General features: G+C 71.5%; 51 protein-coding genes and 2 pseudogenes (1 of these 53 cut by a window edge). 37 read left to right on the plus strand and 16 right to left on the minus strand.

What is annotated here, in order from left to right; translation table 11 throughout:
* From ACIHFD_RS56545 to ACIHFD_RS56570, 6 genes and pseudogenes are all read left to right on the plus strand, one after another.
* Positions 1–201 (plus strand): annotated as a pseudogene (locus ACIHFD_RS56545) (hypothetical protein); the annotation flags it as partial.
* A 119-nt stretch (positions 202–320) separates the two neighbouring features.
* Positions 321–803 (plus strand): nuclear transport factor 2 family protein, encoded by a 483-nt coding sequence (locus ACIHFD_RS56550; protein WP_397373952.1) that lies wholly within the window; start codon positions 321–323, stop codon positions 801–803.
* A gap of 91 nt (positions 804–894) precedes the next feature.
* The gene (locus ACIHFD_RS56555; RefSeq protein WP_397373953.1) at positions 895–1,947 is read left to right on the plus strand and encodes a LacI family DNA-binding transcriptional regulator; all 1,053 of its coding nucleotides are present in this window, start codon (positions 895–897) and stop codon (positions 1,945–1,947) included.
* A 101-nt stretch (positions 1,948–2,048) separates the two neighbouring features.
* The gene (locus ACIHFD_RS56560; protein WP_397374031.1) at positions 2,049–3,083 is read left to right on the plus strand and encodes a Gfo/Idh/MocA family protein; all 1,035 of its coding nucleotides are present in this window, start codon (positions 2,049–2,051) and stop codon (positions 3,081–3,083) included.
* 30 nt (positions 3,084–3,113) lie between these two features.
* Positions 3,114–3,584, plus strand: a complete 471-nt coding sequence (locus ACIHFD_RS56565; protein ID WP_397373954.1) for a heme-degrading domain-containing protein — start codon at positions 3,114–3,116, stop codon at positions 3,582–3,584.
* On the plus strand, positions 3,581–4,516 hold the full coding sequence (locus ACIHFD_RS56570; RefSeq protein WP_397373955.1) for a TolB family protein: 936 nt from the start codon (positions 3,581–3,583) through the stop codon (positions 4,514–4,516). The genes ACIHFD_RS56565 and ACIHFD_RS56570 overlap by 4 nt, the downstream gene beginning before the upstream one ends.
* A 10-nt stretch (positions 4,517–4,526) precedes the next feature.
* On the opposite strand, the gene ACIHFD_RS56575 is transcribed toward ACIHFD_RS56570, so the two are convergent.
* On the minus strand, positions 4,527–6,011 hold the full coding sequence (locus ACIHFD_RS56575) for an alpha/beta fold hydrolase (RefSeq protein ID WP_397373956.1): 1,485 nt from the start codon (positions 6,009–6,011) through the stop codon (positions 4,527–4,529).
* Between the two features lie 620 nt (positions 6,012–6,631).
* On the opposite strand from ACIHFD_RS56575, the gene ACIHFD_RS56580 reads away from it, so the two are divergent.
* The 11 genes and pseudogenes from ACIHFD_RS56580 (at position 6,632) to ACIHFD_RS56630 (ending at position 19,531) form a co-directional block, all read left to right on the plus strand.
* Complete coding sequence (locus ACIHFD_RS56580) at positions 6,632–8,563, plus strand: S9 family peptidase (protein WP_397373957.1); 1,932 nt, start codon at positions 6,632–6,634, stop codon at positions 8,561–8,563.
* Positions 8,527–9,840, plus strand: a complete 1,314-nt coding sequence (locus ACIHFD_RS56585; protein WP_397373958.1) for a serine hydrolase domain-containing protein — start codon at positions 8,527–8,529, stop codon at positions 9,838–9,840. The genes ACIHFD_RS56580 and ACIHFD_RS56585 overlap by 37 nt, the downstream gene beginning before the upstream one ends.
* A 10-nt stretch (positions 9,841–9,850) precedes the next feature.
* Positions 9,851–11,164 (plus strand): serine hydrolase domain-containing protein, encoded by a 1,314-nt coding sequence (locus ACIHFD_RS56590; RefSeq protein ID WP_397373959.1) that lies wholly within the window; start codon positions 9,851–9,853, stop codon positions 11,162–11,164.
* Positions 11,157–11,999, plus strand: a complete 843-nt coding sequence (locus tag ACIHFD_RS56595; protein WP_397373960.1) for a serine hydrolase — start codon at positions 11,157–11,159, stop codon at positions 11,997–11,999. The genes ACIHFD_RS56590 and ACIHFD_RS56595 overlap by 8 nt, the downstream gene beginning before the upstream one ends.
* A gap of 29 nt (positions 12,000–12,028) precedes the next feature.
* A complete protein-coding gene (locus tag ACIHFD_RS56600; protein ID WP_397373961.1) occupies positions 12,029–13,615 on the plus strand; it encodes a PucR family transcriptional regulator in 1,587 nt (528 codons plus the stop codon).
* Between the two features lie 97 nt (positions 13,616–13,712).
* The gene (locus ACIHFD_RS56605) at positions 13,713–15,296 is read left to right on the plus strand and encodes an ABC transporter substrate-binding protein (RefSeq protein ID WP_397373962.1); all 1,584 of its coding nucleotides are present in this window, start codon (positions 13,713–13,715) and stop codon (positions 15,294–15,296) included.
* On the plus strand, positions 15,296–16,300 hold the full coding sequence (locus ACIHFD_RS56610; RefSeq protein ID WP_397373963.1) for an ABC transporter permease: 1,005 nt from the start codon (positions 15,296–15,298) through the stop codon (positions 16,298–16,300). The genes ACIHFD_RS56605 and ACIHFD_RS56610 overlap by 1 nt, the downstream gene beginning before the upstream one ends.
* Complete coding sequence (locus ACIHFD_RS56615; RefSeq protein WP_397373964.1) at positions 16,300–18,183, plus strand: dipeptide/oligopeptide/nickel ABC transporter permease/ATP-binding protein; 1,884 nt, start codon at positions 16,300–16,302, stop codon at positions 18,181–18,183. Before ACIHFD_RS56610 ends, ACIHFD_RS56615 begins: the two co-directional genes overlap by 1 nt.
* Entirely contained in the window at positions 18,180–18,857 is a 678-nt protein-coding gene (locus ACIHFD_RS56620; RefSeq protein WP_397373965.1) for an ABC transporter ATP-binding protein, read from the plus strand. The genes ACIHFD_RS56615 and ACIHFD_RS56620 overlap by 4 nt, the downstream gene beginning before the upstream one ends.
* Positions 18,858–19,006: 149 nt before the next feature.
* Positions 19,007–19,111, plus strand: a pseudogene (locus tag ACIHFD_RS56625) (TetR family transcriptional regulator); the annotation flags it as partial.
* Between the two features lie 87 nt (positions 19,112–19,198).
* Positions 19,199–19,531: a hypothetical protein gene (locus ACIHFD_RS56630; RefSeq protein ID WP_397373966.1), complete on the plus strand. Its 333-nt coding sequence runs from the start codon at positions 19,199–19,201 to the stop codon at positions 19,529–19,531.
* A 75-nt stretch (positions 19,532–19,606) separates the two neighbouring features.
* Here the strand turns inward: ACIHFD_RS56630 and ACIHFD_RS56635 are convergent, their stop codons facing one another.
* The 4 genes from ACIHFD_RS56635 to ACIHFD_RS56650 form a co-directional block, all read right to left on the minus strand.
* Positions 19,607–20,080 (minus strand): SRPBCC domain-containing protein, encoded by a 474-nt coding sequence (locus ACIHFD_RS56635; RefSeq protein WP_397373967.1) that lies wholly within the window; start codon positions 20,078–20,080, stop codon positions 19,607–19,609.
* The gene (locus ACIHFD_RS56640; RefSeq protein ID WP_363985325.1) at positions 20,077–20,436 is read right to left on the minus strand and encodes a metalloregulator ArsR/SmtB family transcription factor; all 360 of its coding nucleotides are present in this window, start codon (positions 20,434–20,436) and stop codon (positions 20,077–20,079) included. Before ACIHFD_RS56640 ends, ACIHFD_RS56635 begins: the two co-directional genes overlap by 4 nt.
* 63 nt (positions 20,437–20,499) lie before the next feature.
* On the minus strand, positions 20,500–21,117 hold the full coding sequence (locus ACIHFD_RS56645; protein WP_397373968.1) for a LysE family translocator: 618 nt from the start codon (positions 21,115–21,117) through the stop codon (positions 20,500–20,502).
* Positions 21,114–21,863 (minus strand): metallophosphoesterase, encoded by a 750-nt coding sequence (locus ACIHFD_RS56650; protein WP_397373969.1) that lies wholly within the window; start codon positions 21,861–21,863, stop codon positions 21,114–21,116. The genes ACIHFD_RS56645 and ACIHFD_RS56650 overlap by 4 nt, the downstream gene beginning before the upstream one ends.
* 93 nt (positions 21,864–21,956) lie before the next feature.
* On the opposite strand from ACIHFD_RS56650, the gene ACIHFD_RS56655 reads away from it, so the two are divergent.
* Positions 21,957–22,574: a CGNR zinc finger domain-containing protein gene (locus ACIHFD_RS56655; RefSeq protein WP_397373970.1), complete on the plus strand. Its 618-nt coding sequence runs from the start codon at positions 21,957–21,959 to the stop codon at positions 22,572–22,574.
* 21 nt (positions 22,575–22,595) lie between these two features.
* Here ACIHFD_RS56655 and ACIHFD_RS56660 read toward each other — a convergent pair whose 3' ends face one another.
* Entirely contained in the window at positions 22,596–25,391 is a 2,796-nt protein-coding gene (locus ACIHFD_RS56660) for an ATP-binding protein (protein WP_397373971.1), read from the minus strand.
* A 94-nt stretch (positions 25,392–25,485) separates the two neighbouring features.
* Here ACIHFD_RS56660 and ACIHFD_RS56665 point away from each other — a divergent pair, with 94 nt between their 5' ends.
* Positions 25,486–26,655, plus strand: coding sequence for an MFS transporter (locus ACIHFD_RS56665; protein WP_397373972.1), 1,170 nt, complete (start codon positions 25,486–25,488; stop codon positions 26,653–26,655).
* Positions 26,645–28,036: a M20/M25/M40 family metallo-hydrolase gene (locus ACIHFD_RS56670; protein WP_397373973.1), complete on the plus strand. Its 1,392-nt coding sequence runs from the start codon at positions 26,645–26,647 to the stop codon at positions 28,034–28,036. The genes ACIHFD_RS56665 and ACIHFD_RS56670 overlap by 11 nt, the downstream gene beginning before the upstream one ends.
* Here ACIHFD_RS56670 and ACIHFD_RS56675 read toward each other — a convergent pair.
* Positions 27,997–31,398 carry a protein kinase gene (locus ACIHFD_RS56675; RefSeq protein WP_397373974.1) on the minus strand — a complete coding sequence of 1,134 codons (3,402 nt, stop codon included), beginning with the start codon at positions 31,396–31,398 and terminating at the stop codon, positions 27,997–27,999. The genes ACIHFD_RS56670 and ACIHFD_RS56675 overlap by 40 nt on opposite strands.
* Positions 31,399–31,563: 165 nt before the next feature.
* Here ACIHFD_RS56675 and ACIHFD_RS56680 point away from each other — a divergent pair, with 165 nt between their 5' ends.
* Together ACIHFD_RS56680 and ACIHFD_RS56685 are read left to right on the plus strand one after the other, a co-directional pair.
* Positions 31,564–32,154 (plus strand): Chromate resistance protein ChrB, encoded by a 591-nt coding sequence (locus ACIHFD_RS56680; protein WP_397373975.1) that lies wholly within the window; start codon positions 31,564–31,566, stop codon positions 32,152–32,154.
* Positions 32,151–32,591, plus strand: coding sequence for a YkvA family protein (locus tag ACIHFD_RS56685; RefSeq protein WP_397373976.1), 441 nt, complete (start codon positions 32,151–32,153; stop codon positions 32,589–32,591). The genes ACIHFD_RS56680 and ACIHFD_RS56685 overlap by 4 nt, the downstream gene beginning before the upstream one ends.
* Before the next feature lie 79 nt (positions 32,592–32,670).
* On the opposite strand, the gene ACIHFD_RS56690 is transcribed toward ACIHFD_RS56685, so the two are convergent.
* From ACIHFD_RS56690 to ACIHFD_RS56705, 4 genes are all read right to left on the minus strand, one after another.
* On the minus strand, positions 32,671–33,330 hold the full coding sequence (locus ACIHFD_RS56690; protein ID WP_397373977.1) for an SRPBCC domain-containing protein: 660 nt from the start codon (positions 33,328–33,330) through the stop codon (positions 32,671–32,673).
* A complete protein-coding gene (locus tag ACIHFD_RS56695) occupies positions 33,327–33,902 on the minus strand; it encodes an ArsR/SmtB family transcription factor (protein WP_397373978.1) in 576 nt (191 codons plus the stop codon). Before ACIHFD_RS56695 ends, ACIHFD_RS56690 begins: the two co-directional genes overlap by 4 nt.
* Positions 33,903–33,981: 79 nt before the next feature.
* A complete protein-coding gene (locus ACIHFD_RS56700; RefSeq protein WP_397373979.1) occupies positions 33,982–34,404 on the minus strand; it encodes a hypothetical protein in 423 nt (140 codons plus the stop codon).
* Between the two features lie 18 nt (positions 34,405–34,422).
* A complete protein-coding gene (locus ACIHFD_RS56705; protein ID WP_397373980.1) occupies positions 34,423–36,249 on the minus strand; it encodes a sensor histidine kinase in 1,827 nt (608 codons plus the stop codon).
* A gap of 114 nt (positions 36,250–36,363) precedes the next feature.
* Here ACIHFD_RS56705 and ACIHFD_RS56710 point away from each other — a divergent pair, with 114 nt between their 5' ends.
* The 4 genes from ACIHFD_RS56710 to ACIHFD_RS56725 all read left to right on the plus strand — a co-directional run bounded on the left by ACIHFD_RS56710 (position 36,364) and on the right by ACIHFD_RS56725 (position 40,333).
* Complete coding sequence (locus tag ACIHFD_RS56710) at positions 36,364–36,969, plus strand: response regulator transcription factor (protein WP_355211647.1); 606 nt, start codon at positions 36,364–36,366, stop codon at positions 36,967–36,969.
* Between the two features lie 140 nt (positions 36,970–37,109).
* On the plus strand, positions 37,110–38,000 hold the full coding sequence (locus tag ACIHFD_RS56715) for an alpha/beta hydrolase (RefSeq protein ID WP_397373981.1): 891 nt from the start codon (positions 37,110–37,112) through the stop codon (positions 37,998–38,000).
* A complete protein-coding gene (locus ACIHFD_RS56720) occupies positions 38,000–39,043 on the plus strand; it encodes an aldo/keto reductase (protein WP_397373982.1) in 1,044 nt (347 codons plus the stop codon). The genes ACIHFD_RS56715 and ACIHFD_RS56720 overlap by 1 nt, the downstream gene beginning before the upstream one ends.
* A gap of 27 nt (positions 39,044–39,070) precedes the next feature.
* Entirely contained in the window at positions 39,071–40,333 is a 1,263-nt protein-coding gene (locus ACIHFD_RS56725; protein WP_397373983.1) for an alpha/beta fold hydrolase, read from the plus strand.
* Positions 40,334–40,473: 140 nt separating this feature from the next.
* On the opposite strand, the gene ACIHFD_RS56730 is transcribed toward ACIHFD_RS56725, so the two are convergent.
* On the minus strand, positions 40,474–41,436 hold the full coding sequence (locus tag ACIHFD_RS56730) for an aldo/keto reductase (RefSeq protein WP_355211658.1): 963 nt from the start codon (positions 41,434–41,436) through the stop codon (positions 40,474–40,476).
* A gap of 107 nt (positions 41,437–41,543) precedes the next feature.
* On the opposite strand from ACIHFD_RS56730, the gene ACIHFD_RS56735 reads away from it, so the two are divergent.
* Complete coding sequence (locus ACIHFD_RS56735) at positions 41,544–42,164, plus strand: TetR family transcriptional regulator (protein ID WP_397373984.1); 621 nt, start codon at positions 41,544–41,546, stop codon at positions 42,162–42,164.
* Positions 42,165–42,482: 318 nt separating this feature from the next.
* A complete protein-coding gene (locus tag ACIHFD_RS56740) occupies positions 42,483–43,772 on the plus strand; it encodes a glycoside hydrolase family 30 beta sandwich domain-containing protein (RefSeq protein ID WP_397373985.1) in 1,290 nt (429 codons plus the stop codon).
* Between the two features lie 42 nt (positions 43,773–43,814).
* Here ACIHFD_RS56740 and ACIHFD_RS56745 read toward each other — a convergent pair whose 3' ends face one another.
* Complete coding sequence (locus ACIHFD_RS56745; RefSeq protein WP_397373986.1) at positions 43,815–45,581, minus strand: helix-turn-helix domain-containing protein; 1,767 nt, start codon at positions 45,579–45,581, stop codon at positions 43,815–43,817.
* Between the two features lie 112 nt (positions 45,582–45,693).
* On the opposite strand from ACIHFD_RS56745, the gene ACIHFD_RS56750 reads away from it, so the two are divergent.
* From ACIHFD_RS56750 to ACIHFD_RS56775, 6 genes are read left to right on the plus strand one after another with little or no spacing between them, the layout of a single operon-like run.
* Positions 45,694–47,163: an aldehyde dehydrogenase family protein gene (locus ACIHFD_RS56750; RefSeq protein WP_397373987.1), complete on the plus strand. Its 1,470-nt coding sequence runs from the start codon at positions 45,694–45,696 to the stop codon at positions 47,161–47,163.
* A gap of 30 nt (positions 47,164–47,193) precedes the next feature.
* Positions 47,194–48,591, plus strand: a complete 1,398-nt coding sequence (locus ACIHFD_RS56755; RefSeq protein ID WP_397373988.1) for an MFS transporter — start codon at positions 47,194–47,196, stop codon at positions 48,589–48,591.
* Complete coding sequence (locus ACIHFD_RS56760; protein WP_397373989.1) at positions 48,588–49,781, plus strand: FAD-dependent monooxygenase; 1,194 nt, start codon at positions 48,588–48,590, stop codon at positions 49,779–49,781. Before ACIHFD_RS56755 ends, ACIHFD_RS56760 begins: the two co-directional genes overlap by 4 nt.
* 24 nt (positions 49,782–49,805) lie before the next feature.
* Positions 49,806–50,252, plus strand: a complete 447-nt coding sequence (locus ACIHFD_RS56765) for a hypothetical protein (RefSeq protein ID WP_397373990.1) — start codon at positions 49,806–49,808, stop codon at positions 50,250–50,252.
* Complete coding sequence (locus tag ACIHFD_RS56770; protein ID WP_397373991.1) at positions 50,249–51,220, plus strand: amidohydrolase family protein; 972 nt, start codon at positions 50,249–50,251, stop codon at positions 51,218–51,220. Before ACIHFD_RS56765 ends, ACIHFD_RS56770 begins: the two co-directional genes overlap by 4 nt.
* Positions 51,217–52,287: an NADH:flavin oxidoreductase/NADH oxidase gene (locus tag ACIHFD_RS56775; RefSeq protein WP_397373992.1), complete on the plus strand. Its 1,071-nt coding sequence runs from the start codon at positions 51,217–51,219 to the stop codon at positions 52,285–52,287. The genes ACIHFD_RS56770 and ACIHFD_RS56775 overlap by 4 nt, the downstream gene beginning before the upstream one ends.
* Before the next feature lie 9 nt (positions 52,288–52,296).
* On the opposite strand, the gene ACIHFD_RS56780 is transcribed toward ACIHFD_RS56775, so the two are convergent.
* From ACIHFD_RS56780 to ACIHFD_RS56790, 3 genes are all read right to left on the minus strand, one after another.
* Complete coding sequence (locus tag ACIHFD_RS56780) at positions 52,297–52,968, minus strand: hypothetical protein (RefSeq protein WP_397373993.1); 672 nt, start codon at positions 52,966–52,968, stop codon at positions 52,297–52,299.
* Positions 52,968–53,477 (minus strand): SigE family RNA polymerase sigma factor, encoded by a 510-nt coding sequence (locus ACIHFD_RS56785; protein ID WP_397373994.1) that lies wholly within the window; start codon positions 53,475–53,477, stop codon positions 52,968–52,970. Before ACIHFD_RS56785 ends, ACIHFD_RS56780 begins: the two co-directional genes overlap by 1 nt.
* Positions 53,478–53,563: 86 nt before the next feature.
* Positions 53,564–54,457, minus strand: a complete 894-nt coding sequence (locus tag ACIHFD_RS56790; RefSeq protein ID WP_397373995.1) for a LysR family transcriptional regulator — start codon at positions 54,455–54,457, stop codon at positions 53,564–53,566.
* Positions 54,458–54,578: 121 nt separating this feature from the next.
* Between ACIHFD_RS56790 and ACIHFD_RS56795 the strand changes: the two genes are divergently transcribed.
* The 3 genes in view from ACIHFD_RS56795 to ACIHFD_RS56805 are tightly spaced (at most 57 nt apart) and all read left to right on the plus strand, a layout consistent with a single transcriptional unit that may run on beyond the window.
* Positions 54,579–55,118, plus strand: coding sequence for a nuclear transport factor 2 family protein (locus ACIHFD_RS56795; protein ID WP_397373996.1), 540 nt, complete (start codon positions 54,579–54,581; stop codon positions 55,116–55,118).
* A 57-nt stretch (positions 55,119–55,175) separates the two neighbouring features.
* Entirely contained in the window at positions 55,176–55,685 is a 510-nt protein-coding gene (locus ACIHFD_RS56800; protein WP_350742052.1) for a PadR family transcriptional regulator, read from the plus strand.
* Positions 55,682–56,188, plus strand: partial view of an ABC transporter ATP-binding protein gene (locus ACIHFD_RS56805; RefSeq protein ID WP_397373997.1) — the 5' portion only. The gene runs 186 nt beyond the window's last position; only the first 507 of its 693 coding nucleotides appear in the window; the start codon lies at positions 55,682–55,684; its stop codon lies beyond the right edge, outside the window. Before ACIHFD_RS56800 ends, ACIHFD_RS56805 begins: the two co-directional genes overlap by 4 nt.

A 56,188-nucleotide genomic window follows, 5' to 3' on the forward strand; every position in this document is an offset into this window, starting at 1 on the left:
GATGCCGGGGAGCACACGGTGCCCGAGCGGCTCGACCTGCTGATCGAGCATCGCGACACGATCCGCCGCCGGATCCGTGAGCTGACCCTTTCCCTGACGGCCGTCGAGTACAAGATCGCCACGTACGGCGGCGAGACCGGGCCGGACGTCCAGACCCCCGCCGTCGACCGGACGGCGCGACGGGCACTACGGGCTGGGTGAGGGAGAACGCCTGCCCCGTTCGCCGGTTGAGTGATGCGGGCGAATACGGCGGCGCCCGCGAAGGCCGCGCTCGCAGGAGTGCGAATGACACGCCTCGGTGCGCGTTCTAGAGTCGGATCATGCGGGCAGCCTTCACTCCTGACGTCATTGATCACGATGCGGCGGCCGCGTTCGTCGAGAGGTTCAAGGACGGCTGGCGGACGCCCGATCTGCGCAAGCACGAGGCTCTGTGGAGTGATCAGATCGTCCTCGTTCAGCCGCTGATGGGCACGCTGCGGGGACGTGACGAGTGCCGCGTCGCGTTCGCCCGGCTCTTCGAACTCGTCCCGGACATTCACGCGACCGTTCACCGCTGGAGCGCCACCCACGACGCGATCTTCATTGAGTTCACTCTCAGCGGGACGTTCGGCGGCCGCGAACTGGCCTGGACGGCGGTCGATCGCTTCGTCCTTGTGGACGGGCTGATCGCCGAGCGGATCTCGTACTTCGACTCGGCTCCGCTCGCCCTGGCGATGGCCGGGCGGCCACGCGGCTGGCGACGGTTGCTGGGCACCCGCTTCATCCCCCGCTTCCAGCGCTATGTCCAGGACCCCAACGCCTGAAACGAGGACTTCCTCCCCGGGGATTCGCGGCCGGAGGAGGCGTGCCTGCGCTGAGCCGAGCCGCCGCGCCGGCACGTGCGAGACTGGGGCCATGGCGACCGGGGTGGGTGGCGCGCAGAAACGTCGAGCGGGCAGGGGCGCGGGCCGGCTCCCGACGATGAAGGATGTCGCGGACCATCTGGGGGTGTCGCGTCAGCTGGTCTCGCTCGTGATGAGGGGCGTCCCGGGGCCGAGCGAAGAGTCGAGAGAACGGATCCTGGCTGCGGCCGATGAGCTTGGCTACCGGCCGAATGCGTCAGCGCGGCTGCTGCGCCAGAACCGTACGCGCCTGATCGGCGCGCTCTTCTGGATGCGCAATCCGTTCCAGGTGCGCGTTATCGAGCGCTTGTTCGTTCGTGCCGCGGAACGGGGTTTCGGGCTGGTGCTGGGGCCGACGACGTCGGATCGGCCGACCGACGTGGTGGTCGCGGAGCTGATGGAGGAGCGGGTCGAGGCGCTGGTCGCGTTCAATCCGGACCCGGCGTCGCGTGCCCTCGCGGATGCGCGCGAGCTCGTGCCTGTGGTGTGGCTCGGGGAATGGGTGGACGAGCTCGACGTCGACAACGTCCATGTCGATGAGATCGAGGGGCTTCGTCTGGCGGTCGAGCACCTCGTGGAGCTCGGGCATCGCGACATCGTCTATGTCGGCGGACGAGGTGGAACCGTGGGCCGTCTTCGGGCCGAGGCGTACCGGAGCGCGATGGCCGCGGTCGGACTCGCGGAGCGCGCCGAGGTGCTCGAGAGCGACTTCTCCGAGGAAGGCGGTGCCAGTGCCGCGCGGCATGTCCTGGGACGACGTCACCGGCCTACGGCTGTGGTGTGTTGCGGTGACCAGTGTGCGGCGGGTGTGCTGGCGGTGCTCGCGCGGGCGAACGTCAACGTGCCCGGCGAGATCTCGGTAGTCGGTTTTGATGACAGCTATGTGGCATCGCTGTCGTATCACCAGCTGACGTCCGTTCATCAGGATGTCGAGGCGACGGTCGAGGCGACCTTGTTGTCGGTGCTGGATCGGCTGGAGGGCCATGACGGGCCGCGCCGGGTGAGCGCGACGCCGACGAGGTTGGTGGTTCGGGAGTCGACGGGCAGAGCCCGGACCAGCCCGTAAACGCGTACGGAGCCCTCGGCATCCGGTTTTTAGCTCGTGCTAAGGTGAAGGCCATCTTGTGTTAGCTCGTGCTAAATGTGTCGTTGAATGGGAGCGTGAGCATGCTGCCTTCCCACCTGCCCGACCCGGACCTCTACCTTCCCGGCAGCGGTGAGCCGTCGCTGCGGTGGGGCATCGTCGGGCCGGGTTGGATCGCGGGCGAGTTCGCGAAGGCTCTGCGCGCTCACACGGCGCAGCGGCCGGTGGCGGTGTCGTCGCGCTCGGTCGAGCGGGCGCGGGCGTTCGCGACCGAGCACGGAATCGAGTACGTGCTGGGTTCCACCGAGCAGCTCGTTCGCCACCCGGAGGTGGATGTCGTCTACGTGGCGACCCCGCAGAGCGCGCATCTCGCGGTGGGATTGGCGGCGATCGCGGCGGGCAAACACGTACTCATCGAGAAGCCGATCACCGTCACCGCGGCGGACGCGCGCACCCTCGCGGAGGCCGCGCGGGCTGCCGGCGTGCTGGTGATGGAGGCGATGTGGAGCCGCTACCTGCCGCAGGCCTCGGTGATCCGCAAGCTCCTCGCCGACGGAGTGTTCGGGGACGTGCGGGCGGTGCTGGCCGACCACGGGCAGGCGATCACCGCGGACCCGCAGCACCGGCTCAACCGTCCCGAGCTGGGCGGCGGGGCGTTGCTGGACCTGGGCGTCTATCCGGTGCAGTTCTCCTCGATGGTCCTCGGTGCCCCCACGCGGGTTGTCGCGGTCGGCGGGATGACGGATACCGGGGTGGACGCGTACTCGACACTCGTGCTCAGTCACGAGCAGGGTGCGTTGTCGACGCTGTACTCGTCCATCCAGGCGCGCACTCCGATGACCGGAGCGATCGCCGGGACCGAGGCGACGCTCAGCATCGACGGCCCCTTCTTCGCGCCGACCGCGTTCACCCTGTCCGGTGCCGACCACTTCTCGCCGACGCTGCGGTGGAGCGACCCGACCGGGTTGCGCGGCTTCGACGGGCTCTCTTGGGAGGCGACCGCCCTGGCCCGATTCGTCGGCGAGGGCCGCACCGAGTCGCCCGTGCACCCGCTGGAAGAGACCGTCTCGATCATCGCCACCATCGACCAGGCCCGAGCCCAGCTCGTAGGGTCGTGAAGCCATCCGCGACCGAGGGAGAGCCCGCCCATGACGGATCTGATCGCCGCGCTGGAGCAGCAGGAACAGGAGCTGGTATTCGACGCGTTCGACCACGCCGACGCCTGGCGGCTGGGCTCCCGCATCACCGCGATCGCACAGGAAGCCGGCCACAAGGTCGGCATCGACATCCGCAGGCCCGGTCTGATCCTGTTCCGCGCCGCGCTGCCGGGCATCGCCCCTGACCAGGACGTGTGGATCGCCCGCAAGGCCGCGGTGGTGCTGCGCATGGAGAACAGCAGCGCCCTGGTCGACGCTCGCCTGACCGCTGCCGGTGTGGATCCGGCAGCGGTCGGATGGCTGGGGGCGGACTACGCGGTCACCGGCGGATCGTTCCCCATCCGTGTCCGCGGGGTCGGTGTCGTCGCCGCGGCGACCGCGTCCGGCCTGTCATCGATGGAGGACCATGACCTCATCGTCGCCGGGATCCGGGCTCACCTCGCGGAGGAGGACGGAAAGTGAGTGACGAGAAGATCCCCCAGCGGGTGCTGCGGCCTGGTCAGTCCGCGCGCATCCGCATCTGGGACCGGGCGACCCGCACCGTGCGTACCGTGTTCGAGTCCCGCGACCGGCTCTACGAGGCGCCGAACTGGACGGCGGACGGGCAGTTGCTCGTCAACGGTGACGGCAGGCTCTGGCTCCTGCCCGCCGACGGCCCCGCTGACGGTTCGGCCCCGCCACGTCAGATCCATGTGACGGGCCTGCCCGACGTCAACAACGACCACGTGCTCGCCCCCGATGGCACCACAGTGTTCGCCTCCGCGAACGACTGGCACATCTGGGAGGCCCCTCTCGCCGGTGAGCAGGCTCGCCGAGTGACCGTCGAGGACGGGGGGATGCACTTCCTGCACGGCGTCAGCCCCGACGGGCGGCGCCTCGGCTACGTGCGCCTGGAACCGGAAGGGGACAACTGGTGGGCGTCGGCCACCATCCACACCGTCGGGCTGGACGGGCAGGACGACGTCGCGGTCACCACCGACCCGGGCCCGGCGGACGGGTGCGAGTGGACGCCCGAGGGCGAGTGGATCGTGTTCAACACCGAACAGTTCTCCACCGCCCCAGGGCACGCGCAACTGGCCCGGGTGCGGCCGGACGGGACCGGGCTGGAGCAGCTCACCTTCGACGAGCGGGTGAACTGGTTCCCGCACGTCGCACCCAGCGGCGATGTCGCCGTGTACCTCAGCTACCCGCCCGGCACGACCGGGCACCCCGCCGACCTCCCCGTCGAGCTGCGGCTCGTGTCGGTCGACGCCTGGCAGGAGCCGGAGACGCTGGTGGCGCTGCACGGTGGGCAGGGCACGATCAACGTCCCCAGCTGGGCGCCCGACGGGTCGGCGTTCGCGTTCGTGGACTACCCCACAGGCTCCCAGAACGACCTGGAGAACCCGGCCTGAAGATCTGGCTCTAGCCTTGGGGCTCTTCCGCCGGGCAGCGGGTACCCCGCGCGGGCACGGTCAGCGAGATCAGGTAGTCGTCCATGGCGGCCGTGCTGCACTGGGTCATGCCGTAGACGCCGTGGCCCCAGCCCTCGTACGTGAGGAGCGTGGCCTTGGAGCCGAGCTGCCGGGCCACGTTGGCCGACCATTCGTACGGTGTGTCGGGGTCGTGCATGGAGGTGCCCACCAGCAGCGGAGCGCTACCCGTGTACCGCAGCCGGTGCTGCGGGTTGTTGACCGGGTGGCCCTGGCAGATCGGCATGTCGCCCATCGGCATCGGGTTGTACCGCAGGTCCGGGGCCACCGCGTTGGAGCTGCGCATCACGTCGGCGTACTCGTTGTAGTTCCGGAGCGACAGGTTGAAGTCCTCGCAGAGGATCGCGGTGGGGAGTTCGGCGAACTCACCGCCCACGGGCCCGTTGCCGGGAGGGCCCGGCATGTCATCCGGCACCGGCCCGCCGTCCAGGGCGAGGAGCACCTTGGCCTCCTGCCGCCAGGCGGGCGCCTCGTTGAGCACCACGCCCAGCCAGAGGAGGTTGTGAGCGCTCACCGGGCGGTCGGTGACGCCCGGCCAGTACAGCTCGCCGCGGTCCGCCTTCTCGAGCAGTCCCTTCCACAGCGCCCGGACGTCGCGCCCGTGCAGGACGCAGTCTGTGCTCCGGTCACACCAGGCGACGAACTCGGCGAAGCTGTCCTGGACGGTGGCCGCCTCGGTCACCTGGAACGCCTTGACGTTCAGGCTGTGGTCCATGTTGCTGTCCAGCACCATGGCCCGGATCCGGTTCGGGAAGAGCTCGGCGTACATCTGCTGGGCGAGCGTGCCGTAGGAGACGCCGTACGAGGTCAGCTTCTCCTCGCCGAGCGCGGCGCGAATGGCGTCCATGTCACGCGCCACGTTGGCCGAGTCGATGTGGTCGTACAGAGGGCCGGTGAGCTTGCGGCAGTCCGCGCGCAGCTTCTTGTTGAAGGCGACCCACTTGTCGTAGTCGGCCTGGCTGGTCATGACCGGGTACGGCATCTCGTTGTACACCGAAGCCGAGCAGGTCACCGAGCCACTGCGGGCAACGCCCCGGGGGTCGTAGCCGACGATGTCGAACCGCCGCTGGACGTCCTCGCTGAAGCCGGAGGGGCGAAGGATGTCGTTCACGCCGGAGTTGCCGGGTCCGCCCGGGTTGGTCAGCAGGGACCCGATTCTCGCGGAGGGGTCGGCGGCCTTGCGCCGGGCGAGGGTCAGGTTGACCGTATGTCCGTTCGGGTTGGACCAGTTGATCGGTACGGCCAGCAGGCCGCACTCGACGGTGGGCTCCTCCTCGCACGGCCCCCAGGTGATGCCGCGCTTGCCGATGGCATCCGTGACGTCGTCTCCGGTCACCGTCGCGTTGGCCATCGGAGCGGTTAACAACGTCGCGAACACCACGAGGGCGGTGGCCAGCAGGGAAGTTCTTCTTGGCACAGTTCTCCTGTCGTTGATCGGCCGGCTCGGTGACCGCGGCGGTGGCACGGCCCTCGGCGAGCGCCTGGGCAGTGGCGAGCCGCCCGGTCGGGCCGTTGGCTCCAAAGATCATGAGCCTACTTTCTTCAGACTTGCGCCGCTACATCCATATTTATGCATCTGATATTCATTAGGAGCTGCGTAAAGTAGCAGGTCGGCATCTGCGCGCCTTCGCGGGCGGGCCCGTCCACGTCCCGGACGCCGAAGTCGTTCTCCGGTTGGTGCACGGTGCGCCTCTTAGGTGAGCTCACGGATGGCCTGCCCGCCCCGTGCGCGGAGGAAGGTTTCGTCGAGCGGCTCGGGCGGGGTGTCGGCTCCCATCTGGCCGTTGCCGCTTTCGGAGGACCCTACGAAACCGCTGTTCCGTTCTGCTTCCGCTCCGGTTCCGTGCCGATGGGCAAGGGAGAAGGCCAGGCGCGTTACTGCCGGTGCCGCGGCGGTGGCAACAGCGGCAGGAAGCCGTCGGGGCGCCTGATTCCGCCTCCGGGACGGTCCGGGCGTTGGGCTCCCGCACAAGCCAGGCAGCGTCGTTCGTCGGGAGCGCCGAAGATGCCCGGACGGCGGAGGCTTACGGTTCGTTCATGCCGCATCTCGCGCTCGACGACCTGTACCGCCTCGCCATCCCTTCCGATCCCCAGGTGCGTCCCGACGGGGGAGCGGTGGCGTACACGCTGACGACCGCCGTCCGGGACTCCGACGAGAACCGCACCGAGATCTGGCTGGCCGCTCCCGGCGCCGAGCCCCGGCGCCTCGCCGCGGGCAGTGCCGCGCGGTGGTCGCCGGACGGCCGGACGCTGGCGTTCCTGCGGCCGGTGAACGGCGGGCCGCAGATCCACCTGATGCCGATGGACGGCGGCGAGCCCGCACCGGTGACCGCCGCGAAGCTCGGCGCCGGCGCGCCCGTCTGGTCTCCGGACGGCTCCCGCATCGCGTTCGCCGCCCCCGTCGGAACGGGTGAGGACGGCGGGATGCCCGACCCGAACGCCCCTGTCGTGACCGGCCGGCTCGACCACAAAGCCGACGGCGCCGGGCTGCTGCGCGGCCTGACCAGGCACCTGTTCGTCACGGACCTGGCCGGCGGCGAGACCGTCCAGGCCACCCAGGGCGACTTCCACGCGGGCGAGCCGTCGTGGTCGCCCGACGGCCTGCGCCTGGCGTTCGCCGCCGCCATGGACGCCGACCGCGACCTGGAGGCGGGCGGGGCCGCGTACGCCGTCGAGGCGGCCAAGGGTGGTGTGCCGGAGCGGCTGACGGATCCCGGCCTCATCTGCGGCGGCGTCTGGTGGCTCGGCGACCGGCTGGTCGTCGCGGGGCTGAAGGGCGCCGTGGTGGGGCACGAACGGCTGTTCGCGCTCGGCCCTGGCGGGTGGGCCGAGGTGGAGACGGCCCTCGATCGGAATGTCATGACCGGCGCCCCCGGCTACCCCGGCGGCACCCCGGCGCTGCTCGGCGAGGACCTGCTGTTCTGTGCGCGCGATGGTGGCTCGACGCACCTCTACCGTGTCTCCGACGGGGCGCCCGGCGAGCGGCTGGTGCCCGGTGAGGTCAACATCTCGGGGATCAGCACGGCGGCGGGGGCGGTCGCGTACGTGGCGGCGACGCAGCACAGCGCGGGAGACGTCTACCTGATGACCCCAAGCACGAAAAAGGTAACGTCGGGCGAAATGTCGGATATATCTGGCGCGTCAGCGCCGGATATATCCCGGCTCACCGACTACGGCCTCGACGACGTCGAGTTGTTCACCGCCCGCCGCCGCACGTTCACCGCCCCCGACGGCACCCAGGTCGAGGGTTTCGTCCTGCGCGACGAGACCGCGCGGACGCCCGGCCCCCTGCTGCTCGACGTGCACGGTGGCCCGCACAACGCCTGGTCGCCCGTCTTCGACGGCTTCCACCTCTACCACCAGCTCCTCGCCGCCCGCGGCTGGACCGTCCTCACCGTCAACCCGCGCGCCAGCGACGGGTACGGCGAGGACTTCTACACCGCCTCCCTCGGTGCCTGGGGGGTGAGCGACGCCCAGGACCTGCTCGCCCCCATCGACGCCCTGGTCGCCGACGGCGTCGCCGACCCCGACCGGCTGGCCGTCACCGGCTACAGCTACGGCGGCTACATGAGCTGCTGGCTGTCGGCCACCACCGGCAGGTTCAAGGCCGCGATCCCGGGCGGCTGCGTGAGCGACCTGACGAGCCTGAGCGGCACCTCCGACCTCGGCCACCTGATGAAGGTGCACGAGTACGCCGGTGACCTGGCCGCCCAGTCGCCGATCACGCACGTCGCGGACGTCACCGCCCCGACGCTCATCCTGCACGGCCAGGACGACGACCGCTGTCCCGTCGGTCAGGCCGAGCAGTGGTTCACCGCGCTGCGCGAGCGCCGGGTGCCCGTCGAGCTGGTGCGCTATCCCGGCGCGAGCCATCTGTTCATCCTGAGCGGGCGCCCCTCGCACAGGTACGACTACAACGAAAGGATCATCGCGTGGCTGGAGCAATGGGTCAGCGGCTCGCCGAGCTGATCGCCGAGTACGAAGTTCCCGGCTCGGCGCTGGCGTACTGGCACCAGGGCGAGCTGCACGAGTTCGCGGCCGGCACGCTGAACGTCGACACCGGCGTCGAGGCGACCACCGACGCGCTCTACCAGATCGGCTCGGTCACCAAGGTGTGGACCGCGACTCTGATCATGCAGCAGGTCGAACAGGGCCGGCTCACGCTGGACACGCCGGTCATCGAGGTACTGCCCGAGTTCAGGGTGGCCGACCCCGAGGTCACCAAGAACGTGACGATCAGGCACCTGCTCTCCCACACCAGCGGCATCGACGGCGACCAGTTCATCGACACGGGCCGCGGCGACGACTGCGTGGAGAAGTACGTGGAGGCCTGCGCGACCCTGGCGCAGAACCACCCGCTCGGCGTCACCCAGTCCTACTGCAACTCCGGGTTCGTCATCGCGGGCCGGGTGCTGGAGCAACTGACCGGCAAGCGCTGGGACGACGTCCTGCGCGAGGGCATCTGCGAGCCGCTCGGCCTCACCCACACCTGGACGCTGCCGGAGGACGTGCTGCGCTTCCGCGCCGCGATGGGCCACGAGGACGGCAAGACCGCCCCGGTGTGGGGCCTCATGCGGTCGATGGGCCCGGCCGGGCTGATCTGCGCCCGCCCGGCCGACGTGGTCGCCTTCGGCCGCGCCCACCTGGAGGGCGGCCTGCTGGAGAACCCGGCCGCCATGTGGGAGCCGCAGGTCGACATCCCCAACCCGTACACGCTGGGCAGGCAGTGGGGCATCGGCTGGATCATCGACGAGTGGAGCGGGCACAAGGTCATCTCCCACGGCGGTAACACCATCGGCCAGCACGCCATGCTGTGGGCCGTGCCCGGCACCGGGACCGTCGTCTGCGTGACCGCCAACGGGGGCCGCAGCGGCGAGTTCACCCGAGCCGTCGCCACCGAGTTGTTCGCCGAGCTCGACGGCCTGACCGTACCGCCCACGCCGTCTCTGCCGGAGACGCCGGCCGGCGTGGACGTCGCGCCGTACGCGGGCGTCTACGAGCGGGCCGGCGCCCGGATCACGGTGAGCGTGCTCGACGACGGCAAGGCCCGCCTGCGCCTGGAGGCCACCGGCGAGCTGGCCGCCCTGCAGGAGCCCGAGGAGTCCGACTTCGTCCCGGTCGATGAGAACCTGTTCCTGTTCCAGGCGCCGGGCACCCGCGACTGGATGGCGGCCGTGTTCTTCGAGCTGGCCGATGGCACTCTGTACATGCACATGGGCGCTCGCGCCACTCCCAAGGTCGGCTGAGGAGAAGGATATGGACCTGCGGGATCGCCTCGCCGAGGCGGCGCGCGAGCATGGCGTGCCCGGCGCGGCCGTCGCGGTGTGGCACGACGGCGAGCTGCACGAGGCCGCCACGGGCGTGGTCAACACGGCCACCGGCGTGGAGACCACGAAGGACAGCGTGTTCCAGGTCGGCTCCACCACGAAGGTGTGGACGGCGGCGCTGGTCATGCAGCTCGTGGAGGACGGCCTGGTCGAGCTCGACCAACCGGTGGGGGAGCACCTGCCGGACTTCGCGTTCGGCGGCGTCACCGTCCGGCAGTTGCTCATGCACACGGCCGGCTTCGACGGCGACGTGTTCGAGGACACCGGGCGCGGCGACGACTGCCTGGACACGTTCCTCGAGCACCTGCGCACCGCGGGGCACGTGCACGAGCCGGGCGAGCTGTTCTCCTACTGCAACGCCGGCTACTGCGTGCTCGGCGCGCTGGTGGCCAGGCTGCGCGGCGGCACCTGGGAGCAGGCGATGCGCGAGCGCCTGCTCACCCCCTTGGGCGCCACGCACGCGGCGCTGTTCGGTGAGGAGGCCGTGCTCTTCCGCGCGTCGGCGGGGCACGTCGGGCCGGACGCCGCCGTCTACCCCCGCTGGCAGATGCCCCGCTCCAACGCCCCGGCCGGCTCCACCATGTGCCTGGCGCCGCGCGAGCTGGTCGTGTTCGGCCGGGCGCTGGCGGCCGGCGGCATGGCACCGAACGGCACCCGGCTGCTGTCGGAGGAGTCGGTGGCCGCGATGCTCACGCCGCAGATCCACGTGCCCGGGGTGGGCGGCGCGCTGGCCGACCGCTGGGGTCTCGGAGTGGAGCTGTTCGGCTGGGGCGCGTTCGGCCACGACGGTGGCACGCCCGGGCAGAGCACGTTCTGGCGCGTCGTTCCCGAGTCGGGCTTCGTGATCGCGATGAGCGGGAACGGCGGCTCGTTCTTCGGTCTCATGGACGACGTGGCGCGGCCGGTCATCGAGGAGGCGACCGGCCTGACGATGCCCGCGCGGCCCCTGCCGCCGCAGGCGCCGAAGCCCGTGGACGGCGCCCCGTACGCGGGCCGCTACACCGGCCCGCAGCTCGGCTACGAGGTCGCCGCCGCCGGAGAAGGCCTGGACGTCACGCTCATCCCCGGCCCGCTCATGGAGAGCATGGGCTCCACCCGCACGACCACCCGGTACGTGCACCTTCACGGCGAGTCGTTCATCGCCGTCGAGGCCGAGGGCGGCCGGTACGACGTGGTCACGTTCGTGATGCGGGACGGGACGGCCGCCTACCTGCACAACGGCCGTGCGGTGGCTCGTGCCTGACCTGCGGGAGGTGTTCGACGAAGCGGGCGTGCGGGGCTTCCTGCACGCCCGAGAGGTGGACGGCGACGCCGAGATCGGGCTGGACCCAGACGAACCCGTCGTGCTCGCCTCGGTCTTCAAGATCGCGATCGCGCTGGAGTACGCCCGCCAGGCCGCCGCGGGCGAGATCGCCCGCGGCGAGCGGCTCACCGTCACCGCGGCCGACAAGGACGGCGGCATCGGCACCTCCGGCTGCCTCGACGACGTGTCGCTCACCCTGCGCGACCTGGCCCACTTCATGATCACGATGTCCGACAACGCGGCGACCGACGTGCTGCTCCGCCGCGTCGGGCTCGACCGGGTCAACGGCACCCTCGCCACGCTCGGGTTGAGCCGCACGCGGCTCATAGGCGGGTGCGCAGAGCTTTTCCGGCAGGTCACCGAGGACATCGGTGCGGACTGGGACGCCGCCACCGAGGACGAGCTGCGGGCCATGGCCGTACGCGACCCGGCCCGCACCACCGCCGGCACCCCGCGCGAGATCACCACGCTGCTGAGCCTCATCTGGCGCGATCAGGCCGGCCCTCCCGAGGCGTGCGCCGAGGTGCGGAAGGTCATGGGTGAGCAGATCTGGCCGCACCGGCTGGCCGCGGGCTTCCCCGACGAGGTGAAGGTGTCGGGCAAGACAGGCACCCTGTGGGGGATCCGCAACGAGTCGGGCGTCGTCGAGTGCCCCGACGGCAAGCGGTACGCCGTCGCCGTGTTCGTACGAAGTGACGTCATCCGGTCCCGCCTGCCCGCCGCGGACGCCGCCATCGGCCGTGCCGCCCGCCTGGCCGTCGACCGGCTCCGCTGATGTCGGTTTTCGTGGACTATCGTGACCGTGTGAGGAACCGTCCCCGTGCCAGTCTGGGACGGATCCTGCAGGACCTCGGCACCACCGTCCTCGACGTGGCGGCCTCACCCGGTGACCTCGACGCCGAGGTCACTGGCGTGCACATCTTCGATCCGCTCGACGAGCTGATCGTCCCCTCGGGTGGGATCCTGCTCGCGGTCGGCGTGCGGGGCGCCGCGGAGATCTGCTCACTCCTCGAACGCGCGCCCGCCGCCGCGGGCGTCGTCGTGAAGCTGCCCGTGGACGTCGACGAGCAGGTCCGCGCCACCGTGCTGGAGACCGGCGTCGCCGTGCTCGGCCTCACCCGGGCCGCCTCCTGGGCGCAGGTCGCCGCGCTGCTGCGTTCCCTGCTGGCCGAGGCCGACCTGGCCGAGCCCGAGCAAGGGCCGCAGGGAGACCTGTTCTCACTGGCCAACGCCGTCTGCGCGCTGCTCGACGCGCCCGTCACCATCGAGGACAGGTCGTCCCGGGTGCTCGCCTTCTCCGGCCGGCAGGACGAGGCCGACCCGGGCCGTGTGGAGACCGTCCTCGGCCGTCAGGTGCCCGAGCGCTACCTGCGGATGCTCGACGAGCGCGGCTTCTTCAAACAGCTCTACCAGAGCCGCGCGCCCGTCTACATGGAGCTCGAGGACGAGGGTGTGATCAACCGGGCCGCCGTGGCCGTGCGCAGCGGCGACGAGATCCTCGGCTCGATCTGGGTGGCCGTGCGCGAGCCGCTCAGCGAGCAGCGCCAACGCGCGCTCGCCGACGCCGCCAAGATCGTCGCGCTGCAGTTGCTGCGCGAGCGGGCCGGGGCCGACACCCAGCGGCGCCTGCGCGCCGACCTGCTGTCCACCGTGCTGGCCGGCGGCGGCGACGCGCCCGAGGCGGCAGGGCGGCTCGGCATCGCCACCGCCCGGCTCTGCGTGCTGGCCGCCCAGCTCGTCCCGGACGACGCCGCCGATCCCGCCCGCGGCGAGAGCGATCGGCAGCGGTTCTGCGACGCGCTGGCGCTCCACGTCGCCGCCATCCACCCCAAGGCCGCCGCCGCGCTCGTCGGCTCCGTCGCGTATGCCGTGCTGCCGCTGCACTCGATGGGAGACGAGGAGGCGCGGGCCGTACGCGTGGCGGAGAGCTTCCTGGCCAGGGTCGGGCCCCGCCATGCCGCCAACATCGGCGTGGGACGCCTGGCCGCCAACCTTTCCCAGGTGGCCAGGTCGCGCGCGGACGCCGACCGGGCGCTGCGCGTGCTGGGCGCCCGCGGCACCACCGGCCAGGTCGCCGGCTACACGACCGTGCACTTCGAGTCGCTGCTGCTGCAGGTCGCCGACGTGGCCGCGGCCGAGGAGCAGACGCCCACCGGTCCCTATCAGCGGTTGCTCGACCACGACGCCGAGCACGGCACCGAACTGGCCCCCACCCTGCGGGCCTACCTCGACGCGTTCGGCGATGTCAACGCGGCCAGTGCCCAGGTGCACGTGCACGCCAACACCTTCCGCTACCGGCTCAAGCGCCTGGTCGAGATCAGCGGCCTCGACCTGTCCGACCCCGACGCCCGGCTCACCGCGATGCTGCAGATGCGGATCTTCGGTCGCTAGCACGAGCCTTCCCGGCTTTTTCGTGTGCAGGCACATAGAACCGGATCTGCGCAGGCAGGAAGGTTGTGCACACCCCCCGTGCTCGTCTGGAGTCCTCATGACAAAACCAGCAGTCGCGGCCCTCGCCGGGCTCGCCCTGCTCACGGCCGCGTGCGGAGGCACGACGAGCGGTCCAGAGCAGCAGGGCAAGCCGGCCACCGGCGGCACCTTCACGTTCGCGATCCCGGCCGATCCCGGCGTCCTCGACCCGGCTACGGGCGTGCTGACAGTCACCAACAACGTGCTCGCTCTGGCTTACGACACGCTCGTCTCCGTCGACGAATCAGGGAAGATCATCCCCGAGCTGGCCGAGAAGTGGGACGTCAAGCCCGAGTCGGTCACCTTCACCCTGCGGAAGGGTGTCACCTGCTCGGACGGCTCCCCGGTGACCCCCTCGAACGTGGCCGACAACGTCAACCACATCGCCGACCCCGCCGCCAAGTCGCCGATCTACGGCGTGCTGGTGCCCGTGGGCATGAAGGCGAAGGCCGACGACGCCGCCGGCACCGTGACCCTGTCCATGCCCGAGCCGTTCAGCTTCATCCTGGAGAGCACGCGGACGATGTTCATCGTCTGCGGCAAGGGGGTGAAGGACCGTGCCTCGATCGCTCGGGCCACCTCCGGCAGCGGGCCTTACCAGCTCACCGAGGCCGTCCCCAGCGACCACTACACGTTCAAGGTCCGCCGCGACTACGCCTGGGGTCCCGCCGGCGCCACCGCCAAGGACCTGCCCGAGACGCTCGTGATGAAGGTCGTGCCGAACGAGCAGACCTCCGCCAACCTGCTCATCGCCGGCTCCCTCAACGGCGCCCTCTTCAACGGTGCCGACCGGTCCCGCGTCGAGGCGTCCCCGGGCGTGACCAAACAGTCGATCACGGCAGGCAACGGCCAGTTCTTCTATCACCAGGGTGAAGACCGGCCGGCCCGCGACCCGGAGGTCCGCAAGGCCCTCACGCGGGCGCTCAACCTCCAGGAGCTGGCCGGCATCGCCTCCGGCGGCACCGGCAAGCCGGCCACCGGCCTGGTCCTGGCGCCCCGTCCCTGCCCGGGCGACTCCGTAGCCGGTCACGTGCCCGGCTACGACGCCGCGGCCGCCGCGGCCGCGCTCGACGCGGCCGGGTGGAAGCTCGGCGCCGACGGTTTCAGGGCCAAGGACGGCAAGCGGCTCAGCCTGCGCTACATGTACGCCACCACCCGCGGCCCCGGCTTCCAGGCGGCCGCCGAGTACATGGCGGAGGCGTGGAAGAAGCTCGGCGTCGAGGTGAAGCTGAACGGCGTGATCGACACCAAGCTGGCGGAGTCGCTCAACGCCACCCAGGACTGGGACGTCGTGTGGCTGCCGATCGGCGTCACCCTGCCCAGCCAGCTCGTCGGCTTCCTGTCGGGGCCGCCCGCCCCCAAGGGCGCCAACTTCGCCCACCTGGCCAACAAGCGCTACGAGGAGCTCGTCTCCAAGGCGAGCAAGCTCCCCGCCGCCGAGGCCTGCCCGATGTGGCTGGAGTCGGAGTCGGCCCTGTTCGAAAGCGCCGACCTGGTGCCCGTGGTGGACAGCACGGCGCTGCTGGCCGGCAAGGGCGCCACGTTCCGCACCACGGCCGGGAGCCTGGTGCCCACCTCGATCCGCCTCATGCAAGGAGACTAGTGAGCGCCCCCCGGACCACGCGCCCGGGCAGCAAGTCGGGAAGCATGACCGTGCGCAGGACGCTGCGTACGGCCGTGCGCCGGATCGTGCGGTTCGCCGTGTCGCTGGCGGTGCTGCTGGTGGCGCCGTTCGCGATGATCCACCTCATCCCGGGCGACCCGGTGCGCGCCTCGCTCGGGCCGGCCGCCCCGATCGAGCTGATAGAGGCCCGTACGGCCGCGCTCGGTCTCGACCGCCCCCTGCCTGAGCAGTTCTTCACGTACGTCGGCCACGTCCTGACCGGTGACTTCGGCACGTCCTTCCTGACGGGGGAGGCGGTGGGCGACGTCATCGCGGCCCGCCTGCCGAACACCCTGACTCTGGCCCTCCTGGCCACCGCCGTGGCGCTGATCGTGGCGGTGCCGCTCGGGATGTGGGCCGCCGTACGCACCGAGAACGGCCGCAACCGCGGCACCGACCTGGCCTTCGGCACGGTCACCGGCACCGCCGTGGCCGTGCCCGAGTTCCTGTACTCGATCGCGCTGGTGGCCGCGCTGGCCGTCGGCCTCGGCTGGTTTCCGCCCGCTGGCAAGGCCGGGCCGCTCACGTACGTGCTGCCTGTCGCAGCCCTGTCGGCCGGGCCGATCGCCATGATCGCCCGGATCACCCGCGTCGAGACCCTGCGAGAGCTGGGCACCGACTACGTGCGCCTGGCCCGCGCCAAGCGGCTGCCCGCGGCCCGGCTCCACCTGCGGCACGTGCTGCCCAACACGCTCACGGCCACCCTGACCTTGGGCGGCCTGCTGCTGACCTCGCTGATCGCGGGCAGCGTCCTGGTCGAGTACGTCTTCGCCTGGCCCGGACTCGGCCTGAAGATCGTCGAGTCGATCACGCAGAAGGACTACCCGGTCGCGCAGGCCGTGATCCTCGTGTACGGCGCCATCGTGCTGGTCGTGAACCTCGTCGTGGACCTGGTGCTCGGCGCGCTCGATCCCACCTCGGAGATCAAGGAGGTCTCGGCCTGATGTGGGCCAGGACGGCACCGGACGGCCCCCGGGCCGTGGACGGCCACGCGAAGAAGGGGCCGAGGTCCCGGGGTGGCCTGTGGCGCAGCGCCCCGGCGCTGATCGGCGGCGTGCTGGTGCTGCTCATGGCGGTGCTGGCCGTGGCCGGGCCCATCATCTGGGGCGAGGCCGCCGAACGCATCGACGCCGGCGCCATCCTCCAGGGCGCCTCCGCCGAACACCCGCTCGGCACCGACAACCTGGGCCGCGACCTGCTCGCCCGGGTCCTGGTGGCGGGCCGTTACTCGCTGGCCCTGGCACTGGCGGCCACGCTCATCGGCGCCGTCGGGGGCATCCTGCTCGGCGCGCTCCCGTCCGTGCTGCCCCGCCGGGCCGCCCGGATGGTCACCGGCACGGTCAACGCGCTGGTGGCCTTCCCCGGCCTGCTGCTGGCCATGTTCACGGCGGTGGTCAGCGGGCTCGGCGCGCGTGGTGCGGTGCTCGGGATCGGCGTGGCCATCGCGCCCGGCTTCGCGCGGCTCACCCAGACCCTGGCCGCCTCGGTCTCCGGCGCCGACTACGTGGCCGCGGCCCGCATGCTCGGCGTGCCCCGACGCCGCATCCTCGCCCGGCACATTCTGCCCAACATCGCCGAACCGCTCATCCTCAACCTCGCCCAGTCGCTCGGCGGCGCGCTGCTCGGCCTGGCCGGCATGTCGTTCCTCGGCCTCGGCGTGCAGCCACCGGACTTCGACTGGGGGCGCCTGCTGTTCGACGGGTTCGCGCGGATCTACGTCACGCCCGTGGTCGCGGTCGGTCCGGCGGCGGCCGTCGCGCTGGCCGGCATCGGCTTCAACCTGCTGGGCGACACCCTGGCCAGGGCCGCCGCCCGATCCCCGGCCGGGCAGCGCGACAGCGTCCGCCCTGAGCCACCGGAACCGGCCGGGCAGCCGGACCCGGACGCCGTCCTCGAGGTCCGCGACCTGACCGTCTCGTTCCCGGGCGGTTCGATTCCCGTACGCGAGCTGTCTCTGACCGTGACGCCGGGGGAGATCGTCGGCCTGGTGGGAGAGTCCGGCAGCGGCAAGAGCCTGACCGCCGCCGCCATCGGCGGCCTCGTTCCCTATCCCGGATCAGTGACGTACGGCCGGCTGGTCCTCGGCGGTGCCGACGTCGCCACCATGTCCGGCAAGGAACTGGGCACCGCGCTCGCCATGGTGTTCCAGGACCCGATGGCCTCGCTCAACCCCGCGCTGAAGGTCGGCGGCCAGCTCGCCGAGGTGGCCGTCGTCCACCAGGGCGCGAGCCGCGCGGATGCCCGCCGCCGCGCCGTCGACCGGCTGCGCCACGTCCAGCTGCCCGACCCCGCCAAGCACGCCGTCCAGCATCCGCACGAACTGTCCGGCGGCATGCGCCAGCGCGCGGTCATCGCGATGGGCCTCATGGGCACGCCACGCCTGATCATCGCCGACGAGCCCACGACCGCCCTCGACGTGACCGTGCAGCGGCAGATCCTGCGGCTGCTGCGCGAGGTCGTCGAGGAGACGGGCGCGGCCCTGCTGTTCATCTCCCATGACATCGCCGTCGTCGGCGAGCTGTGCGACCGCGTCGTCGTCATGTACGCGGGCCGGGTGGTCGAGGAACTGCCCGCCGACCGGCTCGCCGACGGTGCCGCGCACCCCTACACCAAGGCGCTCATCGCGTCCCTGCCCGACCTCGACACCGACCGGAGCCGCCCGTTGGCCGGAATCCCCGGCACCCAGCCGGCCCCGGCGCAGGTCGGCGCGGGCTGCGCGTTCGCCGACCGGTGCTCGCTCGCCACCGGACAATGCCGGACGGAACGTCCCGAACTCGTGGTCCATGGCCCGCGGCAGCGGGTCGCCTGCTGGGAGGTCACCTCGTGAGGATCGAAGGGCTGACCGTGCGCTACGGCGGCTTCACCGCGGTCGACGACGTCACCCTGGAGATCCCCGACGGCCACGTCGTCGGCCTCGTCGGCGAGTCGGGATCGGGCAAGTCGTCGCTGGCCAGGGCCGTGAGCGGGCTCGTTCCCTACACGGGCGGGATCGAGGGAGCGCCGCGGATCCAGATGGTGTTCCAGGATCCGTACGCGTCGCTGGACCCGCGCATGACGATCGGCGAGACGGTCGGGGAGGGCATCGAGAAGCGCCGCCGTGCCACGGAGGTGCCGCGGCTGCTCGGTCTCGTCCAACTGCCCGCCGAGCTGGCCGGACGTTACCCGCGCGAGCTGTCGGGCGGTCAGCGGCAGCGGGTGGCGATCGCCCGTGCCCTGGGCGGCGACCCCGCCCTGCTGGTCGCCGACGAGATCACCGGCTCGCTCGACGTGTCGGTCCAGGGAGCTGTGCTCAACCTGGTCCGCGGGCTGCGCGACGAACTCGGACTGTCGATGTTGTTCATCTCGCACAACCTGGCCGTCGTCCGGTACGTCGCCGACACGATAGCCGTCATGCACCACGGCCGGATCGTCGAGCACGGGCCCGCCGAGCAGGTGGTGGGCGATCCGGCGCATGACTACACGCGCGCGCTGCTGGCGGCGGTGCCACGGCTCAGAGGGTGATCCACGCGGTGGAGGCGGTCACCTCGTCGAGCACCTCCGGGATCGGCGCGCCGCCCGGTCGGGATGTCCGTGCGGGGAGGTCGCGTCCCCTGGCCGGTCCCGGTAGCGGAGCACCCTGACCCGCTCGTTCTCGGGTCGAGGCCGCCCGCCACCTGCTGGCCGAAGGCGCCGACCCCACCGTCGAAGACGCCGCCGCCGCGGCCGGGATCTCCCGCACCACCGCCTACCGGTACTTCCCCAACCAGCACGCCCTGCTGGCCGCCGCCCACCCCCAGATCGAGCAGGCATCCCTGCTGCCCCCAGACCCGCCTGCCGACCCCGCGGCCCGGCTGGACCTGGTGATGACCGCCTTCACCCAGCTCACCCTCGAGTGGGAACCGCAATTGCGGGCCTCGCTGCGCCTGTCCCTGCAACCCGAGAGCGGCCAGCCGGCACTGCGCGGTGGGCGGGCCATCGGCTGGATCGAAGACGCCCTGGCCCCGCTCCGCGACACCCACCCCGGCCTGGACATCCGCCGGCTGGCCGTGACCATCCGCTCGGCCACCGGCATCGAATCGCTCATCTGGCTCACCGACATCGCCGGGCTCACCCGGCAGCAGGCGGCGGACACCATGCGGTGGTCATCCCATGCACTGCTCACCGCAGCCCTCGACGAACACCGCCCCCGTTCCTGAACCCTGCGACCCGATCCCGGTCCCGGTCACGCATGGCTCAGGCGCCTGCCGTCAGGGTCGTCTCCGCGTTCTGCGTCAGGACGGCTGTCCCGCGCGGCGCAGGTACGCCTCGATCCGGTCGAGTGCTCCCACCCAGACCTGCTTGACGAAGAAGTCGCGGATCTCGGGTGCCGGGAAGCCGCTCTGCACGACCGTGAACAGGGTGCCGCCCTCGTGCTCCTCGAAGGTGACCTCGACAGTGGTGGTCATGGTCATGCCGTCGGGAGTGCTGCCGGTGGACTCGGTGAGCAGGCGGTGCGGGCGGTCGATCTCCAGGAAGGTCTGCGTCTCACGGAACAGGTTGTCGGCGTCCGGTCCCCAGACCGCGGTCTGCCGGCCTCCGACGCGCAGGTCGACCTCGATCTCGACGATGCCGGGCTCCTCGTCGAGGATGCTGAACCAGATCTTCTGCTTCTCGGCGTCGGTGTAGGCGTCGAAGACCTCCTCGGGGGTCGCGGGCAGCACGCGGGTCGTGCGCAACTGGATGGCCTCGGTGTCGTTCCGCGTCATCGCTCGGTGTCCTTCCCGGTGTTCGCCTCAGGGGCGTTCTTGAGGGTGAAGTAGGCGTCGAGGCCGTCGAGCCGGCGCTCCCACAGGCGCTGGTAGAACGTGATCCACGACATGGCGTCCTCCAGGCGCTCGGCTCCCAGCCGGCACTGCCGCGATCGGCCGACCTTCTCCGTCGTGACCAGTCCGGCGTTCTCCAGGACGTGCACGTGCTTCTTCATGCCGGTGAGCGACATGCCGAAAGGTTCGGCCAGCTCGCCGATCGTGGCGGGACCCTGGCCGAGCCGGATGAGTATCTGCCGCCGGGTCCCGTCCGCGAGGGCGGCGAACGTGCGATCGAGGACCTCTTGCTGAACCATATGGTTTACTTTACGACACTGAACCGATTGGTGCAATAAGCGCGGCGATCCGGAAGGCGGCGCCTACGTCGCGGCGGCCCGGACGCCGAGGACGACGAGCACCACGGCTGTCGCCCTGCCGAGCGCCCGCTTGAAGCGGGCCTTGCGCACGAGGTGCGCCCCTTGGTGGATGAGGGTCGTCCAGGTCAGCAGCCACACCGCCATCAGCAGGGCGTGGGCGGTGGCCAGGGTGAGGATCTGCCCGCCGAGGGGACGGCCGGGCTGGATGAACTGCGGGACCAGGGTCAGGTAGATGGAGGCGGCCTTCGGGTTGAGTACGTTCGCGAGCAGGGCTTGGGTGTAGACGGAGCCGGTCCGTTTCGGCTGTTCCGTGCGCGGGGGAGGTGAGGGCAGGGTGGTGGAGCGCCAGGTCCACAGGCCCAGGCCGACGAGGTAGGCCGCGCCGAGGAGTTTGACGGTGGCGAAGGCCTGGCTGGAGTGCATGACGAGCGCCGACAGGCCGGCGATGGCCAGGGTCGCGTGCGCGTACAGGCCGGTGACCGTGCCGAGGATGACGGGGAGAGCCTGGCGGCGGCCGCCGGTCGTGACGTGCTGGATCAGCAGGGTCAGGCTGGCGCCCGGAGTGGCGATGACGGGCAGGATCGCCAGGAGGAACGCGGCGACCGCGTACGGGTGGATCATGCCGGGAGCACGACGCGGTAGTGGGTGGTGAGGCGGAGGTCGTCGTCCAGGATGTGGAAGGCGAGGCCGGGCGGTTGCTCGCGGTCGGCGGGCCGGTCGCCCTCCCACGGCAGGCGCAGGGTCCAGGTGACGGCCGGTCCGACGATCAGGGGGCGGCCGGCGAAGGTGGAGGCGGCGGCGGTGTGAGCGTGGCCGGTGAGCACGGCGACGACTTGGGGGTGGGCGTGGAGCAGCGCGGCCAGGGCTTCGGGCTCTTGTAGCCGTGCGGAGTCGGGCAGCGGGTGGTGGAGTTCGACGGGCGGCTGGTGGAAGGCGATCAGCGCGGGGGCGTCCGGGGCGAGCCCGTCGAGGGTGGCGTGCATCCAGGCGAGGGTTTCGGGGTCCAGGCGGCCCTCGTCATGGCCGGGGATGGTGGAGTCGCACATCAGGATGGCGGTGCCGGCGATGTGGTGCACCTGGTTGACGGGGCCGGGGCCGGGCGGGCGGCGCAGCAGCGCCTTGCGGTAGGCGGGGCGGACGTCGTGATTGCCGGGGCAGGTGAGCACCGGGAAGGGGGCGGCCAGGATCGCGGCGGCCTGCTCGTACTCGGCCTCCTCGCCGTGATCGGCGATGTCGCCGGTGACCAGCAGGGCGTCGACCGGGCGGGGCAGGGCTCTCAGGTAGTCCATGACCCGGGTGGCGCGCCGGGTGGCCCTGTCGGTGCCGTCGAGGTGCAGGTCGCTGATCTGGGCCAGCAGCAACGTCATCGTACGATCTCCCGCTTGGTCTCTAATGGTTAAATGAGATTTAGCGTTAGGAACATAAGGTATGGATGGGACGTAAGCAACCGGGAGGTTCGAGTGGAGCGCTGGCCGGCCCTGGAACTGGCGAGCACGATCCGTCACGACGGCGACGGCGGTGTCGCCGACGACCTGGCGACCTTGCAGAGCGCGACCCGCTGGATCCAGCAGCAGGCCGAGCTGCTGGCCGGCCACGTCGACCTTGCGGGGCTGACGATGGGCGAGGAGCTCAGGAGCGAGATCGTCGAGTTGCGCCGGGCCGTGCGGGCGCTGTTCGCGCGGGCGGTCAGCCCGGCGCCGCCCAGCCGGGCCGACGCCCGTCGGCTGATGCCCGCCGAGCAGGCGCTGGCGCACCTCAACGCGGCGGCCGCCCGTGAGGCGATCGTCCCGCAACTTGCCTGGCCCGAGGGCGGGACACCTCGTACGGGAGTGTTGTCGGGCGAGCGCGACGCCGGCGTCCGGCTGATCGCCGGCCTGGCGCGGGCCGCCATCGACTTCCTGAGCGGGCCGCAGCGTGAGCAGTTGCGGTCCTGCAACGCGCCGCGCTGCGTACGCTACTTCGTCAAGAGCCACGGGCGGCAGGAGTGGTGCAAGCCGTCCTGCGGCAACCGCGCCCGGGCGGCACGCCACTACCAGCGTCACAGCGCCACGGCCGCCCGAGACCTGCCCGGGACCTGACCGCCTGCGCCTTCAGAAGAACTAGATCAACTCGTGCCGGTGGGCGGCCGTGGCGGCCTGGACGCGGCTGCGTACGCCGAGCTTGGCGAGGATGTTGCTCACGTGCGCGCCCGCCGTCTTGACCGAGATGAACAGCTCCTCGGCGATCTGCCGATTGGTACGGCCGTCGGCGACCAGGCGCAGCACGTCCCGCTCGCGCGGCGTGAGGCCGAAGTCGCGCTCCCCGGCCGGCTCGGTCCCGACCTGCACGGCGAGGGGGATCCGGGCCAGGCGCGCCAGCCGTTCGATCCGGACGATCAAGGGATCTGCCCGCAGGCGGCCCGCCTCCCGGGAGGCGTCGGTCAGATGGGAGGAGGCAGCGGAGCGGTCTCCCGTCTCCGCGGCGTGTTCCGCGGCCCGCAGCAGGGCCAGAGCCTGGGGGTACGGCTGGCGAAGATCTCTCCACGCGGCCGCGACGCGGGCCCAAAGGTCCGGCTGTCCGGTCGCGGCGGTGCGGGCGAGGCGGTGGGCCTCCTGGACGGGCCCGATCACCGGCAACGCGGCCGCGGCCTCGGCCAGGCCGGGTACGGGCAGGGACGCGCCCGCCTCGATCACCGGCCACAGGTAGCGCGGGCTCGTTCTTCCGCTGCTCAGCGCCTCCTCCGCGAGTCGCGCGGCGTCGGCCGTGCGCCCCTGTGCTCTGCGCAGATCCACTTCCAGGCGCACCAGCAACAGGTGGTCCTGGGCATAGGACGTGCCTCTGGTGAAGACCTCGCGGGCGTGGGTCGCGGCGTGCTCGGCGCCTGCGAGGTCGCCTCTGGCCAGCGCGATCGTGCCGGTCAGCACCATCAGGTACGCGCGAAGGCTGGGTGTCGGGGTGATCCGCAGGGCGTGTTCGACGATCTCGGTGGCCTCGTCCCACCGGCCCAGCGCGATCAGCGCCTCCGCGAGGTTGCCCGCGTGGGTCGGGCCCGCGGTGCGGGCGAGACCCGCCCGCGTGGCGGCGGCGAGTCCCCGGCGGGCCGCCTCGGCCGCTTCGGCGTACCTGCCGGCGCCCTGCAGGACGTCGGCCTCACAGCGATAAGCGTGCAAAAGCGCGCCCTCGTCACCGATGCGGCGGGCCGTCGCCTGGACGGTGATCAGGTGAGGCAGTTGGGCGTCGAGGTCGCCGGCGCGTGCCCGCGCGTACGTCAGGTTGACGGTGGCCATGACCTCGGCCCTGGCATCGTCCGCGGCCTGCGCCGCGTCCAGCGCCTCGCGGGCGGCGACGCGGCCTTCTTCTTCCAGCGGGACCGTGAGGAGGCGATTGGCGAGCAGATTGAGTACGGTCGCGCGTGCCGGATGCCCGCCCGGTGTGAGCCGGGCGGCTTCGCGTAGGTCGTCCAGGTCGCCCGGCAGGCCGAGGAGGTGGCGCAGTTCGCCGCGGTGGGCGAGCAGCCAGCCGGCACGCGCGGGATCGACCTCGGCCGGGAGCGCTGTCTCGACCAGCTGGACGGCGGTCGAGTTCTCGCCCGCGGCGATGGCGGCGCGTATCGCTTCGTCGAGCACGCCGGCCTTGGAAGTGGCCGGATCGGGCGCCTGATCCCACAGCTCCAGCACGCGAAGCAGCATGTGCAGGTGTTCCGCGTGCGCCAGGGACGCCGCGGCCTCGGCGGCGGCGCGGCGGGCGGCCGCCAGCGTCCTGGCCGGATGGCGCTTGGCGGCATGCCAGTGCAGCGCGGACTCGTACGCCGCCCGGCCCAGCGGGGCGAGCTCCGGGTCCGTCTCCAGGGCTTCGGCATAGCGTACGTGAAGGTGCCCGCGTTCCCCGGGAAGCACGTCCTCGTAGAGCACCTCCTGGATCAGCGTGTGACGGAACGCGTACACCTCCTCCTCGATCAGCAGGAGGTTCGCGCTCACCGCGGGGCGCAGCGCGTCGGTGAGGCCGGCGTCGTCCAGCCCCGTGACGGTGCGCAGCAGCGCGTGGCCGACCCGGGCGCCGCCGACGGCCGCGGCGTGGACCATCCGGCGGGTTTCCCGCGGCAGCCGGTCGAGCGGGGTGATCAGCAGGTCGCGAATGGACGCGGGCACCGGCGCGCCCGCCCGGGCCGACAGCGCCTCGACGAACAGCGGGTTGCCCTCGCTGCGCCGGACGACGTCCTCGATGACCGCGGGGGCCGGCTCGCCGCCGAGCAGGCCGCGAAGCTGCCGGACCACCTCGCCCCTGCCGAGCCGGCCGAGCTCCATCCGGGTCGTCCACGGCCGGCGATCCCATTCGGCCAGCACGGGGCGGAGCGGATGCGTCCGGTGCAGGTGGTCGCTCCGGTAGGTCACGACCAGGAGGAACGCCGCGGCCGCCTGCTGGTTCCTGATGAGGAAGTCGAGCAACTCCCGGCTTGAGCGATCGCTCCAGTGCGCGTCCTCGGCGACGATCACCAAGGGCCGGTCCTCGGCGAGGTTCTCGAACAGGGTGAGGAACTCTTCGAAGAGCCGCGCCTGCGTCAGGGCGGGATCGCCGTCACCTGCGGGCCGGCCCAGGAGCGGCAGCAGCCTGCCGAGCTCACCGGGCTCGCCACGGGGCAGGAGGCGGAGGAAGCCGTCCGGGCCGATCTCGCGCAGCAGGCGGCGCAGCATGGCGGTGAACGGCGCGAACGCCAGGCCGTTCTCGCCCACCTGGGGGCAGTCTCCCGAGAGCAGCCACGCCTCTCCAGCCAGCGGCGCCGTGAACTCGGCGATCAGCCGGGACTTGCCCACCCCGGCTTCGCCGCCGAGCAGCACGGTGGCGGGAGAGCCTTCCCGGGCATGCGCGTAGGCCGTGTCCAGAGCGGTCAGCTCCGCGTCCCTGCCTACGAAGACCATGGGACACAGGTTCTCAGATCGGGATGAAACCTAGGGATGGCGGATAGGGCATTCGCCCGATGTGTTCGGCGGCCGTTCTGGCGAGGCTGGCCCGGTGATCCAGACCGGTGTGCAACCGCTGCTCAGCCGTCCGATGGTCATCCTGGGGATGACCTCGGTCGCTGCGATGACGAGCTTCTACCTGCTTGTTCCGATCGTTCCGCTGTACACGGCGTCAGGTGGTTCGGGGGATATGGGCGCCGGGTTGTCCACCGGCGTCACCATGCTGGCGACGGTGCTCATGGAACTGGCCATGCCGGCGTTGCTGGCCCGGTACGGCTACCGCGTCGGCATGGCGCTGGGCGTCCTCCTCCTCGGCGTTCCCCCGGCCCTGCTGGTCCTGTCCTCGGCGTTGCCGATGGTGCTGGCCACGAGCCTGGCGCGCGGGGCCGGCCTGGCCATCGTGGTCGTGGTGGGCCCTGCCATGGTGGCCGAGCTGGCCCCGGCCGAACGCCGGGGCGAGGCGCTGGGCGCGTACGGCGTGGCCGTCGGGATCCCCGCGATCCTGGGACTGCCGACCGGCTTGTGGCTGGTTCCGCTCATCGGCTACGGACCGGTCTTCCTCGCGGGGACGGGGCTGGCGCTGCTCGCGCTCATCGGGATTCCAGGGCTGCCCGCGAGGGCGGCGCCGGTCGAGCAGCATGGAGGCGTCCTTCGCGCTCTGCGCCACGCCGGTCTTGCCCGGCCCGTCATCGTCTTCGCGACGATCACGCCGGCGGCCGGCGTGCTGCTGACGTTCCTGCCGCTGGCCGTCCCCGCCGGCTCAGCGCGGACGGCCGCGACGGCGCTGCTCGCACACTCCTGCGCGATGCCGCTCGCACGGTGGGCGGCCGGCCGATACGGCGACCGCCACGGCCAGTCCGTCCTGCTGATGCCGGCCGTGCTCGCCGCGGTCATCGGGATGGCCGGGATCGTCTGGCTCGACAACCCCTACGCGGTGATCGCGGGGGCGGCGCTCTTCGGCGCCGGTTTCGGCGCCGCCCAGAACGTCACCCTGGTGCTGATGCTCGCGCGGTCCTCCTCCTCCGCGTTCGGCCGGGTGAGCGCGCTGTGGAACCTCGCCTACGACGGCGGGATGGGGATCGGCGCCGTCGGGTTCGGACTCGTGGCCGGGCCCGCGGGATATCCGGCGGGGTTCGCGCTGATCGTCGCGGTGCTGGCTCTCGCCGTTCTTCCCTCCTGGCTCGACACCCGATCGGAAAGGAAGCCCATCAATGAGCGATGACCTGCGGCGCGCCGTACAGAAGGTGCTGCCGGGCGTACGAGCCGACCTCGAAGCCCTCATCCGCATCCCCTCCGTGAGCGCCGACCCGGCCGCGGCCGAGGACGTGCGCCGTTGCGCGGAGCTGACGGCACAGCTCTTCCGGACCGGCGCCGCGCAGGAGGTGGAGATCCTGGACGACGTCCCCGGCGGCCGGCCGGTGGTCCTCGCCTGTTGTCCCGCACCACCCGGCCGTCCCACCGTGCTGCTGTACGCCCACTACGACGTGCAGCCCGCCGGCGATCCCGCCCTGTGGTCGAGCAGGCCGTTCGAGCCGCGCGAAAGCGGCGGGCGGCTGTACGGCCGCGGATCCGCCGACGACAAGGCGGGAATCGCCACCCACCTGGCCGCATTGCGCGCGCACGGCGGGCGTCCGCCGGTCGGAGTCGTCGTCATCGTCGAAGGAGAGGAGGAGATCGGCTCCCCGACGCTCGGCGCCTTCCTCGACCGGCACCGTGACAGGCTCGCCGCTGACGTGATCGTGCTCGCCGACTCGGAGAACATCGACGTCGGCGTCCCTTCGTTCACCACCACTTTGCGCGGCATGGCCAACTGCGTCGTCGAGGTGCGGACGCTGGCCGAGAGCGTGCATTCCGGCACGTACGGCGGGGCCGCTCCCGACGCGCTCACCACGCTGTGCCGCCTGCTCGCCACCCTCCACGACGAGGACGGCCACGTCGCGGTGGACGGTCTGGTCACCGGTAGCCCACCGCGGACGGGCTACCCCGCGGAACGGTTCCGGGCCGAGGCGGGCGTGCTCGACGGCGTCAGGCTGCTCGGCTCGGGCGGCATCCCCGAACGGGTCTGGACCGGACCCGCGGCGACCGTCCTGGCCATCGACGCGCCCGCCGTATCCGGAGCCGCCAACGCCCTCACCGCATCCGCCCGAGCCAAGGTGAGCCTGCGCATCGCGCCGGGCGACGACGCGGTACGGGCCCGCGCCGCCCTGGCCAGGCACCTCCGCGACCACACGCCCTGGGGCGCGCAGGTCGAGGTCACCGAGGCGGAGATCGCGCAGCCGTACGCGGTCGACACCCGGGGTCCGGCCTTCGACGCGGCACGCCGCGCCTATCAGCGGGCCTTCGACGCCGACGTGGTCGATCTCGGAGGCGGCGGCGCCATCCCCTTCGTCGCGGAATTCGCCGCCGCGTACCCGAAAGCCGCCGTCCTCATCACGAGCCCCGGAGGCGACCCAGCCGCCCGCGCCCACAGCACCGACGAGAACCTGCACCTGGCCGACTTCGAACGCGCCTGCCTCGCCGAGGCACTCCTGCTCACCGAACTCGCGGACTGGAGCTCCCGCGCTCACGGGCAGCTGTCGCGGTACGGAAGGTCCGGGACGTAGGCCCTCCATTCAGCGGTGGTGAGGGAGCCGCCCGCCCGCCGGCAGATCGCCTGGATGACACCGGCAGGCTCGACGACGTGCGTCCGCGCCACCCCGTTGAGATCAAGGGTGACGACGCCGGCCCCGTCAGCCGTGAAGGCGATCGACTGGAGCTGCCCCATCTCCGAATCCCGACCTCCCCCGAAGTCACGCAGCGTACCGAGGCTCGTTCCCGTGACCGGATCGAACAACCGCACCCTGCCGTCCGTCGCGCCGACCGCGACGACGTCGTCACGCGGGGAGTAGGCGGCGATCGACAGATCGCCGGACTTGTCGCGGACGACCGGCCCGAGGCGCTTGCCGGCGGTGTCCCACAGTGTCAGGCGGCCTCGGGAGTCCAGGACCACCACGCCGTCGCCCTTGTGGAGGAAGAAGATCCGGCGGCCGACGGTGTCCTTTCCGCTGACGCTGAAGGGCCCGGTCACCGGCCGTCCGGTGGCGGCGTCGAGCAGGCGCTGGCCGGCACCGGCGAGAGCCAGCCGCCTGCCGTCGGGGGAGAAGGCCACGTCGTTCGTCTCCGGGAGCGTCGTGTTCCAGAGCTTCCGCTTGGCCTTCCAGTCCCATACCTGGGCGGCGTACTTGAGCACGGCGCGGCCGTCGTCCGGGCTGCGCAGGACGAGCGCGAGGCGGGTGCCGTCCGGGCTGAAGCTCACCACGTGGGGCTCCAGATCTCCCGGGTCGATCTGGCCCAGGGCGGCTCGCGTGGCGACGTCCACGATCTTCACCGTGCCCTGGTCCACCGCGGCCAGCAGCCTGCCGTCCTTGCTGAAGTACGCCTCCTCCATGGCGGGCAGGGTGCCCACCGCCTTGTTGCTGCGTACGTCGCGCAGCTGGGTCCGGTCGCCGGTCTGGGTCACCGAGAGCTGCCCGTCCGGGCTCAGCCTGCCGAAATTGGTCGAAGAGTCCGCCGGGGCGACGGAGAGGTCGGAGACGTCGACGGAGAAGACCCGGTCCTCGACGAGATAGCGGAACGTCCGGCCGTCGAAGGCGCCCTGGGGCTGCTCGCCGTCAATGTCCATGTTGCCCAGCAGCGGCACCGCGGTGAGCAGCTGGGCATCGGCCATCCGCCAGAACTGGACCTCCTTGCCGGTGATCGAGGCGAGCAGCTTCCCGTCCCCGCTGATCGTCACCGCGCCGCGGTTCCAGGTCCCCTGTGTGCCGGCGCCGTCCTTGACGCCGATGTCCACGACGGACCTGTCCTCGACGTCGGTCAGGCGCACCGACTTCGCCCGCGGCGTCGCCTGCCACCTGCCGTCCGCGCTCGCCGTCGCGGCGACCGTGGAAGGCCGCGTGCGCTCGCCGGTCCGCGGATTCCACTGCTGGTACGTGTCGGGGTCACGGATCACCACCGTCCGGTCGTCCGCGCGGACGATCTCCGCCCAGCCGTTCACGAGGTCGAGCGGGCGATCGAAGACCCAGGTCCCGATGGCCGTTCCGCCGGACAGCTCCCAGGCCCGGATCCGCTTGTCCGTCAGGACGACGAGCGTACGGCCCGAAGGGGCCAGGGCCACCGCGGTCACCTGGTCTCCGGCCAGCCCCAGCCGGTTGATCCCACCGATCCGCTCCCCGGTGCGCACGTCCCACACCTGGGCGGTGTCCTGGCTGACGTCGGCCAAGGTACGCCCGTCGGCACCGAGGGCCCGGACCGTGTCGCCGGCGCTCACCCGATCCGTGAACGTCGCCGACTCGCGCTGCGCGAGCGCCGTCATCAGCCCTGCCCTGGTGAGCGGCGTGCGGTCCAGGCTCCACGCCGCCACGCTCAGCCGCATCGCCAGCATCGGATCCGTGACGCGTACCTGTTGCACGAGCCCGGCCAGCCGGGTCGCCTCCGACCTGCCGAGCGACGCGGTGACCTCCTCGGCGCGCCGATCGGCGACCAAGCCCTGCTGGACGGCCAGCCCGCCGGCCACCAGCGAGATCACCAGCAGCCCGCCCAGGGCCAGCGACACCAGCCGGGCACGCTTGGCGCCGCGTCTGGACAGGTCCGCGCTCGCCTGGAGGAAACCTCGCTCCACCGGGGCCAGCGTGATGTCGCGCCTAGAGTTGGCCGCCCACTGCAGGGCGTCGTCCAGACTGCTGCCGCGGAACAGGTCGCCGTCCCGCCGGCCGGCCCCGTCCCACCGGCGCGCCGCCGTGAGGATCTCCCGGTGGACCGCCAGCCCGTCGCGGTTGTTGCCGATCCAGTGCCTGTACCGGGGCCAGGCGTGCGGCAGGGCCGGCCGCGCCAGCCAGATCTCCTCGCCGCCCGTGGCCAGGAGGTACGTGAACACCTCCAGAATCCGGTTGATCGCCGCCGTCTCGTGCTGCCCTCTTCCCTGGAGGAGCTCGGCCCGGGCCGCCCGCCGTCCGATCAGCTCCCCATGCTCGTCCACGGTGACCAGCCGCAGGAAGACCTCGGCCACCATCTCGCGCTCGGCGGGCCCGAGCATCGCGTACGCCTCCTCCGCCAGCGCGCCCAGCGCGGGATCGTCGGCCGTCACCGCGATCCGGGTGGCCTCGCGGCCGCCCACGGCGAGCAGCCCGGCGACATCCAGCTGCCCGCCGCCGCTGACCAGGCCGAGCAGCAGCTCCCGGGAGGTCGGACGGTCGAGCGGATCCTTGGCCAGGGCGGCGGCCACCAGCGGGTGCAGCGACTCGGGCAGCACGCTGAGATCCGGGCTGGCGGACAACACCCGGTGCATGACCCCACCCAGGCTCTCGGCCTGGAACGGGTCCTCGCCGGTGGCGGCGAACATCATGATGCCGGCCCAGGCGAACACGTCCGCCGGCGCCCCCGCCCGGTGCCCGGTGAACACCTCCGGGGCCATGTACGTGGGCGTTCCCGAGACCAGGCCGGTCTCGGTGAGCGACATCTCCATCGTCCGGGAGATGCCGAAGTCGATCACTCGCGGGCCGTCCGGCCCGAGCAGCACGTTGTCCGGCTTCAGATCACGGTGGATCACGCCCGCCTCATGGACGGCGGTCAGGGCGGTGGCGATGGCGGTGGCCAGCCGGTGCAGGTCCCCGCCCACGAACCGGCGGCCGTCGAGGACGACCTGACGCAGGCTCGGCCCTTCGACGTACTCACTGACGATGTACGGCCGAGTCCCCTCCAACTGGGCGTCGAGCACGCGCGCGGTGCAGAACGAGGCCACCCGCTGCGCGGCCGTCATCTCCCTGCCCAGCTGGGCGGCCTGGTCGCTGTGCAGGACCTTGATCGCGACGCGGCGGGCATCCTCCGTGTAGGCCTCGTAGACGACCCCCTGGCCGCCCGCGCCCAGCCGCCCCGCCAGCCAGTACTGCCCCAGCCGCTGCGGATCCCCATCCAGCAGTTTCGTCGCCATACATCATCCCCGTTTGTCAGTGACTATGCGGGATTCGATGCGCCCGGCCCGGACAAAGTTCGATCACGACAGCTCACTCACCCACTGCCGACCCGGCGACGGCGGTGTGCATCCGATGCGATGTACACCTCTTGCTGCCATTTGTTACGGATGTAACATGGCGGTGTGACGGGTCCTACGGAAGAGCCGGGATGGTTGCTGGTCAGCGTGTCCACGGCCGGGGCCGCGCCGACGCTTCGTGTGCAGGTGTGGCGCAAGCTGCGTTCGCTGGGTGCGTTGTATCTGCAGCAGTCGGTATGTCTGCTGCCCGAGCGGGAGCAGACGTTGCGGCAGGTGCGGCGGTTGCTGGATCGGGTGCGCCAGCAGGGCGGCACGGGCCGCATGTTGCGCCTGACCCTGACCGACGCGGCGGAGGAGCGGCAGGTCATCGGGGAGTTCAACGCCGCCCGCGACGCCGAGTACGCCGAGGTGCTGGAGCGCCTGCCCGCCTTCCGCGACGAACTGGCCATGGAACGGGAGCGGGGCAGGGCCACCTACGCCGAGGTCGAGGAGTCGGAGGCGGATCTGGAACGGTTCCGCTCCTGGATGGCCAAGATCGACGCGCGGGACTACTTCGCCGCCCCGACCGGCGCGGCGGCTCGGGCGGCGGTCGAGGAGGCGTCCGCCGACCTGGCCGCCTTCGAGCAGGCGGCGCTGGCGGCCGAGGCCCCGATCGGCGTCGGGCCATCGGATGTGCGTGAGGGTGATGAGGCATGACCGGTTCGTGGGTCTGGGACCTGTTGATCGGGATCGTGGTGGCGCTGCTGGTGGCCTGGGTGGTGCTGATCGGCGCGCTGGCGATCATCCGGCCCCGTGGCGGCCTGTTGCGTGAGGCGTTGCGGCTGCTGCCGGATGTGCTGCGGCTGGTGCGCCGCCTGGCGGCCGATCCCGATCTGCCGCGCGGGGTACGGGTCCGGCTGGCGCTGCTGCTGGCGTACCTGGCCCTTCCTATCGACCTGGTGCCCGACTTCATCCCCCTGCTCGGCTACGCCGACGACGCCATCATCGTCACCGCCGTCCTGCGCTCTGTCGTACGCCGTGCCGGGCTGCCCGCCGTACGCAGGCACTGGCCCGGCACCGACGACGGCTTCGCCGTTCTGGCTCGACTAACCGGGCTGGACAGAGCGTCCACCGGTCCGCAAGAAGCGGAATGACGGCGTAATCGTGGGCGGGTTGCTGTCGTTCTCGCTCGCGGTGGTGCAGCGGCGGCCTGGTCCTCTCGACTCCCCGGCGTTACGGGATGACCTCGGGGTCCTTGACGTTCGCCTGCCAGCGGGCGGCCCACCGGTCGCGTAGTGCGGCGAAGTCGCCGTCGTCCAGGCCGTAGGTGCTGACGATGACGTTGACCTGGGCAGGTTGGGGATCGGCGGGGTCGGCGCCGACCGAGACGAGGTGGCCCTCGTCGTTCACGATGCCGGCCCCGTGCCAGCGGGTGCCCGGGCCGATGATCTCGATCACCTGCGCCCCGGTGGCCTGGCCTGCCAGGTAGATGGTACGGCGGCGCCCCGACGGAGCTCTGTCCAAGTAGAAGCGGAGCTGCTCCAGGTAGAACCGCCATCCCTCGGCGACTCCGCCGTACAGGTCCTGCCAGTCCGCGCTTTCCAGGCTGGGCACCACGAGCCGGACCACCGTGCGCGTACCGTCGGCGGTCAAGGTCAGCTCGGTGCCGTCGTCGAAGGCGACCCGCTCGGGCGGATGCAGCTCGGAGTCGTCGACGAAGGACCGGATCTCCTCCGCCAGGCCCGTGGCAGGCCTGGCCGGAGCGGTGTGGCTCGCGTCGTAGTCGTAGCCGAACCACTCGTGCAATCCCTCCGGCGTGCTGACGGCACGCCAGACCGCGTCCTGGCGCGCGTCGACGGTCAGCTCGACCAACGGACGCTTCTGGTGATTCATGGCCTGTCCTCTCGTTCTTGATCGCTTACGGGCGTGGGATGGCCGCCGATGATGAGGCGGTACCGGCGAGTCGCCTCGGGTGAGTCGTAGGAGGCCACCAGGTCGGCCACGCGGGCGGCCAGGTCGGTGGCGAACCGGCTGATGTCGGCCGGTTCGGCGAAGCCCACGTCGGTCTCGATGGTGAAGGTGACCAGCCGCTTGCCCTCCCGCGCGGCCCGCTCGCGCATCTCGGCCACGTCGCCGAACGTGCGGGCGGTCACGGCCAGGAGCGTGTCGGCCGCGAAACGGTCCTGCTCGCCGGGAGAGGGCGCGCCGACCACCTCCGGCGCCACCACCACGGTCCGCGCGGTCGCGCGCACGATCCGCTCCTGGCGGCCGCGCCGCTGACGCAGCTCCACCACCTCGACCAGCCCGGCCTTCTCCAGCTCGCGGAGGTGGTAGTTGACCCGCTGCCGGGTTTCCCCCAGCCGCGCGGCGACCGTCGTGGCAGATGCCGGCTCGCGAAGTTCCTCCAGCACCCGCTTGCGCAGCGGTGACAGCGATCCGCGTACCACGTCGAGTTCCGCACCCATAAACGCATAGTGGATTTGAAAATTCCGTTTGTCAAATGCCTCCGACGAGCTCCCGGGCGAGCACGAGCCGCGCAGGACCTCAACGGGTGCGTATGCCGGGCAGTCCCAGGCCGGTGCCGTCGTGGTGGGTGGTGCCGAGGGCGCGCCAGAACCGGTCGAAGGCGCGGGTGCGGTCGGCCGCGCTCATGCCCGGCCCCTGATCGATCACATTCGGCTGGCCGTACGGCGTGCCGTCGGATGCGGTGGCGGGCGCCGCCGCGCACGGGGGCCGGCTCGCGCTGCTCGCCCGGCACGGGGGTGGCCTACGCGTGTCGATCACGCTTCCGGTTGCCAGGGTGGCGGTGGCGGCATGAGGGTCCTCGTCGTCGAAGACGATCACGCCCTGGCCGAGGTGGTCGCCGAAGGGCTGCGCGATCAGGGGATGGCCGTCGGCCTCGCCCACGACGGGCTGGCCGCCGCGGCCAAGCTCGACCTCACCCCGTACCCAAGAAGACCACCGCATGATCCCCTAAAACGCAAGCTAAGGGCCCGTGGCGAATTCGGCGACCAGTTCGAAGCGGCCGCCCCTTTGCGATCCGGCGGTGAGCCGGCCTCCGGTGCGTTCGGCCAGGCCGGTCAGCCCTGATCCGCCGGGGCCCGGTCGCGGGGCTGAGGGCGGGGCTTCGGCGGCTCCGTCGTTGACGACGCGCAGCCGGACCGTGTGGCCCACGGAGACGATGGTGATGGTGCAGGTTCGGGCGGTGCTGTGCCGTACGACGTTGGTGACCGCCTCGCGCAATGCCGCGGCCATCGCCGTGTCCACCTCGGGTGGCAGGGGTCCGGTCTCGACGGTGGCGACGGTCCGGATCCCGGCGGTCTCCAGGACGGTGTGCGCCGCGGCCAGTTCCTGGTCAAGGCTCAGCCCCACGGTCGCGTGGGCCACTGACTCCAGTTCGGCCCGTGCGCGCTCGACCAGTTCGGGCAGTGCGGCCAGTTCGGCGCGGGCGCGTACCGGGTCGATGTCCAGCAACCGCTCGCACAGCTCTCCCTTGAGCGCCACCGCCGACAGGCTGAAGGACAGCAGGTCGTGCAGGTCGCGGGCGACCCGGGTGCGCTCCTGGATGAGGGCTTCACGGGTCAGGTCCCGTTCGGCCTGGTGCAGCAGGACCACCAGATTCGACAGCCGGATCAAACCGTAGGAGACCCAGGTGAGGATGGTCAGGGATATCAGGTTCGCCGCCATCCCCGCCAGGTTGGGTACCGGCGGCGGGTAGAAGAGGAGCGTGATGTACAGCGCCACCGCCACACCGGTGAGGACCAGGGAGCGCGGCGGCCGCATGCGGGTGAGCACCAGCCCGAGGAAGAAGGGCCACAGGCAGGTGAGGAAGACGAGCTCCCAGAGCAGGTAGCCGAACGGTATGACGGGGACACCCAGCAGCAGCCCGAGAAGGATCATCTGCCTGCGTGACGGCTTCATCAGCAGCAGGATCACTCCGGCCGCGCACATCAACGGCACCGTCAGGAGCAGGGTCCACGGCCGGTGGTAGGTCATGACGGAGACGACCGCGTGAAGCGCGGCCTGGCAGGCGATCAGCGCGGCCAGCATGAGGCGCGCCACCTTCGGCGACTCGATCGGCGGCGGCAGAGGGGGCGAGACGCGGTAGCCGGCGGCCGTGGCACGGATGTCGGCCAGCGCCTGCCGGGCGGCGCCGACGGCCACGTGGAGCCGGTCGCGTGCGATCTCCGGTTCGGCGTCGACGGCTTGCGCGAGCCGCTCCGAGACCGCTCGCAGGTGCTCGCCGACGACCGCGCCCAGTTCGCCGCCGAGCCGTCGCCGTTCCCGCTGCAGCTCCAACCGCGCCAGATCCCCGCGCGCCGCGTCGAGCCTGGCCGCCATCACCGTCAGGGCGTACAGGCCGAAGACGATCAGACCGTTGGTGGCGGTCTTCAGCGTTCTCATGATCGTCGTCAGCACGTCGTCGCCGGCCCACAATCCGGCCACGCCCGTGGCGACCAGGAGGAGCCCGAACAGCGGCCAGGCCACCCGCCCCCGGAAGGAGCACAGCACCGCGACCGCCAGCGGCCACGGCAGCCACTCCCAGTGCGTGCCCGCGACGGCGAACGGCACGGCGTACAGGATCACCAGCGCCGCCAGCAGGCCGTTGCGGACCCGGAGGCGATGCGGCCCGGCCAGCAACGCCACCAGCGGCGGATAGGGAGCCATCGTGACGAGCACGACCGGCCACGCCAGCCCTTCCTCCAACGCCACCATCAGCCGGAAGGTCATGATCAGGCCGAGGGCGGCCCACATCATCGCGCGCACCAACCGCAGCCGCGTATCCCGAGTGTCGTCCAACTCGTCGTCCACCGGGTCGTCCTTCACTGCCGCGTCGGGAAAATGGAGATTAGTGGGACCAATCATCCGGTACCACCTGCCTGGCACCACACCCGGCTGCCGGAAGGCCTGGTGATACTGTTCGGCGTGATCAGGATTCTGCTCGCCGAGGACGTGGAGCTGCTGCGTTCGGCGCTGGTGGGGCTGCTGTCCTTGGAAGACGACCTCCAGGTGGTGGCGGAGCTCGCCTCTGGCGCGCTCATCGTGCCGACCGCGCTGGAGGTCCGGCCTGACGTGGCCGTGCTCGACATCGACCTGCCCGAGGTGGACGGCCTGACCGCCGCCGAACGGCTCCGCGAGCGGCTGCCCGGGTGCCGGGTGCTGATCCTGACCGGTCTGAACCGGCCGGGCCAGCTCCGCCGGGCGCTCGCCGCTCAGGTGGCGGGGTTCCTGCCCAAGGACGTACGGCACGCCGAGCTGACCGGTGCGATCAGGACCGTGGCCTCGGGCGGCCGGGTGCTGGACCCGGCGCTCACGGCAGCGGCGCTGGAGGCGTCGGCAAGTCCCATGTCGCAGCGGGAGACGATGGTGCTGCGCCTGTCGGCCACGGGCGCCTCCCCTGGGGAGATCGCCGAACAGCTCTTCCTCACCCCCGGGACCGTCCGCAACTACCTCACGTCCGCGGCGGCGAAACTGGACGCTCGCAATCGCGTCGACGCCATCAGAATCGCGACCGAGGCGGGCTGGATCTGAGGCCGCCCGTCGCTATGAAAAATTCACATCTCAACAGGTGACGGACACGCTATCGAGCGACCCGTCAGATTTGAAAATCTCCTCTCCGGCAGTTCGCACGGCGCCCGCAAGCGCCTGCGTGAGCGTGAAGGAGATTCCTGATGTCGATGGAAAAGGTCGAGTTCGGCAGCGACGGGTACCGGCTGACCGGCGACCTTCACCTGCCCGAGCCCGGGACCGGCCGCGGCGCGGTGGTGCTGACCGGCCCGTTCTCCGGGGTGAGGGACCAGGTCACCGGTTACTACGCGGAGCGGTTCGCGCAGCGTGGATATGTGGCCCTGGCCTTCGACCACCGCAACTGGGGTGACAGCGAGGGCGAACCGCGTCAGCACGAGGACGCCTCCGCGAAGGTCTCGGATCTGCGCAACGCGGTCAGCTTCCTGGGCTCCCGGCCGGAGGTCGACCCCGACAAGATCGCGCTGTGCGGGGTGTGCCTGGGCGGGATCTACTCGGTGCAGCTCGCCGCGTTCGACCCCCGGGTCAAGGCCGTCGCGTTGATCGCGGCCGCCTACAACAACCCCGGGCTGATCCGTGACCGGTTCGGCGCGGAGAACTTCGCGGCGCTGATGGCCCAGTTCGCGCAGATAGCGCAGCGGCAGTCCGACACCGGCGAGATCGAGTACTGGCCCGCCGTCAACCCCGAAGGCATGCCCGCGGGGAACCCCGGCCCGGAACCGTTCGAGTACTACGGGACGGAGCGAGGGGCCCGGCCCGGCTGGGAGAACCGCTGCACCGCGCTGTCGGTGCTGCAGGAGCTGGCGCTGGACGTCGACTCCTACCTGCCGCTGGTCTCCGCTCCTCTGCTGATCGTGCACGGCACCGGCGACCAGGCCATTCCCGTGGCCGACGCGCAGGCCGCCTTCGCGGCGGCGCCCGAGCCCAAGGAACTCTTCCTGCTCGACACCGGCAACCACATCGAGTTGTACGACGACGACCGTTACGTAATCCCTGCCATTGATTGGACCGTTTCGTTCTTCGACAGGAGCATGTGATGCGTTACCGACTGCTCGGCCGCACCGGTCTGCGGGTGTCGGACATGTTCCTGGGAACGATGACCTTCGGACAAGAGTGGGGGTGGGGCGCCTCCGTCGAGGAGTGCCGCAAGATGTTCACCGCCTACGCCGAAGCGGGCGGGAACGTGATCGACACCGCCAACCGGTACACCGAGGGCAGCAGCGAGCGGATCGTCGGAGAACTGCTCGGCTCCGACCGCGACCGCTTCGTGCTGGCCACGAAGTACACCCTGACCATGGACGGCACCGACCCCAACGCCAGCGGCAACCACCGGAAGAACCTGGTCCGTTCGGTCGAGGCCAGCCTGCAGCGGCTGGGCACCGACTACCTCGACCTCCTGTGGGTGCACATCTGGGATCCCAACACGCCCGTCGAGGAGACCATGCGGGCCCTCGACGATCTCGTACGGGCGGGCAAGGTGCTGTACGTCGGGATCTCCGACGCGCCCGCCTGGCTGATCGCCCAGGCGAACACCATCGCCGAGTTCCGCGGGTGGACCCCGTTCGCCGGCCTCCAATTGCCCTACAGCCTTGTCAAACGCGACATCGAGCGGGAACTGCTGCCCATGGCCGCCGCCCTGGAACTGTCGGTGGCCGCGTGGTCGCCGCTGGCCGGAGGCGTCCTGTCGGGCAAGTTCACCAGGAGCGGCGCCGAGGGCCCCTCCCGGGTCGAGCGGGCCACCGTCTCCGAGCGCGACCTGGCCGTCGCCCGTACGGTGGACGCCGTGGCCGACGAACTCGGCGTCTCCTCGTCGCAGGTCGCCATCGCCTGGACGCGAGCGCACCGGCCCTGGATCCACCCGATCCTCGGCGCCCGCACCCTGGACCAGCTGACCGACAACCTCGCCGCGATCGACCTGGACCTGCCCGGAGAGGCGGTGAACCGGCTGGAGGAGGCCGCCGCGATCGAGCTGGGCTTCCCGATGGAGTTCATCCTGGACACCACGGCCGACTTCGTCTATGGACCCAGCGGGAAGCAGGTCGACGGCCGCCACGCGGCAGGTCCCGTTCGTTCCCGCTGACCGATCCCCAATGAAGAGGAGCCTCCCATGAGGTCTGTTCGTCATGCCCTGCTGACCGGCGTCCGCCGGCTCTCCCTGGCCGCCGCGGTCGGTGCCGTCCTGGCCACCGTGCCTGCCACCGGGCCCACTACCGGCGCGAACGCCGACGATTGCGACCAGGCCTGCCAGATCGACTGGGCCTGGGCCGCCCAGCGGCAGAACGCCCTGCCTCGCACCGCCTTCTACGATGCGCCCGACCCGCTGCCGTGGGCGCCGGGCGGGACCCTGATCCGCGCGGAGACCACCTCCGACTACGTGGTGGAGGACAAGCCGGTCGAAGCCGTCCGCGTGCTGTACCACTCCCGTACCTCCCGGGGCCGGGACGTGGCGGCCTCCGGCGTCGTCCTGGTGCCGCAGGACCGCCCGCGTCCGGCCGGTGGCTGGAAGGTGGTCGTGGACGCGCACGGTGCCAGCGGCATCGCGGCGGGCTGCGCGCCGTCGCTGATGCGCGACCTCTACCACGGCAACCAGATGGTCCGGTTCCTGGAGCAGGGGTACGCGGTGGTCGCCCCGGACTACGCGGGCCTGGGCACGACCGGCCGTCCGGAACTGCTGAACAAGGCCGCCGCGGCGGAGGACATCGCCGGTGCGGTACGGTCCGCGCGCCAGGCGGTGCCAGGCCTGTCGGGCGAGTGGGTGCTGTGGGGCCACTCGCAGGGCGGCGGCGCCGCACTCGCCTTCGCCGAACGCCAGCTGACCCGCCCGGTGCCGGGCTACCGGGGCGTGGTCGTCACCTCGCCCGCCGCCGACCTGCCCACCCTGGCCGCCCACGTCGCCACGACCGTCCCGTACGGCGGATTCGCCCCGCTGCTGGCCCAGGGCGCCGCGTACAGCGACCCGGCGATCGACGTCGGACGCCTGCTGACCCCGGTCGCCGTGGCCCGCATGGACGGTGCCCGGAACGGCTGCCTGGGTGTGGCCACCGCGGTGTACGCGGATCTGACCGGACCGGCACTGATCCAGCCGGGCTACTCCGGCGACCCGCGCTTCACCCGATACCTGCGCGACAACAGCGTCGGCCAGAAGCGCGTCGCAGGACCGGTGCTGTTCCTGCAGGGCGGCGCGGACACCGTCACCCCCGAATCGGTCAACACCAAGGTCGCCGGCGAACTCCGCGGCACCGGCACCCAGGTCACCTACCGGGTCTACGACGGCCTGGAGCACGACACCTACGGTGCCGCGACCGGGATCGACGACGGCGCGATGGCCGACATCCTCGCCTGGGTCGGGGCCCGCTTCGCCGCCCGCTGAAGCCCTGCGAGTGCCCGCGGGCCTGCCCGGCCCGGCCGCTCACCGTCGCGGCGAGAACCCGAGGACCCGCGTGTGGCGCGGGCTCTTCGACGCCGACGCCGCACGCCGTGCGGGCCCCGGGTGGCTGCGGAGGCCGGGGTTCAGACCCAGGTGGGGAGGGAGGCCTCGGCGTAGCGGCCGCCGAAGCCGCCGGTGGGCAGGATCGCCGCGATGGCGTCCAGGTCGGCGGGGGTGAGGACGAGGTCGGCGGCGGCGGTGTTCTCCTCCACTCGCTCGGGGGTGCGGGTGCCCGGGATCGGCACGATGTCCTCGCCCTGGGCGAGGATCCACGCCAGAGCGAGCTGGGCGACGGTGGCGCCCTTGCCGGCGGCGAGCTCCGACAGCTGCCGTACGGCCTCGACGTTCTTCTCGAAGTTGCCCGGCTGCCAGCGCAGGTCGCGGTTGCGCATGTCGCCCTGGTCGTAGGATCCGGCGGGCTGGGCGGTGCCGGTCAGGAAGCCGCGGCCCAGAGGGGAGTAGGCGACGAACCCGATCCCCAGCTCCCGCAGCGTCGGGAACAGCTGCTCCACGTCCCGCTCGAACAGCGAGTACTCGGTCTGCAGGACCGACACCGGCTGCACGGCGTGGGCCTTGCGGATCGTCTCCGGCCCTGCCTCGGACAGGCCGAGGTACTTCACCTTCCCGGCCTCGATCAGCTCCCCGACGGCCCCGGCGACGTCCTCGATCGGCACCTTCGGGTCGACCCGGTGCTGGTAGAGCACGTCCACGTGGTCCACGCCGAGGTGGCGCAGGCTGTTGTCGAGCACCTCGCGGATGTGCTCGGGACGGGAGTCGGTGCCGTAGTCGCGGGTGAACCCGAACTTGGTGGCGATGGTGATCTCGTCCCGGAACGCCGCGACGGTCTTGCCGACCAGCTTCTCGTTCTCGCCCCACCCGTACAGCTCCGCGGTGTCGAAGTGGGTGACGCCCAGTTCGTGGGCCCGCTGGATCGAGGCCGCCCCGCCGGTCTCGTCGGCGGGCCCGTAGGCGAAGGAGATGCCCATCGACCCGAAGCCGATGGCTGAGGCGGCCAGACCCTGACGGCCAAGAGTGCGCTCCTGCACAGCAATCCCTCCAAAATCAAACCAAACCGTTTGGTATGAACGCTTCTCACACTACTCGCCGGATCGGCGAGGTCAAACCGAACGGTTCGGTTGACTAAAGTTGGGGCATGGCCAGCACCGATTCCACCCACGACCGGATCATCGCCGCCGCCCGCGCGGAGTTCGCCCAGCACGGGATCGCCGGCGCCCGCGTCGACCGGATCGCCAAGGCCGCCAGCACCAGCAAGGAACGCGTCTACGCCTACTTCCGCAGCAAGGAAGGGCTGTACGAGCACGTCGCCTCCGCCGAACTCGTCGCCGCCGCCGACGCCGCCCACCTGGACCCCGCCGACCTGCCCTCCTACGCCGGTCAGCTGTTCGACTACTTCACCGCGAACCCCGACCGGCACCGGTTCATCCTCTGGGGCCGTCTGGAACGGGCCGCCGCACCCAGTGAGACCCCCTACACCGGCGCCGTCCTGCGCACGCTCCCCGCCAAGATCGAAAAAATCCGGGCCGCCCAGGCCAACGGTGATCTCGATCCCGCCTGGGATCCCATCGACATCATGGCGCTGGTCGTCCAGATCGCCATGACCTGGATCGACCAGACCGAACTCGGCGCCGTCGCCCCACGTACCGCCGCCGACCCCAGCCCGGCCGCCCGCCGCGCCGCCGTCATCCGCGCCGTCGCCACGCTCTTCCCGCCCGCCAGCTCCCGCGAACGGACAGAGGCCCCGACGGCCGGCTGACGTGCCTGCCGGCGGCCCGCGCCGCATTGTCCGCGTAAGTGAAAGTTTCACAGAATTCACCCGTCGGAAACTGCGTAATTTGCGGCGGATAAGGAGTTAATTTGTCGCCTGCGGGAAGGGCCGTGCCGCCGCTCCGGTTGACGGGTCGCAGTAAGGGCTTTACGTTCCTGCAGAGATGTTAGCGCGAACAATCAGCGCAGGCCGTACGCGGGAAATCAGCGACTCTGGACACTCTTGCTGCCGATGCCGGGCCGAGGCGCATTCCGAAAGTGGGAGCGCTCCCAAAAGGCTCGGCACCAACAGCCACGAGGAGGAGACATGACGCAAGGTCGGAACGAGCCCGTCGGCGGCGAGCGGCGATCGCTGAGCCGGAGAGCCGTCCTGGCGACCATGGGGGCCCTGCCGGTCCTCGCGGCCGCGACACCGGCCGCGATGGCTGCCGCCGCTGCGGTCATCGATGCGTCGGTGCAGCGGCAGACGATACGGGGCTTCGGCGGCATGACCCACACGGCCTGGATCGGCGACCTGACGGCTGCCCAGCGGGACACGGCGTTCGGCACCGGCGAGGGCCGGCTGGGCTTCTCCGTGCTGAGGATCCCCGTCCCCGAGAACCAGGCGGACTGGGGCCGTGATCTGGCGACGGCCAGGCGCGCGAGCGAGCTCGGGGCGGCCGTCATCGCGTCGCCGTGGAATCCCCCCGCCCGCATGGTCGAGACCTTCGTCCGTGGCAGTCAGACCAACGCCAGGCGACTCAGATACGACATGTACGGCGCCTACGCCCAGCACCTGAACGACTTCACCACCTACCTGCGGAACAACGGGGTGAATCTGTACGGCATATCGGTGCAGAACGAGCCCGATTACGCGCATGACTGGACGTGGTGGACTCCCACCGAAATGGTGCGGTTCCTTCGGGAGAACGCCGGCTCGATCGGCACCAGGGTCATCGCGCCCGAGTCCTTCCAGTACCTGAAGAACATGTCGGACCCGATCCTCAGCGACTCCACGGCGCTCGCCAACGTGGACATCATCGGGGCGCACCTCTACGGCACATCGTTCGCGAACTTCCCCTATCCCCTCTTCAAGCAGAAGGGCGCGGGCAAAGAACTCTGGATGACCGAGGTCTACTACCCCAACAGCTCCGATTCGGCGGACCTCTGGCCTCAGGCGCTCGACGTGGGGGAGCACCTCCACCGCGCCATGGTGGAGGCGGAGTTCCAGGCGTACATCTGGTGGTACATCCGGCGCGGCTACGGCCCCATGCGTGAGGACGGCCAGATCAGCAAGCGCGGCGCCAACATGGCGCACTTCGCCAGGTTCGTCCGCCCCGGGTATGTGCGGATCGAGGCGACGGCGAGCCCGGCGTCGAACCTCTACGTGTCGGCGTACCGGGGTGGCAGCTCCACGATCGTCGTGGTCGCCATCAACAAGGGGACCTCCGCGGTGAGCCAGCAGTTCACCCTGAGGAACAGCACCGCGTCCAGGGTCTCCTCCTGGCTGACCGACGCGGGCAGGAACGTCGCACCCCAGGGCACGGCCGGCGTGTCGAACGGTTCCTTCACCGTCACGCTTCCCGCTCGAAGCGTGATGACCTTCGTGACCGCGTGACCCGGACGATCGGCGGGACCGACGCCAAGCCGGGAGGCAGGCTCACACCCGGTCGTGCGCGGCGTCGGTTCCTTCTGCCACGTCGAGCACGATGAGGGCGGCACGGGCGTCGACCACTGCCTGGGACGAGCGGAGGTCGAGGCCGGTGAGGGCTTCGATGCGGCGAAGGCGCTGGCTCACGGTGTTCGGGTGCAGGGTGAGGGCGCGGGCCGTCAGGTGGCGGTCCACGCCCGAGTCGAGGTAGGTGCGCAGGGTCCGCAGCAGCGCGGCTCCGTGGTCGTGGTCGTACCTGAGCAGGGCGCCGAGCGTACGGTCGGCGTACGCCCGCAGCCGCACGGGATCGCCGAGTTGCAGGAGAAGCCCCGCGACGCCGAGATCGTCGAGGGTGATCGTGCTGCCGCTCCGCCCGGCATGGCCGGCGACAGTGAGCGCGCCGCGTGCCGTGCGGTAAGCGTTCAGGAGGTCGCGCTGGGCCGGGTCGGACACGGCGACGGTGGCGTCGTCGACCCCGCGGGCAGAACGCACGCTCCGCCGGAGCGCGTCGGCGGCGGGTCTGCCGGCCGCGGGGCCGGTTGCGACGACGGGCCACAGGGCGACGATGACGTCGCGGTAAACCGCGACGAGCGGTCGGGGACGCACACCGGACGCGAGCGCGACGGCCTCGGTCAGCGCGCGCTGGACGGCGCCCGCCGGAGCCGGGCCCCCGCCCGTGGTCACCTGCGCGACCAGGGTGAGATGGTCTCGGACGAGATCGTGGCCGAGCAGGCCGGCGCGGTCGCGTACGGAGGGTGACATGGGGTCGGCGCCGGCGAGGAGGTCGGCGAGGAGGTCGCCGCGCAGGTTCTGCTCGACCTCAAGGGCGGTGCGCCGGCGCAGGAGTTCGAGGGACAGCACGATGGAGGCGTGCTCGAGGGCCCGGCGGTCCAGAGGTGCGAGGTCGCCGGCCCTGCCGGGAACCCAGACCCGGGCGGCCACCTCCCCTTCGAGGACGACGTCGGCGACGACGTGCGGGCCCTGCTCGCCGACGAGCCCGGCCTCCGGAGCGCGCCGGCCGGCTCCGGCCTTGAGGAGGTCCTCCGGAGCGGGCGGACCTCCGGCCTGGGCGAGGACCTCGCCGCGCACGCCCTGGACCAGCACCGGAGCGCCGAGAAGATCGTGCAGGGCGCCGGCGATGCCCTCGACCCCGCCCGCGCGTACGGCGACGCGCAGCAGGCGTTCGTGGATCTTCTCCGAGCGCATCACGAGGTCGCGCTGGTCGCGCAGATCGTCCAGCACCCGTGCCGAGGTGATGGCGAGGGCCGCGTGCTCGGCGAGCAACTGCAGCCGGTCGATCTCCTCGGGGCCGAACTCGTGCACGGCCGAGCGATAGCTGTTCAACGTGCCGATCACGCCGGAGGCGGTGACCAGGGGGACCGACAGCATGGACCGGTAGCCCTGCTCGCGGGCGACGCCGCCCCAGATGAAGTCGGGCTCGAGGGAGATGTCGGCGACCGCGCACGGCCGGCCCGACCGGTACGCCCGGCTGGACGGGGCGCCGCCGGACGCGCCGGCCTCCAGCCGGACCGGCCGGTCGGAGTTGACCCGGGCGACATACTCCTCGGTGAGCCCGCTCCAGCCGGCGATCACGAGGTTCCGCTCCGCGGGGTCCGGCACGAGCACGCCGCAGAAGTCGAGCCCGAGCAGCTCCCGGGCGGTCGCGGCGACGAGGTCGAGGACGTCCCGCAGCCCCCTGCCGGCGTTGACCGCAGCCGTCAGGGCGCTGACCGCCGCCAGCCAGCTGCGCAGCTCCGTGGCATCTCCGCCGTCCATGCCGTGAATGTACAGCCCAACACTTCATGTCGGAAACAGTGTCACTTCGAACATGGCCGTGGCGACACTTCGCCGTAACACTGAGTTCATCGAAGTCGCACCACCGGAGGTCATGGCACTGTCGAACTCCCCCGAGGAACCCAGGGACCGGCCGATCATCGATCCGGCCACCGGCGCCGTGATCCGTACGGTGCCGGACAGCACTCCCGGCGAGGTCGACGCGGTGATCCGCCGGGCGCGGGCGGCGTTCCTGGACGGGCCGTGGCCGGCGCTGACCCGGAGCCGGCGGGGCCGGCTGCTGCTCCGCGCGGCCGACGTGATCGAGGAAGCCACGGAGTCGCTGTACCGGCTGGAGACCCGCAACAACGGCCGGCCGGTCACCGAGACGCGCGCCCAGCTCTCCCGGGTCCCCGAGTGGTTCCGCTACAACGCCGGCCTGCTCGCCGCACAGCGCGACGCGGTGCTGCCGTCCGACGGCCCTTACCTCACCTACCAGCGCAGGGCGCCGCTGGGCGTCTGCGGCATCATCACGCCCTTCAACCACCCGCTGCTCATCCTGGCGCGCAGCCTCTCCGCCGCCCTGGCCACGGGCAACACGGTCGTGGTGAAGCCGTCCGAACTGACCCCTCTGTCCACGCTCGAACTGGTCGGCCTCCTGCACAAGGCGGGCCTGCCGGAGGACGTGGTCACCGTCGTGACCGGCGGTCGCGAGGTCGGTGAGCGGCTCACCGGACACCCGGACATCGCCAAGATCACGTTGACCGGCGGCACCGAGGCCGGGCGCGCCGCCGCCGTGGCGACCGCGGCGCGGTTCGCGCGCGTCACCGCCGAGCTCGGCGGCAAGACGCCGATCGTGGTCTTCGACGACGTCGATCCCGAGGTGGCCGCGGAGGGCGCGGCGTTCGCGGCCTTCGTCGCGGCAGGCCAGTCCTGCGTGGCCGGATCCCGGTTCCTCGTGCAGCGAAGCGTCTACGACCGCTTCGTCTCGGCACTGGCCCGCCGTGCCGAGGCGATCCGGATCGGCGCCCCGTCCGACGCTCGCACCCAGCTCGGCCCGATGGTGAGCGCCGCGCAACGGGACAAGGTCCTGCGGATGATCGCCGTGGGCGTGCAGGAGGGCGCGCGGCTCGTCGCGGGCGGCGGCGTCCCCGATCTGCCCGAGCCGCTGAGCGGCGGCTTCTTCGTCCGCCCCACCGTCCTGGCCGGCGCCTCGAACGACATGCGGGTGGCGCAGGAGGAGATCTTCGGCCCGGTCGCCGTCGTCGTGCCGTTCGAGGACGAGGCCGACGCCGTCGCGAAGGCCAACGACAACCGGTACGGCCTCGGCGCCGGCGTCTGGACCCGCGACCTTGCCCGCGGACACCGCGTCGCGGACCGGATCGCGGCCGGGATGGTCTGGGTCAACGACCACCACCGCCTGGAGCCCTCGCTGCCCTGGGGCGGGATCAAGGAGTCCGGCACCGGCCGCGACGCGGGCGCCGAGTCCTTCGACGACTTCACCTGGATCAAGACCGTCGTGGCCCGCACCGCGCCCGACGACGTCGACTGGTACGGCGCGGACACGCCCGGCCGCCTCAACTGACCTCCGCACCCCCGGCCAAGGAGAACGTCCATGCCGAAAGAATCGTACGAATCACCGCCCGGCCACTGGCGCGCCGAGATCACCCGCACGCAGTGGCTGGTCCTGGCGGGCACGACGATGGGCTGGGCCCTCGACGGGTTCGCGGCCAGCCTGTACGGGCTGGTCCTGGGCCCGGCGATGACCGAGTTGCTGCCGCACAGCGGTGTCGCCGCGGACGCCGGAAGCATCGGCCTCTACGGCGGCCTCACCGTCGCGCTGTTCCTGCTGGGATGGGGCACGGGCGGCATCCTGTTCGGCATGCTGGCGGACCACTTCGGACGCGTCAAAGTGCTGTCGGCCGGCATCATCACGTACGCCGTGTTCACCGCGCTGGCCGCGTTCGCCGACACCTGGTGGCAGCTCGGCGTGTTCCGGTTCATCGCCGGCCTCGGGTCCGGCGTGGAAGCTCCGGTCGGCACCGCGCTGGTCGCCGAGGCCTGGCGCAACCGCCACCGGGCCCGGGCATCCGGCGTGATGATGTCCGGCTACGCCATGGGCTTCTTCATCGCCGCGCTGGCCTACGCCGTCCTCGGCGGGCACGGCTGGCGGCTGATGATGGGCATCGCCGTCATCCCCGCGCTGCTGGTGTACTTCATCCGCCGGCACGTCCCCGAGCCGCCGGAGATCAGCGGCAGCATCGCCGCGCGCCGGGAGCGCAAGGCCCGCGGGCACCGCACCGCGCAGGACCGGTTCGTGCTGCGGCGGCTGCTGACCCGCCCGTTGCTGAGGCACACGCTGATCGGGACCGGGCTGGCCACCGGTTCCCTGGTCGCCTTCTGGAGCGTCTCGACCTGGTACCCGCAGGTGATCCGGCAGGCGGCCGCGGCCGCGGACCTGCCCGCCGCCGTCGCCAACGAGCGCGTCGCGGTCGCGTCGATGCTGTTCAACGCGGGCGGCATCCTCGGCTACGCCAGCTGGGGCTTCCTCGCCGACGCGATCGGCCGCCGCAGGGCCTTCGCCACCAGCTTCGCGATCTCCGGCGCGAGCGTGGCGTTCCTGTTCCCCTTCTCCCACACCCACACCACGTTCCTGCTGGTCATCCCGATCGTCGGGTTCGGGCTGTACGGAGCCCTGTCGGGGATCCTCGTCTACGGACCCGAGCTCTTCCCGCCGAGCGTGCGGGCGACCGGCATCGCGCTCTACAACGGGATCGGACGCTACATCACCGCGAGCGGCCCGCTGGTCGCCGGCGTCGTCGCCGCCTCCTGGTTCGGCGGGGACCTCGGGCTCGCCACGACCTGCGTCGTCGCCGTCGGGATGCTGGGCTCGCTCGCCCTGTTCGCCGCACCCGAGACCCGCGGCGCCCCGCTCCCGGACGATCCCGTGCCCGCCGCCCAGTCGAGCCATCCCGACCGCGACGCGGTCAGCGCCGGAGAGGAGACCCGGTGACGTCCCGCTACGAAGGTGCCCGCGCCGCCGTCATCGGCGGCTCCATCGGCGGGCTGACCGCCGCCCTGCTGCTGCGCGACCTCGGGTTCTCGGTCGAGGTGTTCGAGCGCACCCCCACCCCGCTGGACGGGCGGGGCGGCGGGATCGTCCTGCAGCCCGACACCGTACGGTGGTTCACCGAGCGCAGTACGCAGAGCCTCGACGCTCTGAGCACCGCGACGGAGTACGTCCAGTACCTCGACCGCGACAACGGGATCGTGCACCGCGATCGGCGCCGCTGGACCCATACCTCTTGGGGCACCTTCTACCGGGGCCTGCTCGCGGACTTCGGCACCGACCATTACCACCTCGGGGAGTTCGCCTGTGGCGTCGCGCAGGAGGCCGAGCACGCCACCGTCCGGTTCGTCAGCGGCCGCCGGGCCGAGGCCGAGCTGGTCGTCTTCGCCGACGGCATCACCTCGACCGGCCGTCCCCTGCTCGATCCCGGCGCCCGGCTCGAATACTCCGGCTACATCGGCTGGCGGGGCACCGTACCGGAGCACGAGCTGAGCGGGGCGACCCGCGCCCTGCTCGGCGACGCCATCTCCTACAGCGTGGTGCCGCACTCGCACATCACGCTCTACCCGATCCCCGGCGAGCGCGGCACCGGCCCGCGGGACCGGCTGATGAACTACGTCTGGTACCGCAACGTGCCGGCAGGCGGACAGCTCGCGGAGATGCTCATCGACAAGCGCGGCTTCACCGGCACCGTGTCCCTGCACCCGGGCCAGGTCCAGGACCGCTACGTCGAGGAGATGCGCGAGGCGGCCTCCCGGTCGCTCGCGCCCGCCGCGGCCGAGGTCATCGCGGCCACCGAACACCCCTTCATCCAGGTGGTCTCCGACATCCGCTCCACGCGGATGGCCGACGGCAGGGTGGCCCTGGTAGGCGACGCGGCCGCGGCGGCACGCCCACACGCCGCCGCGGGCACCGCCAAGGCGGCCGCGGACGCCTGGGCGCTCGCCGACGCCCTCGCCGCCGCCGACGGCGACATCCCCGCAGCCCTGCGCAAATGGGAGCCCGGGCAGCTCGAACTCAGCGCCAGGCTGCTGGAGCGCGTGGCGGCGATGGGGGAACGCTCACAGGTCCACAACACCTGGACGCCCGGAGACCCCAGCCTGCGCTTCGGGCTCTACGGCCCCGGCCGCTGACACACAACCAGATGAGGAGATGAGATGTCCGACACCGCTTTCCTGTCCGATCTGCCGCTGGCCGGCAACCTGGTGGCCACCGGCTTCGACGGCTGGTCCGACGACCTGCGCGCCGAGTTCGACGCGCACGCCCACGACGGCGAGGTGGGCTCGAGGCTGCTCAGCGGGACCGACCGGGTCCGGGTCTGGGAGATCAGGCTCGCGCCCGGCGAGCGCTGGCACGCCCATCGGCACGTCCTGGACTACTTCTGGACCGCGGTGAACGCCGGCCGCAGTCGCCAGCACACCAGTGACGGGACCACGCGCGAGGTCTCCTACTCCGCCGGTGAGACACGGCACTTCGTCTTCGGGGCGGGGCAGTACCTGTTGCACGACATCGAGAACATCGGCGACACCGACCTCGTCTTCACCACCGTGGAGCACCTCGACAGCGCGAACGCGCCGCTCCCGCTGCCCGGGGCCGTTCGATGATCGGTCCCCTCGCGGACGGCCCGATCGACGTCCACGCGCACTGGCTGCCGCCCGAGTTGTTCGACCTCCCGCCGGGGGCGCCGTACGGCCCGTTGCACGACCGCGACGGCGAACTCCACCTCGGCGACGTCCCGCTGTCCATCCCGACCCGGGCGATGAGCGACGTGCCCGCGACCCTGGACGACATGGCCGCCGCCGGGATCGGGGTCCGGGTGCTCTCGGCTCCTCCGTTCGCCTTCCCGGTCGCCGGCCCCGCCGCACCGTACGTGGACGCCTTCAACGACGCGCTGGCCCAGGTCGTGAGCGGCTCGGGCGGGGCCCTGGCCGGGCTGGGCCTGGTGTCCCTCGACGACGCGGAAACGGCGACGGCGCAGCTCATGCGGCTCGCCGCGCTGCCCGGGGTCGCCGGGGTGGCCGTCCCGCCCGTGCTCGCCGGCGCTTCGCTCGACCGCGGCGTACTGCGGCACGTCCTCGGCGTCGCCGCCGCGGAGGGGCTGTCCGTGCTGGTGCACCCCATGCAGCTCCCGCGCCCGGAGTGGCGCGACCACTACCTCGCGAACCTGGTCGGCAACCCGGTCGAGACGGCCACCGCGGTCGCGGCGCTGTTGCTCGGCGGGGTCGTCGAGCAACTGCCGGACCTGCGGATCTGCTTCGTGCACGGCGGCGGATGCGCGCTCGGCCTGCTCGGCCGCTGGGATCACGGGTGGCGGACCCGCGCGGACGTGCGGCGCGACTCGGCCCGGCCGCCGGGCGAGACCGTACGCTCGTTGTGGTTCGACACCGTCACCCACGACCGCGCGCTGCTCGGCCTGCTCACCGCGAAGGCAGGGAAGCAGGCCGTGGTGTGCGGCAGCGACCATCCCTTCGACATGGCGCAACGCGATCCCGTCGGTTTCGCCGAGGCGGGCGGCCTCGACGTGGCCACGCTCGCCGCCAACGCGCGCGCGTTCCTGGGGGCGCCGGCATGAGCACGCTCTTGAGCCCGCTGACGCTGCGCGGGCTCACCCTGCCGAACCGGGTGTGGCTCTCGCCGATGTGCCAGTACAGCGCCGGCCCCGACGGCGTACCGGCGGACTGGCACCTCGTCCATCTCGGCGCCCGGGTGACAGGTGGCTTCGGACTGGTGCTCACCGAGTCCACCGCGGTCTCGCCGGAGGGGCGGATCAGCCCGCGGGACACCGGCTTGTGGTCGGACGAGCAGGTCGCGGGCTGGCGGCGGATCACGACGTTCGCGCATGCGCACGGCACACCGATCGGCGTGCAGCTCGGCCACGCCGGACGCAAGGCGTCGACGTTTCCGCCCGGGCTCGGGAGCGGCTCGATCCCGGCGGCGGACGGCGGCTGGACCGCGCTCGGGCCGTCGCCGCTCGCCTACCGCGGCTATGCCACACCCGCGCAGGCGAGTGTCGCCGACCTCGACCGGGTCGTGGCGGACTTCGCCGCCGCGACCCGGCGCGCGGCCGCGGCCGGCTTCGACGTCGTCGAGATCCATGCCGGGCACGGGTACCTGTTGCACCAGTTCCTCTCGCCGCGCGCCAACCGGCGGACGGACCGCTACGGCGGCAGCTTCGACAACCGGGTCCGGCTGCTGCTGGAGGTGGTCGATGCCGTGCGCGGGGCATGGCCGGCCGAGCGCCCCCTGCTCGTCCGGGTCTCGGCCACCGACTGGGTGGACGGCGGCTGGACGCCGGAGGAGACGGTCGATCTCGCCCGGCTCCTGCACGACCGCGGAGTGGACCTGCTCGACGTCAGCACCGGCGGGCTGGACCCGGACCAGCGGATCCCGGTCGGCCCCGGCTACCAGGTCCCGTTCGCCCGGCAGGTGCGGGACAAGGCGATGCTGCCGGTCGGCGCGGTCGGCCTGATCACCGACCCGGACCAGGCCGAGACCGTGCTCGGCGAGGGCTCCGCCGACGTCGTCCTCCTGGGGCGGGAGGCACTGCGAGATCCGTCGTGGCCGCTGCGCGCGGCCGCGCGCCTCGAACCGGCCACCCTCCGCGACCGCTATCCGCGGCAGTACCTGCGTGCCGTCTGAATCGGGTCGTCACACGGTGATCTTCTGCAGGGTCTTCCCCTTGGCGTCGGTGATGACGAGCCTCAGCACGTCCGTTTCCGGGGGATACTCGATGGCCCAGAGCCCGAGCCCCGGGCCGACATTCCGGGTGAGGTTCGCCTGAAGCCTCCGGCCGTCCTTGGTGACGGCCGTCACCCCGTGAACGTCGTCCTTGGCGATACCGAACCAGACGGCTTTGCCCCGAAGCTTGCCCTGGATACGGGCGAACTCCTTGGTGAGCGGCGGAAAACCGGAGCAGGAGCTACCGTTCGGGCCGCTCTCGCACAGGAAGAGCTCACCCTTGCGGGGCGCGTCGCTCACCCACATCACCAGCGGTGGTACGGAGGCGATCTTCCCCTTGGGGGGATGCTTCTTCTTGAGTTCCACGAATCCCCTGCCGGGTCGTGGCGTGACCGTGATCGTGACCTCGGCGGACGGCGCGGTGGGCAGGGCGGCGACGATGCTGTTCTGGCGCTCCGACCATGGGCGAACCGACCAGGCCAGGACAACGGCCGCGGCGACTCCCACCGCCGACGTCGCGGCGACGGCAGCACGACGGCGTCTGCGCCGGGCGCGTCCGGTCGCCATGGCCCGGTTCACGTTCGTCGTGCTCGGCGGCCCCTCTTGGCGCGCCAGCGAGTCGAACACCTCTTTGACATCCATCACGATTCCTCCGTACGTGCGAGACGGGACTCCGGCGCGTCGAGCAGCGAGCGCAGGGTGGCCAGGCCGCGGGCGGTCTGGCTTTTGACGGTTCCGGTGGAGCAGCCCAGCGCGTGGGCGGTCTGCTCCACGCTCAGGTCACAGTGGAAGCGCAGCACGAGGGTGGCGCGCTGGCGCGCGGGAACGGCGGCCAGCGCCCGGTTGACGTCCATGACCAGGTCCCGGTCGACGCCCTCGGCCGGCCGGTCGGATGGAGTGGACGTCAGCCGTACCCGGGAGAACCAGCTCCCGCGCTGTTCGGCGAGGAAGACCCGGATCAGCATCGTGCGCACGTAGGCGTCGAGGTCGTCCGCGGCCCGTGCCTGGCGCCATTTGACGTAGAGCCGCGTTATCGCCGCCTGCACCAGATCGTCGGTGCGGTGCCAGTCCTGGCACAGCGGGTATGCGATCTTCCTCAGCCAGGACAGCCGGACACTCACATAGGCGGTGTACTCCTCGTCAAGGCTCATTGGTCTCCCCGATAGATGGCTTCACACCCCAGGAGATGCGTCCGGCCCGGGCGCAGGTTGCAACACGCCGGCCGATGGATGGTCGCTCAGGCGGAAGTGACCAGGTCGTGAGCGGCCTCGGCGAAGGCGCGGACCCGGGCGGTGGCGCCGTCGGACCGCCACAGCAGTCCCCATCGCAGCGGCGGCGCGTCGCTGAGGTGGACGTAGGCGACGTCGGGACGTGCGTAGTAGCGCCTGGCCTGGGCTCCGACGGGGAAGGCGCCGTGGCCGGCGCCGATGAGGGTGAGCATCTCGTTGAACGTCGAGGCCGCGGGACCCGGCTCGATCGGCCGTCCGGAGGGAGTGACGCCGGGGGTGCGGTCCTGTCGCAGCGAGACGGGCAGGGTGTCCGGTAGCTGGAGGAGCTTGACCCTGGCCAGGTCCTCGAGCGAGACCGACGTACGGCGGGCGAACGCGTGCCCGGATGGTACGGCGAGCATGCGCACCTCGGACACCAGCACCGGGCCGGTGGCGATGTCCGGCTCGTCGATGGGGAACGTGCCCAGCGCGAGATCGACCTGGCCGTCGCGCAGCCAGGGCATGAGATCGACCATCTGCGCCTCGCGAAGCTGAACCTCGCAGTCCGGCAGCCGCCGGTGGAACAGCTCGGCGGCCCCCGCGAGCAGTTGCCCGCCCGCCGCGCCGACGAAGGCCACCCGCAAGGTGCCGGTCAGGCCGCGACCGGTGTCGATCGCCCGCGTGAACGCGGCGGCGATCTCGTCCCAGGCGGGCCGGACCTCCTCGTACAGTCGCCGCCCCACCGGGGTCAGCTCCACCCGGCGGCTGGTACGGGTGAACAACGGCACCCCGGTCCGGCGCTCGAGCTTGGCGATCGTCTGGCTGATCCGGGCGGTGGACACGCGCAGCCGCTCGGCGGTACGGCCGAAGTGCAGCTCCTCGGCCAGGGTCAGGAACGCCTCCAGCTCATGCCGCTCGAGCATGTCACCTCCAGATCGTTAACCGTCGCTTCACGATCCTTCCACAGAGCCGCGTTGATCGCCCTTCGCCCCGGGACGAGAGTGGTACCCGCCAGACACCCTCTGACCTGCACGGGAGCAAGCCATGTACGTCACCGCCGACCACGCCGTCGCCACCCCGGCGAAGGACCCGGACGCACTGGTAAGGGAGCTTCGGGACCGCGCCGAGATCCTCGACGCGCTGTACCGGTTCGGCCTGGGCCAGGACCTCAAGGACAAGTCGCTGTTCGCCTCCGCCTTCGCCGCCGGGGCGGAACTCGACTTCCGCCCCGCCGCCGCCAAGTGGGGCGGCCGGCCCCCGGTGATGTCCGGGCGGGACACGATCGTCGGCACCATCCTGACCATGTTCACCGGCCGGGTGGACACCACCCACCAGGTCACCAACCCCCGCATCGCCGTGGACGGGGACACCGCGCGGCTGATGGCCCTGGTGGAGGCCCAGCATCTGCTCACCGCCGACCACGCCGTCTTCGCCCTGCTGAAGAACCCCTATGACGTCGACCTGGTCCGCGACGGCGAGCGCTGGGTCATCCGCCGCGTGCGCATCGACAACGCCTGGTACACCGGCGACCCCACCGCGATCTTCGGCTCCGCGGCGACGACGCCTTCACCCCGGCCGCGCTGAACCGAATGCGGCGGATCCGCTTGAGCGATGCATACTGCATATGCATACTTAGTATCCATGTCGATCAGGCACGGCCTGCTGGCGCTGCTCAGCAGAGGGCCTCGGCACGGCTACCAGCTGCGGGTGGAGTTCGAGGCCTCGACCGGGGCGACCTGGCCGCTCAACATCGGCCAGGTCTACGCGACGCTGTCCCGCATGGAGCGCGACGGCCTCGTCGAGCCGGGCGAGTCGGACGAGCAGGGCCGGGTCGCCTACACGCTCACCGCGGCCGGCCGGGCGGAGCTGGCGCGATGGTTCAGCACCCCCATCGTCCAGTCCGACCGGCCGCGGGACGAGCTGGTCATCAAGCTGGCCATGGCCGTCGAGGCCAAGGAGGTGGACGTCGCCGAGGTCATCCGCCGGCAGCGTACGGCGACCATGCGCGCCCTCCAGCAGCTGACCAAGGCCAAGCGAGCTGTGACGGGAGGCGCGGCCCAGCGGCTGGTGCTCGATTCCATGATTTTCCGGGCCGAGGCCGAGCAACGGTGGCTGGACCACTGCGAGGCCGTTCTCAAGGAGGAAACATGACGGTCGTACGGCTGGCCGAGGTGGCCAGAGTCCACGGCGAAGGGGCGACAGCCGTACACGCTCTCAAGGGCGTGAGCCTGGAGGGCGACGCGGGGGAGCTGGTCGCGGTCATGGGCCCGTCCGGGTCGGGCAAGTCGACCCAGCTCAACCTCGTGGGCGGGCTGGAGCAGCCCACGTCGGGCACGGTGCACGTCGACGATCAGGACCTGGCCGCCGTACGCGACCTGGCGGCATTACGGCGGCGCAGCGTCGGCTACGTCTTTCAGGACCTCAACCTGATCCCGTCGCTGACGGCGGTGGAGAACGTGATGCTGCCGCGCGAGCTCGACGGCGCGCGCCCACGCCTCGCCCGCGAGGAGGCCATGGTCGTGCTGGCGGAGACCGGCGTGGAAGAGCTGGCCGACCGCTTCCCCGACGAGCTGTCCGGTGGCCAGCGCCAGCGGGTCGCGATCGCCCGCGCTCTGGTCGGCGAGCGGCGCCTGGTGCTGGCCGACGAGCCGACC

Source organism: Nonomuraea sp. NPDC051941 (assembly GCF_044593615.1).

Bases quoted from the DNA above. Each gene is read 5' to 3' on its own strand.
- ACIHFD_RS56770 (WP_397373991.1), top strand. From the start codon at position 50,249: ATGATCGGTCCCCTCGCGGACGGCCCGATCGACGTCCACGCGCACTGG.
- ACIHFD_RS56670 (WP_397373973.1), top strand. From the start codon at position 26,645: ATGAGCGATGACCTGCGGCGCGCCGTACAGAAGGTGCTGCCGGGCGTA.
- ACIHFD_RS56560 (WP_397374031.1), top strand. From the start codon at position 2,049: ATGCTGCCTTCCCACCTGCCCGACCCGGACCTCTACCTTCCCGGCAGC.
- ACIHFD_RS56695 (WP_397373978.1), bottom strand. From the start codon at position 33,902: ATGGGTGCGGAACTCGACGTGGTACGCGGATCGCTGTCACCGCTGCGC.
- ACIHFD_RS56550 (WP_397373952.1), top strand. From the start codon at position 321: ATGCGGGCAGCCTTCACTCCTGACGTCATTGATCACGATGCGGCGGCC.
- ACIHFD_RS56740 (WP_397373985.1), top strand. From the start codon at position 42,483: ATGACGCAAGGTCGGAACGAGCCCGTCGGCGGCGAGCGGCGATCGCTG.
- ACIHFD_RS56640 (WP_363985325.1), bottom strand. From the start codon at position 20,436: ATGGTTCAGCAAGAGGTCCTCGATCGCACGTTCGCCGCCCTCGCGGAC.
- ACIHFD_RS56630 (WP_397373966.1), top strand. From the start codon at position 19,199: ATGACCGCCTTCACCCAGCTCACCCTCGAGTGGGAACCGCAATTGCGG.
- ACIHFD_RS56720 (WP_397373982.1), top strand. From the start codon at position 38,000: ATGCGTTACCGACTGCTCGGCCGCACCGGTCTGCGGGTGTCGGACATG.
- ACIHFD_RS56745 (WP_397373986.1), bottom strand. From the start codon at position 45,581: ATGGACGGCGGAGATGCCACGGAGCTGCGCAGCTGGCTGGCGGCGGTC.
- ACIHFD_RS56650 (WP_397373969.1), bottom strand. From the start codon at position 21,863: ATGACGTTGCTGCTGGCCCAGATCAGCGACCTGCACCTCGACGGCACC.
- ACIHFD_RS56795 (WP_397373996.1), top strand. From the start codon at position 54,579: ATGTACGTCACCGCCGACCACGCCGTCGCCACCCCGGCGAAGGACCCG.
- ACIHFD_RS56800 (WP_350742052.1), top strand. From the start codon at position 55,176: ATGTCGATCAGGCACGGCCTGCTGGCGCTGCTCAGCAGAGGGCCTCGG.
- ACIHFD_RS56785 (WP_397373994.1), bottom strand. From the start codon at position 53,477: ATGAGCCTTGACGAGGAGTACACCGCCTATGTGAGTGTCCGGCTGTCC.
- ACIHFD_RS56715 (WP_397373981.1), top strand. From the start codon at position 37,110: ATGTCGATGGAAAAGGTCGAGTTCGGCAGCGACGGGTACCGGCTGACC.
- ACIHFD_RS56635 (WP_397373967.1), bottom strand. From the start codon at position 20,080: ATGACGCGGAACGACACCGAGGCCATCCAGTTGCGCACGACCCGCGTG.
- ACIHFD_RS56615 (WP_397373964.1), top strand. From the start codon at position 16,300: ATGTGGGCCAGGACGGCACCGGACGGCCCCCGGGCCGTGGACGGCCAC.
- ACIHFD_RS56690 (WP_397373977.1), bottom strand. From the start codon at position 33,330: ATGAATCACCAGAAGCGTCCGTTGGTCGAGCTGACCGTCGACGCGCGC.
- ACIHFD_RS56755 (WP_397373988.1), top strand. From the start codon at position 47,194: ATGCCGAAAGAATCGTACGAATCACCGCCCGGCCACTGGCGCGCCGAG.
- ACIHFD_RS56765 (WP_397373990.1), top strand. From the start codon at position 49,806: ATGTCCGACACCGCTTTCCTGTCCGATCTGCCGCTGGCCGGCAACCTG.
- ACIHFD_RS56645 (WP_397373968.1), bottom strand. From the start codon at position 21,117: ATGATCCACCCGTACGCGGTCGCCGCGTTCCTCCTGGCGATCCTGCCC.
- ACIHFD_RS56725 (WP_397373983.1), top strand. From the start codon at position 39,071: ATGAGGTCTGTTCGTCATGCCCTGCTGACCGGCGTCCGCCGGCTCTCC.
- ACIHFD_RS56775 (WP_397373992.1), top strand. From the start codon at position 51,217: ATGAGCACGCTCTTGAGCCCGCTGACGCTGCGCGGGCTCACCCTGCCG.
- ACIHFD_RS56605 (WP_397373962.1), top strand. From the start codon at position 13,713: ATGACAAAACCAGCAGTCGCGGCCCTCGCCGGGCTCGCCCTGCTCACG.
- ACIHFD_RS56555 (WP_397373953.1), top strand. From the start codon at position 895: ATGGCGACCGGGGTGGGTGGCGCGCAGAAACGTCGAGCGGGCAGGGGC.
- ACIHFD_RS56735 (WP_397373984.1), top strand. From the start codon at position 41,544: ATGGCCAGCACCGATTCCACCCACGACCGGATCATCGCCGCCGCCCGC.
- ACIHFD_RS56675 (WP_397373974.1), bottom strand. From the start codon at position 31,398: ATGGCGACGAAACTGCTGGATGGGGATCCGCAGCGGCTGGGGCAGTAC.
- ACIHFD_RS56580 (WP_397373957.1), top strand. From the start codon at position 6,632: ATGCCGCATCTCGCGCTCGACGACCTGTACCGCCTCGCCATCCCTTCC.
- ACIHFD_RS56660 (WP_397373971.1), bottom strand. From the start codon at position 25,391: ATGGTCTTCGTAGGCAGGGACGCGGAGCTGACCGCTCTGGACACGGCC.
- ACIHFD_RS56590 (WP_397373959.1), top strand. From the start codon at position 9,851: ATGGACCTGCGGGATCGCCTCGCCGAGGCGGCGCGCGAGCATGGCGTG.
- ACIHFD_RS56685 (WP_397373976.1), top strand. From the start codon at position 32,151: ATGACCGGTTCGTGGGTCTGGGACCTGTTGATCGGGATCGTGGTGGCG.
- ACIHFD_RS56750 (WP_397373987.1), top strand. From the start codon at position 45,694: ATGGCACTGTCGAACTCCCCCGAGGAACCCAGGGACCGGCCGATCATC.
- ACIHFD_RS56700 (WP_397373979.1), bottom strand. From the start codon at position 34,404: ATGCGGTGGTCTTCTTGGGTACGGGGTGAGGTCGAGCTTGGCCGCGGC.
- ACIHFD_RS56565 (WP_397373954.1), top strand. From the start codon at position 3,114: ATGACGGATCTGATCGCCGCGCTGGAGCAGCAGGAACAGGAGCTGGTA.
- ACIHFD_RS56780 (WP_397373993.1), bottom strand. From the start codon at position 52,968: ATGGATGTCAAAGAGGTGTTCGACTCGCTGGCGCGCCAAGAGGGGCCG.
- ACIHFD_RS56790 (WP_397373995.1), bottom strand. From the start codon at position 54,457: ATGCTCGAGCGGCATGAGCTGGAGGCGTTCCTGACCCTGGCCGAGGAG.